Origin of the sequence: Carboxylicivirga litoralis (genome assembly GCF_025499605.1) — a bacterium.
In the GTDB taxonomy this organism is placed as follows: domain Bacteria; phylum Bacteroidota; class Bacteroidia; order Bacteroidales; family Marinilabiliaceae; genus Carboxylicivirga; species Carboxylicivirga litoralis.
The window spans coordinates 1-57671 of the sequence record NZ_JAFMVC010000014.1; the positions used below are offsets into that span (position 1 = coordinate 1).

A 57671-nucleotide genomic window follows, 5' to 3' on the forward strand; every position below is an offset into this window, starting at 1 on the left:
GTCGTTTTGTTTAAGGGCTTTTAATATCTTTATTGCTGTAACCTAAATTATATTCTATGAATAAAATAATGTATTTGTTGGTTGTAGTTTTTGCTATAGCTTGTAACCCATCGAATAAGAAAGTTTCAATGATTCCTAATGATTTGCCACCGGCTCCCATTGCCGAGAAAAAAGATTCGGTCTTAAGCATTCATAGCCATACGCGTGTTGATCCTTATTTCTGGATGCGCTTGAGCGATGAACAGAAAAACGCAGCGACACCCGATGTGCAAACGCAAAAGGTGTTGGATTATCTTAATGCTGAAAACAGCTACACAAAGGCCGTTTTAAAAAATACAGAACAGCTGCAAGAGAAGCTATTCAACGAAATTGTTGGCCGCATTAAGAAAGATGATGAATCGGTACCATATTTTTCCAATGGCTATTGGTACTATTCGAGGTATGAGAAAGGGAAGGAGTACCCGATTCATTGCCGTAAAAAAGAAACCTTAGATGCCACAGAAGAAATCTTTTTTGATGAGAATGAGCGGGCAGAAGGACAAGCCTATTATGCACTAGGAAGTATGAGCATCAGTATGGACAATAAGCTGCTGGCTTTTGCTGAAGATCCAGTAAGTCGTCGTATTTATACCATTCGCTTTAAAAACTTAGAAACAGGAGAGATTTATTCTGATGAGTTGGTTAATGCGCAAGCAGGAGGAGCCTGGGCTAACGATAACCAAACGTATTTTTACACCACAAAAAATGAAGTGTCGCTATTGAGTGAGAAGATCTGGCGACATCAATTAGGTACATCAACAGAGAAAGATGTGATGGTGTATCATGAAACGGATCCCTCTTTTTATATTGGTGTAAGTAAAACCAAATCGGATAAGTACATCGTTATTGAGGAAGATGCTACACTGGTGAGTGACTATTGGGTGTTAGATGCTGATAATCCAACTGGTGAGTTTAAGCAATTTACGCCACGCGGTGATGAACACCAGTATTACATTAATCATTTTGAGGATAAGTGGTTTATCACAACCAATCATGAAGCAACCAACTTTCGCTTAATGGAGACGCCTGTTGGAGCAACAGACATGAGCAACTGGAAAGAGGTTATTCCACATCGCGAAGACGTATTGTTGAATGGAATAGAAGTTTTCAAGGAGCATATAGTGGTGAGTGAGCGTAAGGACGCTTTAATTCACTTGCGCGTCATCAATCAAAAGACCCAAAAAGAACATTATCTGGATTTTGGTGAAGAGGTTTACGTAGCATACATTTCTACCAATCCAGAATTTGATACAGATGTGTTGCGTTTTGGTTATAGTTCAATGACCACACCGGAATCAACCATTGACTATAATATGAACACCAAAGCCAAAGAGGTGAAGAAAGTTCAGGAGGTTGTGGGTGGCCATAATCCTGACGAATATGTCACTGAACGTTTATGGGCTAAAGCACGTGATGGAAAGAAAGTACCCATGTCGGTTGTTTATAAGAAAGGTGTTGAAAAAGATGGTAATGCGCCGTTATTGCTCTATGCTTATGGTTCGTATGGCAGTACGATGGAGCCCTGGTTTAGCTCAACGCGTTTGAGTTTACTCGACAGGGGTTTTATTTATGTAGTGGCGCACATCAGAGGTAGCCAGGCTATGGGGCGCCAGTGGTACGATGATGGCAAAATGTTGAATAAGATGAATACCTTCAACGATTATATCGATTGTAGTAAATACTTAATTGATAATCAATACACTTCAGCAGAGCATCTATATGCCATGGGCGGAAGTGCAGGCGGTTTGCTTATGGGAGCTGTTGCTAATATGGCACCTGAGTTGTACAATGGCATGGTGGCTGCTGTTCCTTTTGTCGATGTTGTTTCAACCATGCTGGATGAGACCATTCCGTTAACAACCAATGAGTTTGATGAGTGGGGGAATCCTAAAAACAAAGAATACTACGACTATATGTTGAGTTATTCGCCATACGATAATGTAGAAGTAAAAGCTTATCCAAATTCATTGATTACTACCGGGTTATTCGATTCACAGGTGCAATATTGGGAACCGGCCAAATGGTTGGCTAAGCTACGCGATAAGAAAACCGATGATAACATCTTGATTATGCATACCAATATGGAAGCCGGTCATGGTGGAGCATCCGGGCGTTTCAAACGCTATCGTGAAACGGCCATGGAATATGCCTTTATGATGATGCTGGAAGGTATTGACGAGTAAAGAACTTTACCATCATAAAATAACAAAGACCTTAAGGTTTCTAATGCCTTAAGGTCTTTTATGTTGTTGACAATCCTTGAATTACAATGAATTCAAGTACTCCGTTACATTCTTTTCTACGCGTCCAACTACTTCCGAAACATCTGCTTTTACGAATTTATCACCAGTGATGCTTTCGTAAAGTTCAATGTAACGATCCGATACTTCCGTTACGAATTCGTCCGTCATTTCAGGAACTACTTCTCCTTCACGACCCTGGAAGTTATTTTCCATTAACCATTCGCGAACGAATTCTTTAGATAACTGTTTTTGGTTTTCACCTTTGTCAAAACGCTCCTGATAGCCATCAGCATAGAAGTAACGTGATGAATCAGGTGTGTGAATTTCGTCAATAAGGTAAATCTCACCATCTTTTTTACCGAACTCATATTTTGTATCAACCAGAATTAAACCCATTTCTTTGGCAATCTCACTTCCGCGCTTAAATAGCTCTAATGAAATGCGTTCTAGCTCCAGGTATTCCTCTTCAGAAACTAAACCTTGTTTGATGATTTCTTCACGTGTGATATTTTCATCGTGTGCGCCTTGTTCTGCCTTTGTAGTAGGTGTTAGAATTGGCTCTGGAAACGCCTGGTGTTCTTTCATGCCATCAGGGATAGGTACGCCACAAATATCGCGGCCACCGTCTTTGTATAAGCGCCAAGAGCTACCTGTTAAGTATCCACGAACGATCATTTCAACAGGGTAGCTGTCACAGAAGTGACCAACTGTTACTGTTGGGTCTGGCGTAGCTATTTTCCAATTAGGAACAATATCAGACGTTGCATCCAGAAACTTTTCAGCAATCTGGTTTAGTACTTGTCCTTTGTAAGGGATGCCTTTGGGAAGCACCACATCAAATGCTGAGATGCGGTCAGAAACAACCATTACCAAATAATCATCGTTAATGTTGTAAACGTCGCGTACTTTTCCTTTGTATACGCTCTTTTGTCCCGGAAAATTGTAATCCGTTTTAACAATTGCTTGACTCATAATTATTAGTTTATATCAATATTTATTTTTCTTTACTCCTGATATGTGTCTATAGTTGTTCCTGTAAATTATACCTTTGTTTACTCTTTATCATATGCTTCAACAATGTCCTGAACCAGCTTATGACGAACAATGTCTTTAACGGTAAAGTTCACGCGTTCTATTCTTTTTATACCTTTTAATATACGCATCGCCTGTACTAATCCAGATTGCTGTTTGTTGGGCAGGTCAATCTGTGTAACGTCACCTGTAATAATAAACTTTGCATATTCCCCCATCCGGGTTAAAAACATTTTCATTTGATTATTGGTGGTGTTCTGTGCTTCATCCAGTATTACGCAAGCATTATTAAGTGTTCGACCGCGCATAAATGCCAAAGGAGCAATCTGTATTGTGCCATTTTCCATCAATTCCTTTAGCTTGGCTCCTGGAATCATGTCTTGCAGGGCATCATATAAGGGCTGTAGATATGGGTCGATTTTCTCCTTCATATCGCCGGGTAAGAATCCTAGTTTTTCGCCGGCCTCAACTGCAGGACGACTAAGAATGATGCGACGTACCTGACGGTTTTTTAAAGCTGCTACGGCCAAAGCTATGGCTACATAGGTTTTACCTGAACCGGCGGGGCCAACAGCAAATAATAAATCATTCTTCTTAAATCCTTTAACCAGTTTTTCCTGATTTTTTGTACGTGCTTTTATGGGTTTGCCACTGGTGCTAAAAAGGATAACATCGCTATCGCTACTGGCATCGGTTATTTTAGTACCACCCAGAATTTCATTAAGCGATTTCTCGCTTAGTACGTTGTAGTTGTTATAATGATTGAGTAGTAAATTTACCTTTTCTTCAAAATCAGCCACTTCCTCGGCATCGCCCATTGCTTTTAACCAGTTGCCTCTTGCAATGATATTTAACTTCGGGAAACGATTCTTAATGACTTCCAGTTTGGCATTTTTAATGCCTAAAAACTCTACTAAATCAACCGATTCCAGGTAGATTAACTTTTCTATCATAAAGTGGTTTAAATCCTTAATTTTGTATACTGCAAAGTAACAATATTTTTTGCACTTGTAAGCTGACAAAAGTGGTATTCGTTATACCTCAGTTTTAAAAAAAAATCATAAATTATTACCAAAGGGACATAAATTTAAAAGGAACTGTACATTATGAATCAAAACCAACACGAATCGACCCTGATCGTTTTTAAAGAATTATTGGAAATAATGGATGAATTAAGGGCAAAATGTCCTTGGGATAAAAAGCAAACCAATGAATCATTAAGAACATTAACCATTGAAGAAACCTACGAGTTGGCCGATGCGATTATCAAAAATGACGCTACACTTATTAAAAAAGAGCTGGGCGATTTATTACTTCACATTGTGTTTTATGCCAAAATTGGTTCAGAGCAATCTGACTTCACAATGACCGATGTGATACAATCACTTAATGAAAAGTTAATTTATCGTCATCCGCATATTTTCTCTGATGTAGAGGCGAATGATGCCAAAACCGTGGAGGAAAATTGGGAGAAACTGAAGCTGAAAGAAAAGGACGGTAATAAATCAGTTCTGGAAGGTGTTCCATTGTCCTTACCTGCAATGGTTAAAGCCAATCGTATTCAGGATAAAGCGCGTGGCGTTGGTTTTGACTGGGAGCACAAAGAGCAAGTTTGGGATAAGGTGAAAGAGGAGTTAGAGGAATTAAAAGAAGAGATTACTGCTCATGATGAAGATAAAATAGAAGCAGAGTTTGGTGATTTATTATTTTCAGTCATTAATGCGGCTCGTTTGTATGGTGTTAATCCTGAAAACGCTCTTGAGCGAACCAATCGTAAGTTTATCAAACGTTTCAATTATTTAGAAGAAAAAACACTAAAAGTTGGCCGAGATTTAAAAGAAATGAGTTTAGCAGAGATGGATGAGATATGGGAAGAGGCCAAAAAACTATAGTTTTTGACGAATGGCCTTATGTGGAGTTATTTACTAAACAGAATATTAGGGAGTTTTCTTTTGTGAGGTTAAGTTCATTTCTGATTTTGAAATGTAAGAGGTAGATTGCCAATATTATAGCTTACGACCAATTGGTCTGTGTATATATAATAATGTGGTTTGCTAATAGAAATTATATCAATTAAAAACTTGAAGAGGGAGTGTTAATCAAAGTTAATTGTTCATTCGTCATTAAAAAATAGCCATTCGTCAATGTAAAATAACATTTAACGGATACGCTGAGTAAACACAATTGAATTCACAATTCATTAAACACTCAAGAAACCGAAACGGACGGTTTCGAAAACACCCAACACTATTCAACATCCTTAACCTCTGCAGCACCAATTCTAACCCAAGAGAAGCTGCAGAGGTTTTTTTAGGTATTTACTTTTTGGGTCAATTACGTTTATCACAAAAATCAGGTCGTTCGTCAAAATAAAACAACACTTGACCGTTTCTTTAGTATATGTGTATGATTTCAAAAATTAAACACACGTAACCGAAACGGACGGTTACAACCCCAACACTATTCAACATCCTTTTACCTCTGTAGCCAATCTAACCCAAGAGAATCTGCGGAGGTTTTTTATGTTCTGTCCTGAAATTTATTGATGAAGAATTTCGACCAATACCGGTTTAAGGCCACTAAAAAAGAACTCAACAGCGATCACCATCACTATCAATCCCATTAAGCGCATTAATACATTGTTGCCGGTCTCGCCCAGTGCTTTTATAATTTTGCTTGAACTTAATAGGATGAAGTAGGTTAATAGAACAACCAATGAAAGAGCCGAAACTAAAATGATGGCTCCGGGCAATCCACCCGCATCTTCCATCAAAACAATGGCATTGGTTATAGCTCCTGGCCCGGCAATCATAGGAATTGCCATTGGTGTGATTGATATATCGTTAACGTATTTTTTTACTTCAGAATCTTTCAGTTTTACTTTTGTGAGTCGTGCTTGCAGCATGTCCATGCCCATGATAAAGAAAATAACACCACCAACGATTCGAAAACTATTAACTGAGATGCCAAAAAACTTAAATAGCAATTGGCCAGACAATGCGAACGAAACAATTATTAAAAAACCTACCAGACAAGCCTTTTTAGCTGTTTTTGCCCTATTTTTAGCTGTTAAATCAGCGCTCATCGTCATGAAAATTGGCATCACGCCCAATGGATTAATGAGCGTAAAAAAAGATGTGAATGCTAAAATGCCAAAGGTTAAAAGTTCGTTCATTGTTTTTGTTGTAAAAGTAGGCTAGAATTTTTCAAAATCATGGTCTTTGACAGCTGATTTTTGTCAATGAAGAAACCTTGCTGATGTTCGAATATGGATTGGTCATGTTCTTTTATGAATAACGACTTGAACTTTTGCTTAGCCAATAGTTATATTAGGCTTTCAATACATTATAAACTATTAAGTCATGTTTAGAGTATCCCTTGTTTTTTTAATTTTATTGATATTTTCGGGAAGCTGTTCATTCAACCCAGAAAAGAAAGAAGAGCGACCTAATATCGTATTTATTATGAGCGATGATCATGCCTACCAGGCTATAAGTGCTTATGGTTATGAATTAAACAATACGCCTAATATTGATCGCATCGCTGAAGAAGGAGCTATTTTTAACAGAGCTTACGTTACCAACTCCATTTGTGCGCCTAGCAGGGCCGTAATGCTAACTGGTAAGCATAGTTTTATCAATGGAAAGGTGGACAATATGCAACCGTTTAACTGGGAGCAGGATAATTTTGCAAAGCAGTTGCAGAAAGCAGGTTATCAGACAGCAATGGTTGGTAAAATTCATTTGAATGGTTTGCCACAAGGGTTCGATTACTCCAATGTATTGCCAGGGCAAGGGCATTACTATAATCCCGATTTTATTGAGAATGGAGAGAAGAAGCGCTACCAGGGCTATTGCACGACTATCACTACCGAAATCGCTATGGATTGGCTGAAAAATAAACGGGAAGAGGATAAGCCATTTTTACTGTTATATCATCAAAAAGCACCACATCGCTCATGGATGCCTGAAAAGAAATATTTTGAACTATTCGACGATAAGACGTTTGCGCCACCAGCTAACTTTTTTGATGATTATAAAGGTCGTAAAGCCGCAGCGGAACACGAAATGGGTATTTATGAACACATGGATCTGGCTTATGATTTAAAAATGACATATACGGAAGGTGATTTGGGAGGTGGGCTCCGCAATGCTGCCGATTGGGTGCTAAGTCGGATGGATTCGGCACAACGCGCAGAATGGGATGCTTATTACATGCCTATTGCCGAGGATTTTAAAAATCGTGAAATGACAGAAGAAGAATTGGCTGTTTGGAAATTTAATCGTTACATCAAAGATTATTTACGATGCATCCAGTCAGTTGATGATGGTGTTGGTGAGGTGTTGGATTATCTGGAAGAAGCCGGATTAGATGAAAATACGATTGTGGTTTATACCTCCGATCAAGGTTTTTATCTTGGTGAGCATGGCTGGTTCGATAAGCGTTTTATGTACGAAGAATCGTTTCGAACACCTTTGCTCATTAAATATCCGAGGGCGATTGAAGCCGGAAGTGTGATTAATGAATTGGTGCAGAATATTGATTTTGCCCCTACATTTCTTGATATGGCAGGAGTTGCAATTCCGGATGATATTCAAGGTGTTTCAATGCAGCCATTATTTAAGGGGGAATCACAAAATTGGCGTGATGCTATTTATTACACCTATTATGAATATCCATCGGAGCATGCCGTTAAACGTCATTATGGAGTGTGCACTGAGCGCTATAAATTGATACATTTCTATTATGATATTGATGAGTGGGAATTGTATGATCTGCAAAATGATCCATCGGAAATGCACAATGTTTATGGTGATGAAGATTATGCAAAAGTACAGGCAATGATGCATCAAAAACTGGAGGAGTTAAGAACTTCTTATGGAGATAGTGATGCATTGAATGAGCAGCATTTAAACCGATATCTGCAAAAAAAAATAAAGTAGTAAAAACTAATTTTATAAGTTGCCTTTGTTGTTTTATAAAAGAAATTCGTATGTTGGTACGATTGTTTTTTTAATTGAGCAAACATGCCACTAAATAGTATACTAAAACATATTCAAGCCGATGAGCAATTGTGGAACCAGGCTATAGAGCAGTGTTCTTATTATAAAAGCGGGGAGGTTGTATATGAGCAGGATACCAATATGAAACATGCCTATTTTGTAAAAAATGGCTTATTAAAAATCTATCGTATTGGTTCTAAAGGAGAGCAACAAATTGTAAGGCTGGTGAAAGAAGGTGATTTATTTGGTTTTCACTCCTTATTGGGCGATGAGCCGGAGGTGACTGCTTGCGAGAGTTTAACCAATAGTGAGGTGTGCCGAATACCCGGTGAAGCCTTTAAAAAAACAATAAGTTCTAATAAAGAGCTGGCCGATTTATTAATTAAGAAGACCTGCGATGAGTTGAAAAATTCATATAACTCACTGGTTGAGTTATCGCAACGAACTGTTCGTGGCCGTTTGGCTAATTTATTGCTTAAGCTGCAGGATTTATTTAAAACAGCATCGGATGAAGCGATACCTTTAGTTATTTCTCGTTTGGATATGGCGCGTTGGATTGGTACTTCTAAAGAATCAGTCAGCCGTTTGATTACTGAGTTTAAAAATGACGGTATTATTCGTTTTGATAGGCGCGAATTAATCATTACCAATAAAGAAAAACTCGAACGAATTATCATGCTATCTTAAATTGATAGAATAATAATAATTTATCAAGGATGGCAATTGTATGATTGCCATCCTTTCTTTTTGCTATTTCTTGTTCAAAGGCAACTCAACGCCAAAGTTTTTCTTCTTATCCTCGTATTTCAGCAGCAAGGCAAATATCAGCCCAAGTAAACTCACTGCAGCAAACATTAAAATAGTAGCCGTGTAATCAGAAACTTCAGGATTGCCAGGGTTGGTAGTGTCTAATATAGCACCGGCAATAATGGGGAAGCCCCAAAGTCCAAGGTTCTGAATGGAGTACATTAAGCCATAAGCGGTTCCTATCTGGCTTTCGTCAACTAATTTCACCATGCTTGGCCACATAGCTGCCGGAACTAATGAGAAAGCGATACCTAAGAAGATGATGGGTGCTTGCGGAGGAAAATAAGTCAGCGCGAAGATTAGGTGTACTGCAAGCAGGGTTGTAGCACCAAATATCATGGCAGTTGCACTTCTTCCTTTACGATCAATTAACCAGCCAAAGAATGGAGTGAAAAATAATGTTCCAAGGGGAAGGAGTGATGTTAATTTGCCACTCTCAACAGATGTCAATCCAAATTTATCGGCAAAAAAGTCAGGTGCAAAGGCCAGAAATGGAAATACGGCTGAATAGAAGGTTACACATAGCAAGGCAATGTATAAATAAGCTCTGTTGCCTAGTAGGCCTGTGATATCTTTAATTGAAAAAGGCTTGCTTGCTGTTTTAGATGCCGATGAAGTATTTAACTGCTTATCTAGTTTTGCATCTAAAAGCATGTACACCATAAATGCCAATAATCCTGTGCAAACGAGTATGGCTGCCAGCCAAATTGCTCCTGTAAGATTGGCTCCATTCTTAGCCACAGCAGGAGAAAGATTTAATGCGGCAAAGGTACCTAATCGGCCAAAGCCTACTTTTAAGCCAAACGCTAAGGCTAAATCCTTTCCTTTAAACCATTTTACTAATATTTTACTGACAACCACAATGCTTGTTTCTGCGCCTAAGCCAAAAAAGAAACGGCCAATCAGCATCATTTTCAATTCGGGTGAATAATTAGGCAAGAATGAAGACATTAACTCGTAGCCAAAGCCGCCAGCTCCATAATAATCTGATGCTCCATAGGCAGTTAAGACGGCTCCTAATGCCATGAAAAACACAAATGTAAAGCCTGTCTTTCGAATGCCTAGCTTGTCAAGGATGACGCCTCCAATAACGGCCATCAATAAAAAAGTGTTTGGCACTGAGTAGAATGATACAAATAGGCCGTAGTCGCTGTTGGTAAAATTAAATTCTGCTCTCAGTAAGTCTTTCAAAGTTGAAAAGGCATCGTAGAAATAGTAGTTAACCGACAGGACGAAACCTACTAAGAGTAATATTCCCCAACGCATGGCGGGCGATTCGTTTAGTGCTTTTTTAATGGTATTCATATCGTGCTTTGATATAGTTTTAGTTGACCAAAATAATTAATTGATGTGGCAAATAAGCTGATTTTTGTGAGCTTTCCAGCTTAATTTAACAGATGGCCAAATTGTTTAAATTCGTGCTCGAAGTTGGGGGTGAAAATGCCCTTGTTAATGTTATCTCTAATTTCTTTGATACTCCAAAATCGAACGTCGTCCACCTCAGTTTTGTCAAAATTGAATGGGCCTTTATGGTGTGTGGTAAAGCAAAACACCATTTCTTTTTCCACATTGCTTGTCCAAATGTACTGACCAATAGACTGGGCTTTGAAATTAGTGAGTCCGATTTCCTCTGATGTTTCGCGTTGCAACGATAACTCAATGCTTTCACCAGCTGCCACATGTCCACCAACAGCAGTATCCCATTTGCCTGGCTGTATCAATTTATGCTGGGGCCTTTTTTGTAGTAAAATATTTCCGCTATTCATGACGTGCAGGTGCACAACCGGATGTAACAAGAACGATTGTTGATGCACAACCGAGCGGGGTGCTGAGCCAAGTATTTGCCCTTTTTCATCTACTAAGGGTAGCCATTCTTCGTTTTTGTATTGCTTATTTTGTTTTTTCTTTAGTAGCCATTCGTAGGCTAAAAACAAGGCCATCACCACAAATAATCCGGCACTGCCCATAAAGCTCCAAATTGCTTTGTTGTCGATGAATGATGACGCAAGAGTGAGTATGGAATAAATAAGTAAGAGCCAAAAGATACGTTTCATACTTTCTTGCATCATCCATAATTGATATGGGTTCATCTGCATGTTTTTCATATAACGCTGAGTCATCTGCAGCATTAGGTTGTGTTTTGAAAAGGCTGAAAAGCCAATCAATCCGGTCATCATTAAACTGATGATACCAGGCTTAAGCTTAAAAAATAAATCATTATGCAATATGATGGATACGGCACCTAAAGCGATAATCAGGCCGACATCAAACAAAATAAAGCGTTCGATTTTACGTTCCTTAATATAACCGATAGCCAACTCGATGATGCCTATTATTATAGCTGTAATAAGTCCATAGATGGTGCCCCAGATTTCGTCAACGATGATAAAAACCAGAATAGGCAGAAAGCCTGGTAATAAGTTTTTTAGAAGTTGAATTTTATTCATTTCATAAACATTAAGCTGCGAAGATAGCAAATGAAATGAACATGAATTTTTATCATTCTTAAATGCATACAATCAGAATGGTTAAAATTCATCGAGAGTTCCATCTGGTATTTGAAAATGAATTATTTACAGATGAAAATCGTTCTCGTATGATTAACAGAATGATTCGAATATTGGGTGATTTGCCGATTGCTGTCATCCTTTTTATTACTTTTGTCTACTGATATTGCTGAAACATTACATATGAACGGTTACATAATACAGTTATTGGTTCCTTTTGCATCCTTTCTTTCTTTTATGATGGTGTTTTTATCGATACCAACCATTTTAAGGGTTGCACATTCTAAAAACCTCTTTGATGAACCGAACAAGCGTAGTGTCCATCGCATGCGTATTCCAACATTGGGTGGTTTAGCCATCTTTATTGGCTTTTTATTTACCTACTCGTTATTTGTCGATTGGTTTAAATTTATTGAGATACCATTTCTAATTCCAGCCTTATTAATCATCTTTGGCATTGGAATAAAGGATGATATTTTAGTTACGGCGCCAATGGTAAAATTGGCCGGACAGTTAATAGCGGTCATTATTGTAGTTGGTCTGGGAGGTCTTCAAATAACCGATTTTCATGGCTTTTTTGGTTTGCAACCCGATCCGTTTTGGGGAACAGTGTTAACCATTGTAGGCATGGTGTTTATTATTAATGGTTTTAACCTGATTGATGGTATTGATGGATTGGCTGCGATAACTGGTATTATCTCCATGTTATCATTTTCAATTTGGTATTTTATTAATGAAGATTATCATATTCCAACTCTTGCAGCTGCATTAGTTGGAGGACTATTGGCCTTTGCCTATTACAATATATTTTCAAAGCGTCAGAAGATTTTTATGGGTGATACTGGTTCTTTGGTGCTTGGTTTTTTGGCAGCTGTGGTGGCTGTTCGCTTCAGTGAGTTTAACAAAGTCGATAATCACCATGCGTTAATACACACAATGAATAGTGCTCCTGCTGTAGCCATGGCTATTCTAATTGTACCCATTGTGGATACCCTGCGTGTGTTTATGTTACGTGTTTCTCAAGGTAATTCACCTTTTATGGCGGATAAAAATCATATTCACCATCGCATGCTGGCTTTGGGTTTCTCACATTTACAAATTAGTTTAATCATTGGTGCGATTAATATTTGTTTTGTGATTCTGGCCTTTGCTCTTCGAAACTGGGGAATGTTACGTTTAAGTATCTTAGTTTTATCTCTGGGTTTTGCAGTGGCATATATCCCTTCAATAGCTTTGTACTATAAACGTCGTCATTTTATAAAGCGTCTTCGAAAGATAAGGAGAAACAAATAACATTTTAAAGTTATTTTGCTCAGCAAATGGTATATACCCACATGGTTATACTTGCTGGTATCCTCTGTTATTGTTGAGTTGTGACATTCGTTTAAACATCTGCCAGCAACAGGTGTTATATAATCTAATGATTTTGGATAAAATAAAGATTTGAGAACATGCAAAAACGTTCAGATATAGGATTGATAGGTTTAGCTGTTATGGGCGAAAACCTTGTTTTAAACATGGAGAGTAAAGGTTATCAAGTTTCGGTGTTTAACCGCTCAAGCGAAAAAGTAGATAGTTTTATTAAGGGAAGAGGTAAGGATAAAAACATTTTAGGTACTTACTCTTTAAGTGAGCTGGTTGATTCTTTGGAGCGTCCTCGTAAGGTGATGATGATGATAAAGGCCGGGGCAGCGGTTGATGCAACCATTGATGCTCTATTGCCATTGTTGGAGCCGGGAGATGTTATTATTGATGGAGGAAATACGCACTATCCTGATACTGATAGACGCGTAAAACGTGTAGAAGCAAAAGGGGTTCATTATATAGGCGCTGGTGTTTCGGGTGGTGAAGAAGGAGCTTTATTAGGGCCCTCAATTATGCCGGGAGGTTCTAAAGTTGCATGGCCCTTGGTGAAGCCTATTTTTCAGTCAATAGCAGCTAAGGTTGAAGACGGTTCGCCTTGTTGTGATTGGGTGGGCGAAGATGGTGCAGGCCACTTTGTGAAGATGGTGCACAATGGCATTGAGTATGGTGATATGCAGTTAATAACCGAGGCTTATCACATTATGAAAGACTTGCTTGGTTTATCAGCTGATGAGATGCATGAGGTGTTTAAAGAATGGAATGAGCAGGAATTAGACTCATACCTGATTGAAATTACTCGCGATATCATGGCTTTCAAAGATGAAGATGGTGAGCCCCTGGTTGAGAAAATATTGGATAAAGCAGGACAGAAAGGTACAGGTAAATGGACAGGAATAACAGCTCTTGACCTGGGTGTGCCGCTAACATTGATAGGTGAAGCCGTTTTCTCACGTTGCTTATCGTCTATTAAGGACGAAAGAGTAGAGGCATCAAAAGTTTTATCGGGCCCCGCTCCTGCGTTCGAAGGTGACAAAAAAGAATTTATCAAGGCCATAAAAGATGCTTTATATGCATCAAAAATTGTGTCGTACGCACAAGGATATGCTCTGATGCGAGCTGCTGCCGAAGAAAATAATTGGAACTTAAATTATGGCGGTATCGCATTGATGTGGCGAGGTGGTTGTATTATTCGTTCAGGCTTTTTAGGGAAGATAAAAGAGGCTTATGATAGTCAACCTGGATTAACCAATCTTTTACTCGATCCTTATTTTAAAGAGGCAATTGAGAAAGCGCAAGCTGGATGGCGAAAAGTGGTGGCGACAGCCGTTATGAATGGTATTCCTACACCGGCGTTTGCAACTGCATTAAGTTATTTCGATGGCTATCGTTCAGAACATTTGCCTGCTAACCTGTTGCAGGCTCAACGTGATTACTTTGGCGCCCATACTTATGAGCGTGTTGATAAACCGCGTGGTGAATTCTTCCATACCAACTGGACAGGTAGGGGTGGAGATACAGCCAGTACGACTTATAATGTATAATTTATTTTAATTGATTATATTGAATCCAACTTTTCAAAACGAAGTTGGATTTTTTTGTTTCCTTAAAAATGCCTAACTCATGAGTGTTATCATTCTTACGTAGCCTTATTTTTTCTTATCATTGTATTCAGTTTATGTTCATGAGTGCTAGCTATGCAAATATCTGTTGATAAAAACATCTTAAAGCTCTTACAGCAAGGAGATGAAGGTATATATCGAAATATCTTTCATCAGCTCCAGCCTGCTTTGGTTGTGTATGCGAAAGAATATGTGCTCGATACAGATATGGCTTCTAATATTGTTCAGGAAGCTTTTTTAAAATTGTGGGAGAAACGCAACGCTATTAAGATTGGAACAATATTGAATGCTTATTTGTATAAGTCCGTTCGTAATTTGTGTTTGAACTACCTTCGTCATCTTAAGGTGGAGGATAAGTATGCCGATAAAGTTCAACAACTGCAGCTAAACTTTGAGGCATTAAAAGATAAGAGTGCTGAACGCTTATTGGAAGCGGAAATTATGGAACGCATTCAGGTGGCGGTTGATAAAATGACACCGCAATGTAAGCGGGTGTTTGAATTAAGCCGTTTTGAAGGTAAAAGCTACAAAGAAATTGCATTGGAGCTGGGAATAGCCGAAAAAACAGTCGAAAATCAAATGGGAAAAGCCCTTAAAGTAGCGCGTGCTGAACTGAAAGAGTTTTTACCCATTACTATTCTTTTGTATAATATGTGGCCTTAGTTTTGGTCTGGCCAAATCGGCATTTCTGATTCATCGTCCCAAAATGGTCCCCACTGAATTTCAGTAAGTATGTCATGGTCGAAGAATAAGTTCAGACTAAAATCAGGATTGGCGGCCAGTGTCTGGTTAGGAATGATGTCAGTTGATAAATCTTCTAATTCAAATTCACCCAGATTGAACACTTCCATTTGTTCCATTACTTCGCCCTGGCTTAGGCCAATCAGGTCAATGCCTTCAAATAAAACCTCAGAAGAAGCTGTAGTGATAGATGTTAATTTCCAGTTGCAATCCTCCTCAAATGATAAGGATAGGTGCAATTCGTCGTAATGCCAGGCTTCCATGGCACCCGATTCTTTATCGCCATCCATCGCTTCTACTTCACTAGGTTCACCCAACAGTTGAGTGATTTCCTGTCTGTTTAATCCAAAGATGATTTTTTCGAGACCTTGGCCTAAGGTGATGTCTTTCATTGTGTTCTCTTAAATTTGTTTGTGCCTGCAAAAGTAATGAATAGTTAATGACACTCCTAACAGCTTGCCTGTCTATTCATCTGTTTATACCTAAAATTCTCTAAGCCTTCTGTTTGCCTTTTTCTGCGAATGTTGTTTTTTGGAAGTGAGGCGTTTTTCAACAGAAGCTCTGGTACGTTTGGTTTTAAATCTTTTTTTCACTGGGGTTAAGGCTTTCTCAAATAGTTTATAAAACTCCTCTATGACCATTTTTTTATTTTGTAGTTGCGACCGGCTTGCTTCACTACTCAAAATGATTTCATCGCTGTTGGTCAGTTTTCCTTTTAGTTTTGCCAGCAATAGTTGTTTTTCTCCTTCCGATAATATGTTTGATTCACTGATGTTAAAGCGTAGAACGACTTTGCTATTTACTTTGTTGACGTTTTGTCCGCCAGGACCACTACTTCGCGTTGTTGTAAATGTTATTTCGTTGATCAGGTTGCGATATCTAATAGTATGTAACATGGTTTTATATCAGTTCAATAGGTTGATAAAGTTATGAAAAAGGTGCTCATAAAAGCATTTTTGGTATATTTTAGCACTGATTTTAAAAGCATGAGGCGATTACTGATTCTTATATCTACTTTCTATTTGTGTTCAATTGTACAGGCGCAGGAATACCTGGGTGTGCATTCGAGCCCTTATCTGCCTTTTATAGGTATCGTTAACCAGCCTGCAGAATTGGTTCGAAGCGATGCACGCTGGGCTATTAATGTTTTAAGTTCAGAAGTTGCTTTGTTAAATAATCAAACTTTTGCATCGTCGGATTTCTGGGATGTGATGAGTAAAGTTGGATTCCATGATTTAAAATATTTTTTAGGTTCAGAAGAATCGTTGTTATACGTCAATGGTCGCTTGATGTTGCCATCTGTCAGTTATAAAATAAACGAGAACCATGCAGTGGGCTTAACGATTAGTGTGCGTGCAGATGGTGTATACAATGCCTCTAACGACGACTTCATCAACTTATTTAAAGGAATACATGACCCCGAAAGTTTGAAAGAGATAAAGGACGAACACTTTAAATCTCTGGTAAATAGTTGGGTTGAATATGGTTTAACATGGTCGGGTACCATTTTAAAATCAGATAACAAATGGTTGACGGGCGGGGTGGTATTGAAAATTCTTAGTGGTTCAGGTTCAGGCTATTTAGAAATGGATGGCATAGATGTGATGTTTGATAAAGAGCGGATTGAACGCTTCGATATGAAAATGTCTTATGCGTTTAATGAGAGTTTAAATAAAACAATTGATGGTGGTGATATTGTTGAACGTGCCGGCGACTTGGGCCTTGGGGTAGATTTAGGTTTGAGCTATTCGTATTTACCTGAGCATTTACGAGGCGTTAAAGATGTACCATACAAATATAAAATAGGGTTTGTAATGGCGGATTTTGGTAGTATTTGGCATAGTAAAACAAAAAATAAAGCATCGTATCAGGTTAATATGAACGACGTGCCCTATAGTCGTTTTGCAGGTATTGAAACCCTTGAAGCCCTTAAAGATTCGATTGAGAAATCAGTTGATATAAAAGAGTTTTCAGGAGGTAGTTTTAGTACTAAACTGCCGTTTAAAATAGCTTTAAATGCCGATTATTGCCTTAAACCCAAGTGGTTTGCCAATGCATCATTGGTTGTTAATCCTGGCTACTACAACTCAACCGTTGATATAACCAGGAAGGTCTTGTGGAAAGCTAGTTTTACCGGACGCTATGAAACTAAAAAGTGGGGGGCGTACTTGCCTGTCAATTATTCGTCTGCCATAGGTTGGAAGATTGGTTTAGCAACCCGATATCGTCAGTTTTTTATCGGTTCCTCAACGGTTATTGGTAATTTACTGGGGGTAGGTGGAGGCAAACAATCTGTTTATTTCGGTTTTTCAGTTCCAATATATTCAAGCGATAACTAAATTTTGGATAACTAGTGCAAGTTCATTGCTCGAAGTATAGCAAATGCCTTTGTGATTCATAAAAGTGGAATCTTTTCGGTTCAGGTCCAGGTTATCACCATTAAAACTTTTGGCATAAGCTTCTATTTCATTGAAAATACAAGATGAGGCTGCATAATCCCACAAACTTCCTCCTCCATTTTTAGTCTTAGGCTGTTTAAAATAAAAAGCTGGGCCGTTTTCAAGTATCCACATGGCATTCATGGCTGCACCACCATGACTAATAATTTTATAATCGCCAATACGCAGTCTTAGCTGATTAGTGATTGTTGTGTAGTTCTTGCTTTTTAAAAAGCTTCGATCGCAGATTAGTGTGTAATCTTTATCAGGTGCTCCTAATGACCATTTTTGGTGGTTCTTAAATGCACCAAAGCCTTTTATTGCATGGTAAATTGTTCCGTCAACCGGATTGAAAATAGCGCCAATATGCGCCATGCCATTTTTATCAACCAAGGCGATGGAAACGGAGTATCCATCTGTTTGCTCAATAAACGGTAGGGTGCCATCCAGTGGGTCGATGCACCAGAAATAATCCTTTTCAAAGCGGCTTTTGTCATCTGTTGTTTCTTCACTGAGAAGTGCCAGATCATATTTGTTAATAGTAGGTTGCAGTATCTCAAGAATCAACTTTTCGCTGGCCAAATCAACTTCTGTAAACACTTGCGAGGCCAGGCTTTCGCCACCATTTTTTTTATTGACAGATAAATGTACCTTGCTTTTTTGAGCAATTAATTGCCCTGCTTTGGAGGCTGCCTCAATGGCATAGTTGCAAAGCTCCTGAAGCTGATTAGAGGATAATTTCATGCCTTTTACTTTAAGTGTATGCTTTGAACAACTTCTCTGGCCAGCCGTTCGCTATAGCTGTTTATTTTCCAATGGTCGGGGCTCCATCCTTTCAGGAAACGGTGAAAATCGGTCCAGGCAACCGGATAAAGCTCACGCCATTCTTTTTCCAGTTTTTCAAAATTAATTGATGGATGTTTGTGATGGATGGCTAGTTTTAATTCTTGGAAATAATAATCCAGAATTTGCTTTTCCATGACTTCACAATCCTCTTCGTAGAGGCAGCTGCCAACAAAATAAGCAACATCTTTCATGCCGCATCCACCACCAATATATTGAAAGTCGACAGCCGCCACCTGACGACCATCCTCACTAAAACAAAAGTTAGCCAACTTAGCATCGCCATGCACCAGTGTTTGAAATTCACCTTGGCGCAAAAGTTTATCGATGGCTGGAGCTGCTTGTTTTAGCTGTTCGTTATCCATTATTTTAAGCTCATCCGGACGGGTATCCAAATGCCAATAGGTGCCAACTTCCCAAAGTTTAACCGGAGCTTGATTCATAAACGTGGCGTGAAAGTTGGCCAGCCACTTCAGGCAGGCTTGCATGTGCTTCCAGCTGACACTTGAAAGGCGACCAGAGAAGCCTGAAGCGTCTAAATCCTCCATTACCATCAGTACTTCATCATTCAAATGCTCAAGTGCCAGAACATGTGGTGTACGACAATCGTCATCGCATTGCTGATTCCAAAACTCATACCAGGCGGTTTCAACCTGGTATGATTTCACTTTACGCTCGTGCGATAAATTCGTGTTCCAGCCACGTGGATGCTTGCTGTTATCGGGCAACTTGACGTGTTTGATAACGACGCTTTCGTATTGACTGCCCTCAAGACCGATGCGGATAATTTTTCCGTAACCACTCCACAGGTTTTGAATGGTTTCTATCTCATAAAGCTCGCTGGCTCCTGTGGCCTTTAGTATGATATCTTTGAAATGCTGGTTCATTGTTGCTTCTAAAAAATGTGGCGCAAAGATAAGTATTTGACGTCTTATTCTTCAAGCATTGCTTTTAGCACTTTGTAATCGGTTTTGCCGGTTCCTAATACCGGAATCTCATCAACTTTGATGATTTCACGAAGCTTTGATATGGGTGCTACTCCATTCTTCAACAGATAGTCGTTGGCCTCATTCATGTTAATATCTGTTGTGGTAAACAGAGCGATGCGTTGAGGTGTTGATTTATCAGAGCCTTCTACGGCCAATACCAGTTCTTCGTCACGGCCATATTTTTCAAGTAATATCTTCTCAATAAATGGAAGACTGATCATTTCGCCGGCAATTTTAATAAAGCGTTTCAATCGACCGGTGATAAACAAATAACCTTCTTCATCCACATAACCTAAGTCGCCTGTTTTGTAATAGGTTTTGCCCTCAATGGTTTTGAAAGGCTTGATGTCGGCTTGATTAATGTAGCCATCAAAAATATTAGGGCCGCTCACGTATATCATGCCCGGTTTTCCGGTCGCACAAGGTTCATTCGTATCTAAATCAATGATGCGTCCATCAATGCCCGGTAAGAACTGGCCGACACTGTTGAGCTTTTGTTTTTTCTGTGGATTAAGCGTTAACACGGGTGAACATTCTGTGATGCCATAGCCTTCGAGGATAAGACCGCCATTAGTTACGCCTTCAAACTGTTCTTTCAAAGATGGCGGCATGGCTTCGGCACCCGAAATGGCAAACTGCACCGATTTAAAAGCATACGCCGCTGTTGAACTTTCGGCCAAAAGCAGTTTTAAAAAGCCAGGAGTTCCCAGTAGTACATTCGCTTTGATGTGTTTCATTATTCTCAACACCTCGCGCGAATCGGTTGGATTTGGCGTGTAACCCACTTTAACAGCTGTTAGCAATGGCATAATATTAAGCACCGTAAAGCCAAAACTGTGAAATGGCGGTAAGAATGATAAGAATATTTTGTTGTTGTCAACATTGACTAATTTGAAGGCGCCAGCCAGGTTGTTAATAATGTTGCTATGCGTCAGTGGCACTGCCTTAGGCAAGGACTCGCTACCAGATGTGAACAGGATAACGGCAGTTTTGGGTTTGTTTTTGGTTGAAATAAGTAGTTTCGGCAATTTGGATTTAATAGCTCCTTTTAATTTGGTGACTAACGATAATTCCGGTATTTTCTTTTCAAGTAGTAGTAGCTTTTCTTTTATTTCAGGAGGAAGTTGTTCATTAATTTTTTCAATAAAAGCACCTGCCGACAAGATGGTATTCACATCCACGGATTCGATGCAGTGCAAAAGAACTTTTTGGCCAACCGTCCAGTTGAGCATTACTGGTACTTTGCCAGCCAGGTAACAGGCCGCAATAAGCAATGTTGTGCTTTGAAGGGCTGGTAGCATGATGCCCACATTCTCTTCTTTAACTTCTTTCTTTAGCAATTCGGAAACGACGCAGGCCTTTAAAAAGAATTCTTTTCGTGAAGTAGAGCCCAGCATGGCATCGTAACAAAACGGGTTGTTACCGTCAACCGTAAAAGCTGAGATGAATTGTGACAATACTGTCCCATTCTCATCAACAGAAAGGCGTTTAATATGAGTCAGGTCGTTGTGCAAGGTAGAGGGCTTTAAATCGCTTCCGCTTTTAAACTGCCCCATGGCCACCAGGCATAAATCCTGTACGGTTCTAATATCATTAATTTCAGGTGCTGAAAAGGTTGGGAATTGATTTTCTACTTCCGAAATGATTTCAACAATGTTCAGTGAGTCGGCTCCTAAATCAAGTTGCAGATAACTCTTTAACTCAACGGACTCTTTTTCACTCTCTAATATTGAGGCAATGCATGTCTGTATTTTGTCAAATACTTCATCAGGAATAGGCTGAATGGTGTTATTGTTATTGCCTTTCATTGATTTGTCTGAACCTGCTATGCTATCAGGTAATTGTCGATTTGATGCTCCGGCCAGAAAGTGGTATTTTATAAATGTAGCCTGCTCTTCCCCGCTAACATTATACACCTGTTCGAGGTATTGGTTGAATTCTGTTTTTCCCATTTGGCTTTGGGTTTTCGCCTGCTTCGTTATGTTTTCAACCTCAATGTGCACGCAACGACGAGGCATAAAAAACAACAGGTTGCTAAGAATTAAACCAAGCGTTTTTAGCAGGGTAGAGAAGAAAGAAGGAGTTTGTCCCACCCAGCCTTTAGACCAGCGACTGCCCCATAGTCCAGAAAAACGAACTGCAATGACTTCAGCTTCTTCTGGCATGTTTTTTACGGTTAGTTGAGCGCTTTGCTTGTTTAAGATGCGTTCATAGCCTTGTGCAGCAATCTGTCCACTTGGATACAATACAATGTTTTTATCCATGGCCAGGCCTTTATCAACCGAAGCGACAATTTGCTCTAATACATTAGTGTTTCGGCTACCTTTCTCCAGGTCGCTCACACGAATGGCACCCCAGGCTTTAAAAATAGATTTGGCAACCGGGATATCGTAATAGCTTGATAGTACAATCGGTACTGCTGACGTGTATTTGTAGAGATGGGAAAAAAGCAATATCGGGTCTATTATGGCCTGATGATTGGGCAGAATAAGCTTGGCTCCATTTTCTTTAAGCAACTCACCGCCTTTAATAGAAACGCGATAGCGGGCACTCAAAATAAAGCGCAATGCCGCAAAAAAGCACTTAGCAAAAGCAATGATTATAGGATGATGTTGTTTCATGTTGATAGTCTCTTATAGTGTTTTGCAGAAAAACATTACTTCCGTTAAGGTACTAAGAACCTAAAGTGTTTTTTGTGTTCTTAGAGCTTAGATTTAGAGCTTTCTTAAGTTATTTAATTCTTCCTGCACCCGGAATTCGCATCCATGCAACAATCGTAATAATGAGGGTTATAATGCTGACGGCTCCAAATACCATTAAGGAGTTGGCAATGGTTTCGACAATGCCAAAAATACCAGCAGACAACAGGATGAAAGAAAATAGCATCAGGTTATTGTAGGCCAATATAAGACCTAGTTTGCGTCCTTCTACACGAGCCTGTATGAAAGCATTTAAAGGTATTTTAAATACACCTGCAAAAAAGGCTGTAAGCACAATTAATACAGTAAAAAGAACAGTCTCCGGGTTGAAAATGAAAATGGAAGATACGCAAATCAGCATGCCCAAACCGCCAATTGGGACTAAATACATTTTCACTTGTTTGTTAGAGATGACGCCGGTAACATAGCAGCCTGCTCCAATGCCAATGGCAACCAACGCCATAATAGTGCTGGTGGCGGTGTCGGATAGTTCGAGTACATTGCGGCAATGAACCGTGATGTTCATCTGTAGCAGCGAACCAATCGCCCAGAAAGTTGCTAAGCCTATGATGACAATGTTCAATCCGCGAATTTGGCGGCTCCATTTATAAGAGCGTATTAAGAATATAATTGGATTTAAAGTTGTCTCATCTTCGTCATCTGGAACACTTTCTTTAGGGGCAATTTTCAAACTGAATAACCAGCCAATAATTGCAAACAGAATTAAAGCGCAACAAACGATGATGGAACGATAAGGAGCTAAAGAGTCTATCAGGCTGATGTCGGAAGTAACACCGGCAATATACGTGCCTATTAGTACGCCCATAAACGTTAGCATTTCCATGGCTCCGGTTCCGAAAGGGATGCCTTCTTTTCCGCCTATGTCACGAATAATGCCATACTTAGCTGGTGAGAATAAACAACTTTGTAATCCCATCAGGAAGATGGCAAACATGGTGATGCTGACACTGTGCAGAATGAAACCAATGGAAGCAATTATCATGATAGGGATTTCGTATAGCTTAGCCCGTTGGATAATCTTCGCTTTTGAATGGTCGCGAGCCAGCTTACCAGCGATTGGTGAAAAGGCAATGTAAGGTATAACAAAAAGCGCCGAAGCCAGCATTATAACTATAGATTCCTGATTTTTCATCATCCAGGTTGTGGAAATGAAAAAGACAAGGTACTTCAGGTAGTTGTCGTTTAATACACCCAAAAAATTGGTGATAAACAGTGGTAGCCAGTTGGCTTTTTTTGAATTGTTCATAGTAATCAGATTATAAAAAGGGTGAGAGTGTCCGAAAATTAGAAAGGGACTCGATCACAGAGCGGAGTCGAAGTGATTATGCATTGATAATCAACTTTATTTAAATCTCATCTCGACTCCGCTCGATGAACGGACTTCGTTTTTGGACAACCTCATCCTATACAAATATAAGTGATGCGTATGATTTGCCGTTAAAAATGGGTTAATTAAGCTCTATTGTTGAGAGCTAAGTTCATTATCCATTGATAACGAGCTTTTTTCTTCTGTTTCTTTTTCGAGCCAATGTTTGTTGATACGTGCAATTAGCAAGGTAAACAGTCCAATGATTAATAGAAATACCATTTTACTGATGGTAGCATCGCCCGGAATATCCCAGAAGAATACTTTTAGTGAGGTCATGACGAGGACAATAGAGCCCATCACGCGAAAGGCAATTGCTTTGGTGTGTGCTCCCCATAAAAATATTAGTAAGGCATAAATAATATATGAGATAGAGATGGCCAGCGTTCGGCTCATAAATTCGATGTCATAAGCTATCCATAAATTCTTAATCTGAATCGTAAATAAACCTGCTACAATAATATTTGAGGCAATAGCCATTAGTGTACTTAAGCCACTGTTGTTGCTGTTTTCTTTTTTAGCTGCATAAAAGCCAAAAGCTGCAAGTGCCCCCCAGGTGAGTGCACCGGCGTTTAGGAATGGTAAGTATTTGATGCCAAATAATTCAATCCATTTGACATCCCAGGCAACTGTGAACCAATATATAATCAGCATTAACCAGGCCGCGTAGCTCACGTAGATTAATTCATAAGCTTTGGCAAATCGACCAATGGTATAGGTGCTGATGACTACTAAAAGCCATAGCATGGTTGTTACTACATATTCGAATCCATAGATGCTCATTGGTTGGATGTTGGCGGCTGAAATAGCAAATAACAACAGTCCGAGGCAAGTATAAATAATGGATGGAAATACCTTTTTACCCGATAAAGAATAGATAAACACAGAGGCGGCTATAAAAGTGGTTCCAACAATTAATAGTGGTACAGTAAAAGTAATGTTAAAGCTGCCCAGTATGTAGATTGACCAGAAAATAAATAGCATGGCATTAATCAAGCTTAAATACAGGTTCCAGCCGGTGAATTTATCGTTTTCAGAATAAGCGGCATAAATAATTCCACCCATATAAGTAACAAATAGTGCGGCTGCATAAAAGAACGGGCGTCCCCATGTAGCGGGCTCAAAATAGACAAAGTAAGTGGCATATATCAGCACGGTAATTATAAATGTCATGGCGCGTAATTCCGTCCATCGCTTAGAGATGCTGACATAAAGCGAACCAATATTCAGTATCAAAACATAGGCAAACAACAACAAGTCGTGATGGGCATGTGCTTTCATAAATAGAGGAGAGAGCAAACCGCCCATTATGCTGATGAATATTAAAGCGCGCAGGTTGTAGCGATAACTTAAAAAGGTGGTTAAAGCCGTTATGCTCAGCACCGAAATAAACGTGATGTTGTAGGGCCAGTTGAGCATATCGCCAAAGGCCACATAGGAGAAAGTAGCATAAATAATACTCATACCTGTTCCGGCCAGCATTTGGCAGGTGGTGATGCTGTTCTTGCGGTAGTAGCTATATCCGGCAAAAAGCAAGGTAACACCTAGTGCAAAGCCCGATAATACTCTTAGTTCTGTTGGAAACCAATCGTTTTCGAAGACAATCTTTAGGAAATAGGTGAATGCCGAAAACAAAAACAAGATACCTAATGTGGTTATCCAGTGTTTCTTAATTAATTCAATCATGATCATCAAATTTGGGTTAAACTTTTATTATTTGACGGTGTAAACATACAACCCTCAAAGAAGCAATAGCAAACCAAAAAGTTCAAAAAACAGACTTTTAAAAGATGGGTATTTCAAATTGGTGTAATATGGGTAGAGGCTATTTTTATAGTGTAAATATTCGAATTATTAGTTTTTAAGCCTATTTTTGTTCTAATGTCCTATTCTTCAAATAATCTATTGAGTATAGTAAAACGGACTTTTAAAGATGGATGCATTAGTTGAAATTATACAAACATTCGCACCTGGTGAGGCCACTGAATTTGCTTCTTTTATTAATCGATTGAAGCGAAAACAAAAGCGCAAGGATTTGGATTTGTTTTGGCTCTTTTATAAGGACGGGGAGATGGATAAGGCTGCCATTCTAAAGCGTTTATATCCTGATGGTAATAAAGTGGCTTATCATGCTTTGCGTAAGAAATTATTACGACATGTCACCGATTTTATCTTCTCCAAACAGTTGCGTGAGGATTATACCTCTGAAACACAGGTGTCGGCTTATATTGGTTTGGCACGATATCTTAGCGAATACAATCTTGATGCATTGGCCTGGAAATATTTGCGCAAAGCAGAACAAATGGCTGTAAAGACAGAGCAATATGCAATGGCAAATCAAATTGCAAGGCAGCAACTGGATATGCCTTTGCATCAACTTAAGCAATCCATTGAACCCATTTTAGAGCGAAAGAAAACCTATTTGCAGCTGGCCATAGAAGACGACAGGGCTGATACAGCATATAAAATCATCCAGTACCATTTGCAGCAGGCCAAATCAGATGTTGGTGACACTGATATGCAGTCCTTGATTGAGCAGGTGTTGAGCGAGTATGATTTGATTGGAACTGTTTCGCGCCGGCCTTCCATGGTGTACCGCCTCATGTCCATTGCCCGCAGTGCTGCTAAAACGGCCAAGAATTATTATGCTTTTGAGCCATTATTGCTTCGCTTTTATAGTGATATTACCCTAGGTGATCAACCGTCAGAAAATGATAAATTTTATGTGGCGCGACTTCAGTATATGATTGCGCACACTTTATTCAGAAATAAGAAATTTAAACAGGCGCACGAATACATTTATTTACTGCGGGAGCAGTTGCGCATTATTTCTAAAACGGAATATACGCGTCTGTTACCTCGTTTTACACAGTTGTATTGTGCTTTGCGTTTTTTCTCAGGATATATAGTCGAAGCTATTCGTATGGTAGATGCTGCTTTTATGCAGCAATTGCGCTTAAAGCCCGATGAGATTCTGAATTTGAAACTCAATAAGGCGATTTATCATTTTTATAACGAAGATTATAAGGTGGCTTTGCAGGAATTGTTGTCTATTGAGCACAGCAATACCTGGTGTATCAAGGTGGCGGGTGTTGAGTGGGTGGTTAAAAAGGATTTGTTGGATGTTTTTATTCAGTATGAGCTGGGTAACCTTGATATTGCGGCCAATAAAATACGCGCCATGCAACGTCATAAATACAGTTCAGGTAAATTGCCACAGATGGAACGCGTTTTGGTTTTTCTTAACCTGGTGAATCAAATAGTGGATGACCCCGACATTGTTCAAACAAAAACGTTTTACAACAGTGTGGAAGAAAGTTTTGACTGGATTCCGATTGAGCAGGAGGATTTGCATGCGTCTGTCTATTATGCATGGATGAAATCTAAAATTGTTGGGCGGCAACCCTATAAAGTATTGCTCGATTTAGTGTCGATTGAGTAAAAAGTTTCCATTAATATATACAGGTTAACACCGGTTTTTATTCAGTTTATATCTGCTTAATCAGCCAGAAATAATAACAAAATTACACCGTACCATACAATTATGCTAATTTTGCATTCATGGCAAATAATATCAGAACAGTCAGCTTGTCTGCCAGGTATCGGAATGAGGAAGTCGCTATCCCAATGGGTGTTAAAATAATTATGCTCGAAGTATCCCGCTCTAAATGCAAAGATGTATTATTGGAAGTAGTGGATGAAAAGGGGCAGGCCAAAGGTAAGCCATTGGAAAAGTGGTTGCTTCAAATCAAACTTAAAGAGGTTAGAGCCTTGCGTTTTATGATGAATGATTTTAGTATTCAACCTATAGAGATTCAAATAACATGGAGGTGAAGCACCTTTTTAAGGTGGCTGTTATTGTACTTTTAACTTTTTCAATGGGATGTACAGAAGATAAAACAACGAATCCATTCAAATCAGGTGATATTCTTTTTCGCGGACGTATGGACGGTTCGCTTTCAGAGGCTATTGATGCGGTGACACAAACCGGTAAAGCGCATCATTATACACATATGGGTGTTGTAGAGTTGTGCAATGATACTGTTTGGGTGTATCATGCAGCCCCGGTCAAGGGGGTGACGAAGGAGTTGCTGGCTGATTTCTGCCTGAGTACTGAAGATTCGCTCGTTGTGGGACATTTCAGGATTAAAGATAGTTATCAGGCAATGATTGACAGGGCGCTCGAAACAGCCAGGCAACATGTTGGCCAGCCTTATAATTATTCCTACATATTAGAAGATGAGGGGTTTTATTGCTCTGAATATGTTTATGAACTTTTTGTGCAAGATTCAATATTCAAGCTTAATCCAATGACGTTTATCGATCCCCAAAGTGGAGAATTTCACGAGGGATGGATAAAGCACTATAAAGAGTTGGGAATCGATATTCCCGAAGGTGAGCCGGGCTGTAATCCTAATGGTATGGCAGCTAACGAGCGATTGAAGTTTTTAGGACAAGTGAAGTGAGTGTGGAGTCTAAAAGTGAACAGAGTGTGTTTTCAGTTCGACCATTCACCAATTCGACGGTTCAACAATTTGCCAGTTTTTCAATTCATCAATTTATCAAATCAACACATCAACAAATAAACTATGGGTATCCTACGAAACATTAAAAGCGACTATGAAATCTACGAAAACGAAAACCTGCAGTGTTTGGTTGCTATTGAGCGCAACGATTGTAAGCAAATAAAAGCCTATCGAAAAAAATACAAGGGCAAAGAGCCGCTGCCAAGTCAGACCGTTGAAGGTTATAAATTTGTTATGGACGAGGAGTTTAAATCGCTGAAGATTGATTTTTCAGAGAAGCTGCAGTTTGAAATTAAAGATTTGGTAAATGTAAAGGGGTAAACCTTTTGTTATAGAACTTGTTTTTCTCAAGATGCCGTGCTGAATGTTGTTGCGGTCTTAATGATTATGTCTTAAATCTTGCGTCTTTTTTATGAAACAGGTTGTGTTAATTATTGCCACTATATACGGTGGTTTATCAGTTGTTTTTGGAGCTTTAGGTGCGCATGCATTGAAAAAAGTTTTAACCGCTGAGCAGTTGCAGAGTTTTGAGGTTGGGGTAAAGTACCAGATGTATCATGCCATTGTATTATTAGTGCTGGGCTTGCAACTGTCCTTCGATAGACGGTTACAAACCATGATGGGATGGAGCTTTATACTTGGTACTTTCTTATTCTCCTTTAGTATTTACTTATTGAATATGTCAAGTGCATTTGGAGGAAACCTAAAAATTCTTGGACCAGTAACGCCTTTTGGTGGTTTGTTGCTAATTGTGGGTTGGTGTTTGTTGTTGATTCATGTTCTGAAGGGATTCCGATAAAAGAAATGTTTATTTTCAATTTTGATTACAGGCAATTCAGGCTAAAAATAACTAATTTAAGCTGGCGTTAATTAATGGCAGTTTAATGCGTTTACGAATCAAATCATTGTTAATCCTTTCACTAATAAGCCTGGCGGTACTTGCCAGTACATTTTTATTGCCCTATGGTTTTTCGGCTATTAACGATGGTTGGGCGTCCACCTTTTGGTTATTTATCTCGCATTCGGGTGGTACTGTTGGTGTGCCTTTGATAACAATTGCATTTTGTGTATTAATTAGTCTGAATTACAAGGGCTGGAAGCGTAAGGTCTTGACCATCGTACTTTCGTTGGTTGCTTTCTCGCTGGTGCTAGGCGGGATGGCGAAGGTGAACGAAAACCTTATTAAAGAACATCTCAAAGTTGAAAGGCCCAATATTATTTATCTGCATCAGCAGAAGGGGTTTGATAAAGATGCTTTTTATGCCTTTGAAAGTAAGGAAGAGCGCCAGCGTTATCTGCAATATTTCTTGAGAACACAAACCGATACGATCACTTTTGATAATAAACCGTTGCATCCTAAAGTGCTTCAGCATTGGTTGCACGAAACTGGTTATTCGTTTCCATCGGGGCACTCGTTTAATGCTTTTTTAATGGCTACACTAATGGCTTATATTATTCTTTTTGTGTATGCCGATTTCAAACGACGACGGTTTATATCCTGCCCTTTGTATGGGCCACGTTGGTGGCACTTTCTCGTGTTATTTTGGGTGTGCATTCACCGCTTGATATTACTTGTGGTGCAAGTATGGGCGTGATGCTGGGGTTGGTTATTGTATGGGTTGGGTTGATTGATGGCTTAGTTAAGCAGAAATAATTTCATTCAAAATAAATGATTTTGATTATCCGAATTAAGGGTGAACATTTTTAAATCAACTTGCCTTGTATTATTACCTGGGCTATCAAAAATACTAGGTCAACACTTGACTAGAACTGAATGGGAGTATTATATTAATATCTGATCGTGAGTTAATTGCTAGTGTGCTTAAAGCGTAGTGATTGTATGAGGTGCTTTTGTTTGTTTTATAAGGCTTTACGTCAGGTAAGTTAGGGTGTTTAAGATGTATGTTGTTGAAAATGTATAATTTAAAGGTGATACAAGTTGTTTACTTTTAATTTAAAAGCATATAAAACCTTCAAAACTCTTTTTGTTATTTATTCGGTATTGTCAAGTTGTAAATCCTTAATTAAAGAAATAATTCGTGAATTTTCATTTTTTTAACATTTATAAGGCCAACTTATCACTTGTAGTATATATTTTTGGCGGCATAAAAGACAATTAAAGAATTTTTGGTGTAATTGTAAAGTATCTGTATTTATGAAAGTATCTGAGAAGATTGAGCTACTTAAAAAGAAACGTGAGGAAGTCCGGAAAATGGGCGGCGATGCACGTGTGGCTAAACATCACGAAAAGGGCAAACTTTCAGCTCGCGAGCGTTTAGATCATCTTTTTGACGAAGGTAGTTTTAGGGAAATAGACGCGTTTGTTGAGCACCGCTCAGTAAACTTCGGTCTTGAAAAAATTGAAATCCCTTCTGACGGTGTGATTATCGGTCACGGTTTAGTGCACGGTCGTCCTGTTTTTGCTTACTCGCAGGATTTTACTTCACGCGGTGGTTCACTTGGTGAAATGCATGCAGCTAAGATTTGTAAAATTATGGACTTGGCAGTTAAAGCTGGTGCGCCTGTTGTAGGATTAAACGATTCGGGTGGTGCTCGTGTTGAAGAAGGTGTTGATGCCTTAAAAGGTTACGGTGAGATTTTTATGCGTAACTCACGTGCATCTGGTGTTATTCCTCAAATTTCGGCCATCATGGGCCCTTGTGCCGGTGGTGCTGTATACTCTCCTGCAATGACTGACTTTATCTTTATGGTAAAGAAAAAGAGTCACATGTTTATTACTGGTCCTAACGTTATTAAGACTGTAACAGGTGAGGAAACCACCTTAGAAGATCTAGGTGGAGCCATGGTGCATAACACTAAAAGTGGTAATGCTCACTTTGCCTGCGATAGCGACGAAGATACAATTGATGCCATCAAAGAGTTGTTAGAATTCTTACCAAACAACAACTTGGAAGAGGCGCCACAGATTCCTATGGGCGATGACCCAACTCGTCAGTGTGAAGAGTTAGATACAATTATACCAGATGATGCAAAAACACCATATAACATGGTGGATGTTATTGAATCGGTACTTGACAACGGTGAATTTATGCAGGTGCACGAGCACTATGCTGAAAACGCTATTGTTGGTTTCGGTCACCTAAACAACCGTTCTGTTGGTATCATTGCTAACCAGCCAATGATTCAGGCAGGATGTTTAGATATCGATGCTTCTGATAAGATTTCACGCTTTGTACGTACTTGTGATGCTTTCAATATACCAATGATTACTTTCGTTGATGTACCAGGATACTTACCAGGTGTTCAGCAGGAGTGGGACGGTATTATTCGTCACGGTGCTAAGTTATTATGGTCATATGCCGAAGCTACTGTGCCTAAGTTCACTGTTGTAACGCGTAAAGACTACGGTGGTGCCTACTTAGCCATGTGTTCTAAGCCATTGGGTGCAGATATGGTATTTGCATGGCCATCAGCCGAGATTGCAGTTATGGGTGCTAAAGGTGCAGTTGAGATTATCTCTACTTACCGTAAGCAGATTGCTGAAGCTGAAGACAAGCAAGCCATGACAGATGCTAAAATCAACGAGTACGAAGAGGCATTTAGCGTACCTTACTTAGCCGCTAAGCGTGGTTATATTGATGATGTTATCCTGCCAAGCGAAACAAGGCAGCGCCTAATCGACGCCATGGAAGTGATGTCGACTAAGACTGAGATATTGCCTCCTAAGAAGCACGGAAACATTCCATTGTAAAAACGATTGTACTATGACAGCAAGAGAAAAAAAGAGAAAAGCGGCAATGATTGCAGTAGCTTATTACCTGGAGCAGGAAGCAGCTAAAAACAACGAAGTAAAGGCTGTTAATTCATGGAAAGCTATAGGTAAAGAGGTAATCATGAGTAACCGGGCTATGGTACAACGTCGCGGTCGTTTATTACGTTCTCGCGCTTAATTAATGATTAGAGATTAATGGTAGATGATTATTACGTATTTATCATTAGTCATTAACAATTAAACATTGAATCAGATGAATTTCGATAAGCACGGAGCATTAGAAATGGCTCCACTAGAGTTTGGCGCTGACCGTCCAAAAGCAGCCAATCCAATTAAAATTAACGACGTAAGTTTACGTGATGGACACCAGTCTTTATTTGCAACTCGTGGTCGTACCGAAGATATGTTGCCTGTTGCTGAAATGATTGACAACGCTGGATACAACGCTGTTGAAACATGGGGTGGTGCAACATTTGATACCATGCACCGATTCTTAGCTGAGGATCCATGGGAGCGTTTACGCGTGTTGAAAAAGCACATGCCGAAAACACCATTTTCAATGTTGCTTCGCGGACAGAACGTGGTAGGTTACCGTAACTATGCAGATGATGTGGTGCAGGCGTTTGTTCAGCGCGCCATCGATAACGGTATGGATATTTTCCGTTGTTTCGATGCCTTGAATGACTTCCGTAACTTCGAGACTGCAGCTAAAGTTATTAAAGACAATAAGAAGCACTTCCAGGGTGTAGTATGTTACACATTGAACCAGCCTCGTTTAGGTGGTGATATCTATAACATGGACTACTACATCAATAAAGTAAAAGAATTATTAGAGTTTGGTGTTGATTCTATCTGTATCAAAGATATGGCCGGTTTAATTGCACCTTACGATATCTATAACTTGGTTCGCGAAATCAAGAAATTCACTGATACACCTATCAACCTACACACGCACTTTACCTCTGGTATGGGTGACTTAGCTATCTTCAAAGCAATTGAAGCTGGTGTTGATATTGTTGATACTTGTATCGGGCCTTACGCTTACCGTACGTCTCACGCAGCTGTTGAGCCAATCATCATGTCGTTGTTAGGTACTAACCGCGACTCAGGTATGGACATCAACAAAATTACTGCTATCTCTGACGAGATGGAGAAATACATACCTAAGTACAAGCACTTAGATAACAATCCTAAGTACGCAACTACTGATATTAACGTATTGCTTCACCAAACACCAGGTGGTATGTTATCTAACTTGGTGAACCAGTTGAAAGCAATGGACGCTTTAGATAAATTACCTGAAGTATTCCGTTTATTACCAAAAGTACGTAAAGATCTAGGTAACATTCCATTGGTAACGCCTACTTCTCAGATTGTTGGTGTTCAAACAGTCAACAACGTATTGTTTGACTCTTACGAAGGTGAGTATGCACAAATTACTAAAGAGGTGAAAGACCTTTGCTTCGGATTGTATGGTAAAACAACTGACCCAATCAATCCTGAGGTTCAGAAGAAAGCTCTGAAAGATTACCCACGTGGTGAAGAGCCTATCACTGTTCGTCCAGGTTCTATCCTTGAGCCGGAATTGGATCAGGTGAAAGATGAATTCTCTGGTTTAGCCCAGGATATTGATGATGAAGTATTATGTGCTCTTTATCCTGTTACAGGTAAGCGCTTCCTGAAATGGAAATATGGTAAGGAAGAAGTGCCTGCTGAATTCAAAGCGAAGACCATGGAGCAGGTTGAAAAAGAAGAAGAATTGGTGCGTAAAGCCCTTTCAGGTGAGTTAACATCAAAAGGTGGTTCAGGTGCAACTCGTGAGTTGGAAGTGAAGGTTGACGGTGAGGTATTTACTGTAGAAATTAACGATCCTAACGCAGCTGCAGCGCCTCGTGCTCGTCGTGGTAAAACAGGCGGTGCCAAAGAGGTAGAGTCAACAGGTAGCTTAGTAGCTCCAATCCCAGGTATGATTGTAGAGTTCAAAGCAAAAGTTGGCGACGAAGTGAAAGCAGGTGACACTTTAGCTGTGCTTGAAGCGATGAAGATGATGAACAACCTTGATGCTGCCGTTGACGGTGTGGTTAAGGAAATCAAATTCGATTCAGGTGATTCAGTTGCTAAAGGCGATGTGTTGATGGTGATTGAGCCAGCAGAAGCATAGTAGCTAAATCCAATACAATATACTCCAAGAATTGAGGCAGGCCATTAGGTCTGCCTTTTTTTATTCCAGCGGTTATACCAATTGTATTTTAAAATGAGCTTTATGCGAAATTTAAAAACTACAATAGCTTATCCCGAATAATTCGGGAGTTAATGCCACAAGACGATTAAAGTGCCTTAATGAGTCAAGTGAAAATAAGGCGCATTTTAATTGTTAATCGGTATTAATGACAAATCTTGTAAAAATATACGCATATAAATATATGGATATATAATAATATAGATATATTTGTGCGCCATAATAATTCATTCAATTATTAATACTCATGCACCACACTACAATTATTCATACCAATAAATTCAACCTGTCGAAGAGGCGTTTCATTCATTTCTTTTTATACTTCAAACCATTGTTTTAACAAGCGTTTTGTTTTGTCTTTAAATTTGAAATGAATCTAAAACCAGTATCCGCACCGGATTGATGGTTTTCATGTAAGTACTGAAATAATGAACCCAAATTTCTCAGTAAAAGCTGTTGTGAGTACAATTGTTTTGTCGCTGTTGTTTCTGGCCTGCGATGAGGTGATTGAATACAGCCCTTATCAAAATATTGTCAAGTCGAAGTGGAAGAAGCAAAACATTAGTAACTATAATAAACTACTTCCAAAGGCCAATGAACCATTTACACCTTTTCGAATTGGTTTAATTGCTGATTCTCACACTTACTACGATGAATTTGAAAAGCAGGTGGAATACATCAATACCCGCGATGATTTAGATTTTATTATTCATTTGGGTGATATAACCTTAAGTGCTAATTCTCGTGAATTTAACTGGTACAGCGATGTCATGAATAAGATTAAAATACCGGTTATCACGCTTATTGGTAATCACGATTGCCTGGGTAATGGCTATGATATTTATAGCGAGATGTTTGGTGAAAGTAACTTTTTCTTTGAATATAAGGATGTTAAGTTTGTGATGTTTGATGATATCATTTGGGAGAAGAAGGTGTCTGATCCGGATTTTGAGTGGTTTGATAAAGCCCTTGTTAATGATTCGGATTATAAATACGTTCTTCCTTTTGCACATATACCACCTTGGGATCAACAATTTACGGTGGGTAACGAGTTTCTGTATAATCAGATTCTATTACGCCATAACCTTGATCTATCAATTCATGGGCATGGGCACAGTTACAGCTATTCTCAACCCTATGATGATGTTCATTATTTATCAGTGCCATCTCCTGAACGCAATCAATTAATTATTCTTGATGTTCAGCCAGACACCATTAAGCACGAGGTAATTAAATACTAAAATTAGCATGACAGAAAAGAAAAAAAATCGTATTTGGGATGTCTTGCTAATTGGCTTTATGATGTTTGGAGCTGTGGAATTAAAAGCCCAAGCTGATGCTGATGATTCGACATGGGTAGAAATGCCCAGAATGCTTCAAAAGGCCTATAAAGAAAGAATAGTGGTGATAAAGAACGATACAATTACTTATCGTCACCGTTGGTTTATTCCTGGCCAGTATAAATTGCAATATGCCGGAAGTATTGGTTTGATGTCCATTGGCTTTGGTTATGCCATAACACCGACTTATCAGCCAGCTTTGTTTTTTGGTTATTTGAGTGAAAACTTTGGCGGGAGTAAAAATAGTGTTATCAGTATTTCGCTTAAAAATAGTTTTTACTTTACTAAGCAACCGCTTTTTAAATACTTTAAACCCTATGGAGGTTTGTCCATCAATTGGGGTAATACAAATAATACGTTTCGGCGATTGCCGGATTACTATCCAAAGGAATATTATTTCCAGAATAAGGTACATTTCTACCCGTTTTTGGGAGGCGAATTAAAGTTTGCCATTCACAACCGTTACTTTGATGGAGTTGGGGTTTATACTGAGTTTTCGGCCATGGATGCCTATTTGTTAGAAGCCATTCGTACCGAATATGTAAAACCACATATGGCGTTATCCATGGCCATAGGAGTGACGTTTTACTTGCGTTAGACATTTCTTTTCATAGGTGAGCAAAAATCATCTATAGCTCATAATTAGTAAGTAGAAAGGGCTACATTCAACGGAATGCAGCTCTTTTTTATAGTTTTATTTGTATAAATAAATACAGTGTCAAAAAAAGAAATGAAACGTTTTTAATAATAAAATTGGATGGAATCGTTAAAAAGGCGTTAAAAATTGAACTTTAAAACAATTAGTTTAAAATGAATCGCTAAATCCAAAGGCTTTTTTTTACTTTTAGTGTCAGTCTAATGCTTAACATGTACCCCATGAAGAAAACACGCATTTTAATAACAGTTGTATTAATCGTTGCAGGTCTGCTAATTGGAAATTGGATATATGGCAATATCCTTTCAAAAAAAATTGAAAATCAGCTAGAGAGACAAATCGAGTTAGTGTTTGAAGGAGCGGAGGTGACATTTGATAAAGTTAATGTTAATCCACTGTTCTCAAAATTAGAGTTTTATGGATTGCAAATTGTAAGTGATGATGGAGTGGAGTTATTCAGTAGTACTGAAGCTAAACTGGGTATGCCATATTCAGAGGCTATGCGCTTATTGAAATCTAAGAATTTTGAAGAGGTTAAAACCTTTAGCATTCACCTGTTCGATAGTGCAGTATTTATTGAAGGAGTTGATGATAAGTTATTGGTTGATGATTTATATTTTTCTTTTAAAGGACACTTAACAAAGCAAGATCTGGAACAGTTGAATGATAAATTTCCAGATCAAAAGCAAGCGGTTAAGGTTGATGCCAAAGGCCTAAGTTTTGCCGATACACCATGGATGGATGCTTTGGGTTTTACATCTGAGCAAATCAATCGCTTTAATAAAATCGATAAGTTAACCGCTGATTTAAGATTTAATCCGGATAAGCAAATTATACAGCTTAACGATGTATTGCTACATTCACCTTTAGCCACCTATACTTCTGTTGGTGAACTGAGTTATGAAGGTGAAGGGTTGGAAAAAATGAAAGTAACACATTCGTCTTCATCTATAGAATTAAAACTGAATGATAAAGGTATAGAGTGGGGAGACCCTGAGACCAATGGTAAATACTCGCTTGATAATTTATATGTCAAAATGGATGGCGATGTAAGTTATGAGGATAGTTTACCTCAAATTCATTCACAATCAACTCAGCTTTTACTCGAAAATTTATCAGTGGAGTATGCCGGGGCAAAGAAAGCTGAGCTAGAGGCGCAAACAGCATTGCTTGGTCTGAAAATGGATAAACTGACGGTTAAAAAACTGGCTATCAGTTCTAAGATTGAAAACGATTTATTAGTTATCAGCCAAGGCGAATTATTATCATCGTTAATGAATGCTGAATTGGAGGCTAAAATCAAGATTGATGAACGTCATCATAAAGCATCGCAAATTGAAAAAGCAACATTAATAGTCAGTGAGCTGGCTCCCGGTATTGAAAATGCATTGACAACATTTGAGTTAATGACGATGCAGTCGTTACCGCGAAAAGGCAAAAGCATTGTGTTAGAGATGAGTGGCGATGTAACGCGTCCAACTATTAAAGGATTAAGATATTAAAGAATTGGAATACAAGGTGAATGAAACCGGTTTAGTGCTCGAAGGTGGAGGCTTTAGAGGCATTTTCTCGGCTGGTGTAATGGATTATTTTCTTAAGCGAAAACTACATTTTTCCTATGCTATTGGTGTGTCAGCTGGTGCGGCCTATGGTATTTCGTATGCATCGCAACAGTTTGGACGCAATCGGGTTATAAATGAGAAATATACAGCTGATCCGCGATATATGAGTTGGGGCAACTGGATAAAAACGGGCAACCTGTTCAATCCGGATTTTATATATGATGAAATAACTAATCGCCTGGTGCCATTTGATTACGAGGCAGCTTTTAATTCGTTTTGCGATTTCAATATAGTTATTACCAATGTTGTTACAGGAAAAGCCGAGTACTATTCGAGCAAGCAACTGAACCAAAATCAACTGCTAAAAGCTATTCAGGCCTCAGGTAGTTTGCCAATGGTTTCGAAGATGGTGGAGTTTAATAATGGTTTATACCTCGATGGCGGTGTTGCCGATTCAATACCTATTCATCAGGCTTTTAAAAGTGGCTGTAGGCGGGCTGTTGTTATTTTAACCAGGAATCGTGAGTATCGTAAAGAGCCAGCTAAATTTCAATGGTTGATTAAGTCGAAATATGCTAAATATCCCAAGCTGGTCGATCAAATCTTGTCAAGAGCTGAGCACTACAACACAACACTCGACGAACTTGAACACTTAGAGAAAGAAGGCAAGGTATACATTATTCGTCCGAAAGCACAAATGATGGTTTCACGAATTGAGAATAATCCACAGAAGCTCGATTTGCTTTATCAGCAAGGTTTTAATGAAATGAATGAAGAGTTTGATGAGCTAATGAGTTGGTTGAAGGGTTGAGAACTATTTTGTATTTTCCGTTTCCCATTTGGGGGGTATTGAACTGGTAAATTGTTGAACTGTTAAAGTAGTTTTTCAGTTTACCAATTACTCAATATCTACATTGGGTCATTACCAATGGGGCCACGCGTCAGTTCAATAATAGTAATTTCAGGTGGCATGCCAACACGTGCCGGCATTCCAAGGTAACCTAGTCCGCGATTGACATACAGAAACTTGTTTCCTTCGTTGTATAAACCAGCCCATCGGCGGAATTTATATTTAGCCGGACTCCACTGAAAGTTTTTGAACTCGATACCAAATTGCATGCCGTGTGTATGTCCTGCAAGCGTTAGGTCATAATCATATTCCGTTTTAACTTCTGCATCCCAATGATCCGGATCGTGCGATAGAAGCAACTTAAATGGAATTGCTTCAGTTCCTTCTGAGGCTTTCTTTAAATTACCATATTGAGGAAAAGGTGGATGACCCCAATTTTCAACGCCGGTCACTACTATTTTGTCACCATTCTGCTCAATGGTTCTCGATTGGTTATTCAGCAGGTTAAAACCTAAGCGACCATGTGCCGCTTTTATTTGATTTAGATTATGCTCTTTATCGCTTGCAGATGGCCATTTTGAATAATCACCATAATCGTGATTGCCCAGTATGGAGTATTTACCAATACGAGCATTTAACTTGCAGAAGACCTTCTCCCAACCTATGGTTTCTTCGTAGAAGTTATTGACTAAATCTCCGGTAAAGCATATTATATCAGGGTGTTCATCGTTGATAAGGCGAACAGCCTCTTCCATTTCTTCGTAATTCGAATTTAAACTGCCCAGGTGTAAATCTGAAATCTGTACGATTTTTAATCCATCAAAGGATTCGGGTAGGTTAGGAAACGATAATTTGCTGTAGCGCTTACTAAAGGCAAAACGTCCTTTTATAACGCCAAATAGTAAAGATACAAATGGTGCAGAAGCTACAACAATACCCACCTGGCTCAGGAATTTCTTACGAGAGATGCTTGGATAGCGTCCATCATTCATCTTCTTTATTTTGCCATTGCTCGAAAACTTACTTTTAATTTTAATGGCTCGGTGTGTGAGTTTGTATCCGATGTAATAAAAAAGTTTCGGCAGGTAAATCAGTAGGTAACCGACTAGTAGCCACTGAAAAACAACGTAGGTATAAGCTGTACTTGTTGTTTTTATTATGGCAAAAATGGTAGAGAAGGATAATATAAAAAAAGTTGGTATACTATAAAACCAGAACGTTCCCAACGGAAAGGCAAAATGATTGATTTTCTTGTTATCATCTGTATGAATCAAACGATGCAGTAAGAAATCAATTAAAATTGTAAAAATCACAAACCCCACAAATGCTCCCAAACTGTATTTCATTCGTCATTCTTTCGTTACTACTAAACAACTCCTGATCCCGGTGTTTTGTTACGCAAGAATACTGCAAAGGTTTTATATACCAACGGTATATATACATTTTTTAAGTTTTTTTATTATAAAATCGGCTTGTTAATCAGATAAATAGGAATGTGCCAGAAGTCATAAAAGCTATCGACCTAAGCATCTAATCACCTAATGATCTAACCACCTAATTGCCTATCTACCCACCACAACACCTGCAAAACCCATTGAGAATAATATTTCGTGGTAATGCGCTTTTGTGTCGTGTAAATATGCATAGCGGTAACCCATTTTCATTGGGAAGACAAAACGAAACGGGTGAAATTCACCTCTAACTTCGGCGCCAACCGAGCAGAAATCACGCTGACTCTTTATCCAGTTATTAGTTGCTGTTTCTTGAAGCCTGATTATGGCATGCGAATAATCGTAGAATAAATTAGCCGTAATACGTTTTAAATATATTAGGCCGGGAATATTAAAATCAGGATTAGCAACCGGCAACATATAGTCGGCCTTAAATGAGTATAAATCATCATTGCTCACACTATTCACTCCTCGCGGAAAACGAGCGAAGTCACTGAAGCCTTTGTATATGTTATAAGTGTCGTTGGAGTAGTAAAAATCCCCTCTTTTTTTCTGATGCCAGTCATTATCTATGCGAATAGCATGATGGCGGCCAAAGCCTGGGAAGTACAAACGTGTATGAATTCCGAATATACTTCCGTAATCAGAACCATCAAAAGGTGTATTGCGATATTTTAATTCCACAATTTGCCCCCACCTTGTTGCGACATCGCGCTGAGTGGTTCGCAATAAGTTATAGGCAAAAAGGGAGTAATCCGTTGATTTGATATTGAAACCTTGATAGACTTGCGTTTCAACATAATCAGGCACATACTTACCGTCTTCCTGTATGGGCATGCCATCTTCCCCCAACTTTAAATAATAGCGGTCGTAATTAAAGTTGTCCGATGTTTGGTAGGTTAACCCAACTGATGGTTGAATGCTTCTAACATATTTTCCTCGCGTTAGATTTAATGGTAATTGCATTTCAAAATCAATCAGATAATGATTAGGTTTTGCATCATAAATGTTAATATACCAGTCTGTTTCATTCAGATAACCACCTTCTATTGATTCATTTCCGGCTTTCATCTCCAAATTAAATACCGGCCACCAGGCTTGGTACGACAGGTTAAGGTTGAATTTCTCGCGCGAGTATTGTTTATCGGCATTGTAACCTGCTGTAATGAAAGTTGTATTTAGTAAGTTTTGCGACATAATGCTGGCTCCTGTTGTCACTTCAGTATCATCAATATTAATGAAGGCTGGTGCCCAGGTGTGGAAATTAAACACGTTCCATTTGGAGTATTTTTTTGATGTGTAAGAGCTTGTTTCAAGTTGTTTTAGTTGTGGAAGTCCTTTTTCATCTTTCTGTAATCGTGTTATTATTTGCTCATTGGGCAAGGGTTGAATGGTGTATTTTTGTGCGTTTATTTCATTCAGTTTAGTCATAGCAACAAGGTAGCCATCAGATGTGTAGCTCTGATAAAAAAGTTGATTGTTTTGAATGGAAGGAAAGGCCGCTCCGAATTTTGATTCTGTCAGTTTTTCCAGTTTTCCTCCATTGACTGATACCCTGTATAGATTCTCAATGCCGTTATACGAGCCTGTATAATATACTTGTTGTTGCTGAAGTTTAGGGAAACGTATTTCAGAGAATGATGGTTGGGTAATGCTGTTCCATTGTTCAGTATTTGGTTGTAAGGTTACTATTCGTTTACCTTCCTTCGAAAGCAATATCATCACCAATAGTTTTCCTTCTTCATCCCACGATGGCGTCATGGGATAGGCATTGTCAGGTATGGATATAGTTTTAATTAAGCTGCCATCTGATGTGTTTAATAAGTGAATGCTGAACTCATTGCTTAATGAAGTGTGTATGACGGCAATGATTTGTCCATCAGGAGAAAGAGCTGGAGCTTTGTAGCGGCTCGCTTTAGTTATTTTCTGTTGTTTGTCAGTGTTCAGGTTAAATGTTCTGATAACAGAAAAATACTGGTTGTCCCAGCGAGGATGTTGTTCCAGTTCAGACCATACAATAGTATTATTGGCATAGGAAAAGGGTTCGCTACTTCTACTGCCTGTAATCAAAAGTTTCTCTTCTTCGCCTGTGCCAATGTCAATCTTTGCAAAATGGTTTAATTCACCTGGTCCGTTTACTTCTGCAATAACATGTCGCTCGTCAATAGGAGTGGGGTAATTATAGTTTTTATATCGCTTATCTCTGTTGGTTATTATTTTATGTTTGTCAGTCGTTATGGAGTCATTAAACTGTTGCCATCGGTCTTTCCAGTTGGCATAAACCTCATTGTATAAGGGGACTTTGTTTTTGCCCGTTGTCTTTTTGAGGCCCCTATTAAAAGGTGTTATTGACCACGGTTTCTTACCGGCTTCATCTAAGGCTTTTTCCCAAACATCTGCACCATACTTATGGCGGGCGCCGGCTACATACAAATACCCCATGTGGTAATGATTGGGTACATAATCTTTATAAGAGCCAAAGTAAGCTTTGTCGTAGTGATAGATTTGCTTTTCAAGCACCTGCGCTTTTATTTCTTGTTCAAAAGCGGGACGACGACCACGACCAGCCTGACTTAAAGTCGTTTCGGTAACAACAGCATCTCCCTCTAAAAACCATAATGGTGCGTATAGGCCTAAAACAGCGCCAATGGCTTGTTGTCCAAATGGGATAGTCAAAAATTTGGTGAAGCCCTTATTTAACTTGTCAATTTGAACCACATGGCGGAACTCATGTATCGCTAATTGTTCTAACCAATCCTGCGCCATCATATCCTGATGAGGCGTTGGGTAAATTTCCATTCGTTTGGGAGCCCACGAAACAAAACCATTGGAGTAGGCTGATTTAGAGTGGATCAATACCGGTATGGGTTTAGGTGTATGTTTTAAGGTGTATGAGCCGTATTCATAAAGAGAATCCAACATAGCAATAAAGCGTTTGGCTTCACTTTCGAATTCCTCAGGGTAAACGACTTTGAATGTTTTAGAATTAACCTGTCGCCATTGAGTATTGGCAGGATCGGATCCCGAACTGTAATACTGTGCATTGATACTAATTGATAGGAATAAAAATATGGTGATTAACAGACTTAGCTTCATGGTTTATTGCTTCTTTGCTCATAAAAGTAAAAAGAAATTTGTTACAAGCTGTTTGGTTTAAGATGAACAACTTAATTAAAGAATTAAATAGCTATTTAGAATGAGGATAAATAGATGATAATCTGAATGATAAACTTTACTTCGTTGTATCGATATTGTAATTTGTGATAAACCTAAATCTAAAAGGAGGATTGCCATGTCACAAGTCAGTTTCACGTTTACCGTAATGTTGGACGAAAATGAATTTATCCGTGTGGATGATCATTTGTACACAACACGATGTTCTTTGCAACGCGAAGAGCCAAAAATTCATATGATTGATAAATGTTGTTTGGATGTTTTAAAAGAGTTTGAGGGCAATATAACACAGCCCATGGTTGAGGAGTGGTTATTGTTATCAAAGGCTTTGGATCAATCATGTAATTTTGAACGTAAGTGGGATGATAAAAAGATATTGAAAGAGCTCATTGCCGGAGCACAACATCCGGTATCGTGGTATGCTGCCCACTGCAGGGTTAGCTAAGATTAACTTTTCATGGACGGTAACAGCTGCAATAATTAGGTTATTGCAGCTGTTCTTTTTTTGAAAAATGTTATTTTCGTGAGCTGTATTATTAGCAAGTACTTAAACACAAGAAAATGATTGATTTTACACAAGCTACCATTCAAAATATCGTTGTTCATCAAATTGGTTGCAGGGCCGAAGCAGAAGATATTCGTTTTTCGAAGGGTGAATTGCAGTTACACGACGATGAGATGGTTATCGAGGTGTTAAAACAATACTTTTTTAAGCCTTTTAAAACAGAAGCTTACTTTAACTTTCACCATGAAGAGAACATTGAGCAAAACCTGATGTTTGGTTTGGTAGATGCTATTTTCAATAACTCAGCACAGTTCTACGATAACTCCATTGCCATAGCTAATCATTTGTACGAGCAATCGAACCACCCTAAAATTAAAGGCGGTGAGTTTTATATGGTGCTATTTAATAACTGTGTGATTGATGGTGAGATAGTTGATGCTCTAGGTATTTTCAAGTCAGAGAATAAAGATACTTTCCTAAAAGTGATGTTGCGCGATAATAACTTCGAACTGGGGGCTCAGGAAGGCATCAATATTAAAAAGCTCGATAAAGGTTGTTTAGTTTTTAATACAGAAAAAGACCTTGGTTATAAAATTTGCTCAGTTGACAATATCAATAAAGGCAATGAAGCGCATTTCTGGAAAGATGATTTCCTGGGATTAAAACCACGTGAGGACAATTACTACTTTACTAACAATTACCTGCAAATGTGTAAAGGTTTTGTAGGAGAGGTGTTTAATGAAGAAAATGATGTGGAGCGCCCGGATCAGGTAGATATGCTGAACCGTTCCATGGAGTATTTTAATAAACATGCAGCTTTTGACGAGAAAGAGTTTGAGAAAGAAGTGATTCGTCAGCCGGAAGTGGTGGATGCTTTCCAGGATTATAAAAACTTTTTTGAGTCGGAGAAAAATATGCCTTTACAAGATAGTTTTGATATTTCAAAAGATGCTGTTAAGTCTGAGAAAAAGCACTTTAAGTCGGTATTGAAACTTGACAAAAACTTTCATGTGTATGTGCATGGCAAGCGTCAATATATGGAGAAAGGTTTTGATAGTGCCCGAGGTCTGAAATTCTACAAGCTATATTTCGAATACGAAGAGTAAAAGGATGTTCAACGTATGATTGAAGAATGAAGATGTTGGGCGGTTGAATTGGTGAATGGATTTTTTATTTGGTAAATTGATTAATCGATGAACTGAAAAACTGGATAGTTGGTTATTTTCAACTAATTACGCATCGTGCTTTCTGCAAGTTGACGGAATCGGTAACTCAAAACCCGTAAACTCAAAACTTGGAACTGAAAACCAGAAACCAAGAACTTTAAACCCGAAACCTGTCGCAACATCCTATTTGTATCCATAAAAGTCATCCAAAGGCGTTTGGGCCAATTCGTATATAAACTGGCTGATAACCTGGCAGAGATCATTGAAGAAGCGTTCGCCTTTTTCTGAGCTTGATTTACTTGGATTACCAACACCGGTGTCGTTACTTATTTTTGTCCATTCACGTTCGCCCCAGGCCCAGCTTTGATTGAGGGCATTGACCTTAAACGCTTTATTTTGCCCATTACCGGCTTCTGTGAGCGGTCTGACCAGCTCGGGGTACAGGTACATCATCAGGCTGCTTTCCATTTCGTCAGCATGGTCGCCTGGCATCGTAAAATATTTGCTTCTGTCCAATGCCTGAAACCAGTTACAGGTAAGAAGCTTCTTACCAGGAAAGTTCATGCCTACTTCACGTATTATCGTCTTGAAATCATTGCCTCCATGCCCATTGAAAATCAGTAGTTTATCACATTGTTTAAAGACAGATGTGGCCACATCATTAATAATGGCCTGTTGAGTTGAAGGCAGCATATTAATAACGTAAGGAATATCTGTTTGGCCTGTATTAACACCAAATGGTATTTCTGGTAAGACTAATGCTTTGGCCCCTTTATCGTTAGCCAATTGTGTCGCCTGCTTGATGATAACACCATTCTGATAATTGTCAGTGCCATAAGGTAAATGAAAGTTGTGAGCCTCAGTAGCTCCCCATGGTAATATGGCTAAATCAAATTGCTGTTTGTTAATAGCCTGAAGGTTGAGTTGCACTAGTTGCATAGCTTTGTTATTAAATGGACTGATAAAGCTGATAACTGTTCATCGAGCGGAATCGAGGTATTCTTCACCACCTCGATTCCGCCCAGTGAACAGATTTGGTTGAATTATTTTTTGTTCTTCACGTATTTTTCTAGCCACTGGTCTTGTTCCCACAACATGTGCAGAACGGATTCGCGTGCGCGGTAACCATGGCTTTCAGATGGTAGCAAAACCAAACGAACGGTAGCACCTAAGCCTTTTAAGGCATTGAAATAGCGTTCGCTCTGCATGGTATAAGTTCCTGAGTTGTTATCTTCAACACCATGGATTAATAATAATGGATGCTTCATTTTAGAGGCATTCATAAAGGGTGACATGGTATTGTAAATATCCGGAGCTTCCCAATAGTTGCGCTCTTCGGCCTGAAAGCCAAATGGCGTCAGCGTACGGTTGTATGCACCACTGCGAGCAATACCGGCGGCAAATAAATCGGAGTGCGTTAAAAGGTTAGCTGTCATAAAAGCACCGTAGGAGTGACCTCCAACAGCCACACGTTCTCTGTCAATATAACCTTGTTCGTCTAGATAATCAATCGCTGCTTTGGCATTAGCTACTAACTGAGGTACAAAACTATCATTAGGTTCCTCTTCGCCTTCACCAACAATAGGGAAGGAGGCATCATCCAACACGGCATAGCCTTTCATGACCCAATAAATTGGCGACCCATAATAAGGATAAATAAATTCATTGGCCGATGTAGTTACCTGGCCAGCACTTTGCTTGTCTTTATATTCAGTAGGGTAAGCCCACATTATTAAAGGTAAGCGTTCTTTGTTGTTCATGTCATAACCAGCAGGCAGGTAAAGTGTTCCTGATAGAGGTAAGCCGTCTTCACGTTCGTATTTAACCAGCTCTTTGTGCACACCAGCGATACTCTTAAATGGATTTTCGAACTGGGTAATAGGCTGTGGTGCTCGACGCGACTTAATATTACGCATGTAGTAATTCGGATAGTCAGTTGGCGATTGAATACGCGTTATTACTTGCCCTTTTCTGATGTTAATGATTTTAGAAATAGTTTCCAGCTTGTCTTTGTTTGATGCCTGGTATAAGCGTACAGTCTTTTTCGACGCTAAGTTCATTTTGTCTATAAACGGCTTTTGACCTTCTTTTGAAAAGCCATCACCTTCGAGGTAAACATAGCCTTTGTCAACAACCAAAATATTGCGGTTATATTGGTTGCGCTCGGTAATAAAACTACCCGGGTCATTGTATTTATCTTGGTAGTTTCTGTCGTTTAGTATTTCTGGTTTCTTAGTTGCATCTGAAGGATTGAACAGGTAGGTTTTTTGATTTCTTGTATTCCACCAATAATCATATGCAATGGCAACGTTGTCATTACCCCAGGTAATACCTGCAAAGCGGTTGATTGATTTAAAAATAGACTTTGGATCGGCCGTAAATGGAGCAGGCAATTCAAATACTTCATCGCGGAAATCGGCTTTTACCTCAGGGTCTCCTTTATCAAGTACTTCAGCCCAATAAAGTGTGGCGGGCTTGTCGGCACGCCAAGAGATATTACGTTTGCCAGTGCGTTCAGCCATAAAGCCTTTAGGTAGTTCCTCAATTAACGGTACTTTTTCGATCGACTTAATACTTTTACCGGCCTTATCCATCAATACATATTCGGTTGGGAATCGACGGTAGGGTACGATGTATGAAAAGGGTTTGCTCACGATGGATACAATGGCATAATTGCCATCAGGGGAGAAGCTAATGTTGCGATAGATAGCTTTAGGTGCCCAGTCTTTTACACTTCCATCAAGTGAGATGACTTTTAGTTCTGATTCAGCCAGCTTCATAAAGTTATCTTCATCCATCTTATCTTTCAATAAATCCTGGTAGGTTCGATTTTGGGCTTTCTGACCTTCGTTTACCGACACAATAGGACCTGTTGGGATAGAAGTGCTTTTATCGGTTATAGCTGCGCGGTTAGCAGGCAGTACTTTAGCAATAATGGCATTGTTGTCTTTCATCCAGGTAAAAGGACTACCCAGATTACCATTAAGAGTGGCTTTGGTTAGTTTATGAGCTGCTGCATTCTCAATATCGATGTACCACAACTCAGTACCATCAGAAACGGTATTGGTAAAAGCCATCTTGCTTTGGTCGGGCGACCAGGCAAAGTTGGCCAGGCGAGCTTTTTCAGGCATGCCTTTAACATCAATAATGCCACCCTTTTTCTTCATTAGTTTAATGTTGTTAGAGAAGCGGGTGCGCGATGAAACATTAGTGATAGGATTGGTGCGGATACCTGCCAGCTTGATTTCTTTCTCCGACAGCTCTTCAATACTTTTATACTGATTCCGGTAGATTAAAACGATGACCGAGCCATCTTCGTTTATAGCTGTTGATGGAGGAAGTGGCACATCGGCTAAATCCATTATTTCTTTGGAAGGTTCCTGATAGGTTAAATCTACCTGTGCCGATGTCGTAAAGCAGGCAAGCATGAGTAATGCAACTAGTAAATTGATTTGTTTCATATTAGTTATGGGTTTAAATAAACATCCAGATAGCAGGACGCGTAGATTAATATGTTGTAATAAAAAGTCAAGGTAGTATTTATACTTCAACTATCCAACATAATGTAGAAACAAGTATGGCAAAAAAATCAGTGTTAATTTGCAGATAGAACTTAGCTTGTAAAGCACGTTTTTTTTAAGGTGTTTTGTTTAGAGGCGAATGCCATGCTTTGGTATCTGCTTAAACTTTCTTCGGGGCTTCTTTGTGCCTTCTTCGTACCTGCTAAGGCTTAATCTCGCTCCCAGCGAGGTTAATCCCGAATGAGACTCATTGATGGTTGGATGCAGGGGCCTAGCAGAAAGGCAGAATGCTTTGTAGATTTTGTGAGAAATAGCAGTTTGATGTGGTGTTATTTATACCAACTTTCGTGTTGTGTGGGGTAATTGTTTCTGTTCAAGAAGATTATGCATTTTAAAAATACTTTCCGTAACTTTTTGATTGCGAAAAACGCGAACTTCTTTTTATTAACAACAAATAATTATTATGATGGAAACTGGTCACGAAGAACAAATGGTAAGCTTACCCCGCATAGGAGATCCCGCTCCTGAATTTAAAGCTGTCACAACACAAGGCGATATTAATTTTCCAACAGATTACAGAGGCAGTTGGGTTATTCTTTTTAGTCACCCTGCCGACTTTACGCCGGTTTGTACGTCTGAGTTTATGACTTTTGCACACATGGAGGATAAATTTCATAAGGCTAACTGTAAACTGGTTGGTTTATCTGTTGATGGATTGTATAGCCATATTGCATGGTTGCGCACCATCAAAGAGAAAATTGAATACAAAGGCATGAAAGACATTGAAGTGACTTTCCCTTTAATTGAAGACATAACCATGAATGTGGCTAAAAAGTATGGTATGATTCAACCTAATGAAGATACCACCAAAGCTGTGCGGGCGGTGTTTTTTATTGATCCGGCAGGCATCATTCGCGCTATGGTTTACTATCCATTAAGCCTGGGCCGTAATTTTGATGAGCTGTATCGTGCTCTTATCGCTATGCAAACAGCCGATGAGTTTGGTGTGGCTACCCCTGCCGACTGGCGTCCGGGTGATGATGTAATTATTGGCCCTGCTGGCTCTTGTGGTACGGCTAAAGAACGCATGGAGGATTCAGATATCGATTGTAAAGATTGGTTCTTCTGTACTAAAAAGCTCGATAAGGATTTGGTATTGAGTAAAGTACTAAAAAAATAACTTGTGGTATTGGCATGATACAGTGAGGCCAACTCATGCATTCATTAGCAACAGCCCCAAACGAGCATGTCAAGCCATGTAGAGGCTAAAAAAAATCCTGTGCTACACATTTGTAACACAGGATTTTCACATGTAATTTAAACCCAATCTATAATTTTTCTATTACTTCTTCCATTTCTTCCAGTGATTTACCTTTTGTTTCCGGTACCATTTTCCAGACGAAGATGGCCGATAAAACACTCATCACACCGTAGAACATATAGGTCATTCCACCACTAAATTCCATCATGGCTGGGTAGGTCGATGAAATAAAATAATTGGCGGCCCATTGAGCTGCTACAGCAATAGCAATTGCGCGTCCGCGAATTTTGTTGGGGAAAATCTCACCAATCAATACCCAGCAGATAGGTCCCCAGCTCATCATAAACGAAGCTGTGTAAACAATGATAAACACTAGCGTGCTGATGCCAATTACTTCGAGGAAGGATAGCGTACCAATGGCAATCATACCCACCGCCATACCAATGGAGCCGGTAATCAGTAGTGGTTTACGCCCCCATTTGTCCACGGTGAGGATAGCAACTACGGTAAATATCACGTTGATTAGTCCCATCACAATGGTTTGCAGCATGGATGCATCTTTGGCCGCTCCCATGCTTTCGAATATGCGTGGAGCGTAGTACAGCGCCACGTTAATACCAACAAACTGCTGGAATACAGAAAGCAAAATACCAATAATAATGACTTTTTTACCGTAAGCCATCACGCTTGATGATGACACGGTTTTTTGTACCGTTTCTGTAATGTCGTTTAAAATGTTTTTAGCGGCGTCCAGTCCGTTGATGCGTCCCAGGATGGTTAAGGCCTTGTCATTATGTCCCTGCATGGCCAGGTAGCGCGGTGTTTCAGGTACAAAAAACAGTAGTATGGCAAACAGTCCGGCCGGAATGGCTTCGGACATAAACATATAGCGCCAGCCTGTTTTGTTAATCCATTCGATGCTTTGACCTTTGGCAATGGACCAGTTGACAAAATAGACTACCAGCATACCAAAGATAATGGCAAATTGGTTGAACGAGATGAGGCGACCACGCATATGTGCCGGTGCAATTTCGCTGATATACATGGGGCTGATAGCTGATGCAAGACCAACACCGATACCACCAATGATACGGTAGAAGTTAAACATGTAAAGTAAGCCCATGGTGGCTTTGCCCGGTTCGAAGAACAGGATTTCCGGCTGGCCCGAACCAAGGGCTGATATAAAGAACAGGATAGCGGCTACCATTAGCGATTTTTTGCGTCCCAGGCGGGAAGCCAGCAAGCCAGAGATGGCTCCACCAATGATACAACCAATCAGCGCACTCGAAACGGTTGCGCCGTGAGCAAACGAGCTGAGGTTAAGCCCGTCAATTAAAAAGGCCTGAATGGATTTCTCAGCCCCTGAAATAACAGCTGTATCATACCCAAAAAGCAACCCGCCCAAGGTTGCCACCAGTGTCAATAGCATGATATAGCCTAAGTTTTGTTGTTTTTCCATAGTCCCGGATTTAATATAGTCAGTAGTTGATAGCCAGTGGTCAGTAGTATCACATTGATTGAATGCCTCTACTGACTACTGACTAAAAACTACTTAACTGTTTTAAATATACATGTTAATTAACTGCTCATAACGCTCTTGCCTACCACTAATTTTGGCTGGCTCGCCAACTTCTTTAGCATAGGTACGCAAGTCTTCAAGGCTTAATTTACCGGCAGCGAACTCAGCACCTTTACCGCTGTCGAATGAAGCATAACGGGCTGATTTCAGTTTCAGGTAGTCGCTGTTTGTTAAAATATCGTCAGCAATCACCAAAGCACGGGCAAATGTATCCATACCTGATACGTGCGCAATAAAGATGTCTTCAAGATCGGTTGAATTACGACGTGTTTTAGCATCGAAGTTAACACCACCACCTTGTAAACCTCCGGCCTGAAGAATGACTAACATCGCCTGCACGGTTTCAGAGATATTGGTTGGGAATTCATCTGTATCCCATCCGTTCTGGTAATCACCTTTGTTGGCATCGATAGAACCTAACATACCGGCATCGGCGGCACACTGCAATTCGTGCTCAAAAGTGTGTTGTGCCAAAGTGGCGTGGTTCACCTCAATGTTTAATTTGAAGTCTTTGTCTAAGCCATAATGACGTAAGAAGCCAATCACAGTCTCAGCATCCACATCATATTGGTGCTTCGAAGGTTCCATTGGCTTAGGCTCAATCAGGAAGTTACCAGTAAAGCCGTTCTTGCGAGCATAGTCGCGTGCCATGGTTAAAAACTGTGCCATGTGCTCTTTTTCGGCTTTCATATTAGTGTTTAATAAGGACATATAACCTTCGCGGCCACCCCAGAAAACGTAGTTCTGACCACCTAAGGCAATGGTGGCGTCAATGGCGTTCTTTACCTGTGTGCCGGCGTGTGCCAGGGCTGTAAAATCAGGATTGGTTGACGCACCGTTCATATAACGAGGGTCGGAGAAAACGTTAGCTGTTCCCCACAATAGGTTCACACCTGTTTCTTTTTGATACTGTTGCGCAACAGGGATCATTTTGCTCAGGCGCTCTTCAACTTCAAAAGCAGTGCCGTTACCAACCATGTCAATATCGTGGAAACAATAGAATGGGGCACCAATTTTTGTGAAAAATTCGAATGCAGCATCCATCTTGTACTTAGCACGATCGATGGCATCAGTGCCTTTGTTCCATGGGAAAACCTGAGTGCCTGAACCAAATGGATCGCCACCTGTGTCACAGAATGTGTGCCAGTAAGCAATAGCGAAACGCATGTGCTCTTTCATTGTTTTTCCGGCAATTACTTGCTCAGGATTGTACCATTTAAATGCCAATGGATTTTTTGAATCTCTGCCTTCATAGGCAATTTTTCCAATACCAGGAAAAAAATCGTTACCTGTTGCCATGATTTGTTGTTTTTATATCAGAGACTGAATCTTTGTTTGTGTTAAGTAAACCTGATAATGTGTTTAAGATTCGAGCCTCCTTTTACTTGATTATTATTTAATTGTCGAATTGATGAATTGTCCTCAATCTTCTGTCTCCCGTCTTCCGTCTTTACTCCAATGCTTTTTTCCAATTCTTATATGCCACTTCCAATGCATCAATATTTTCTGCTATTGGACGAATCACATCCACCTTCTCTAATGATGCGAAGGCTTCTTCCAGTGATTTATATAAGCCAGCGCCGTATGCTGCACCGCGTGCTGCACCTAAAGCACCATCTGTTTCGTATAGCTCAATGGTGGAGCCTGATATATCGGCCAGTGTTTGGCGAAAAATAGGGCTGAGGAACATGTTGGCTTTGCCGGCACGAATAACCTTTGTTTCGATGCCTGTTTGTTCCATCACTTCCATGCCGTACTTAAAACTAAAGGCAATGCCTTCTTGTGCGGCACGTAGCATGTGTCCTCTGCTGTGGATGTTAAAATTCAGATTTTTAACAGTGGCCCCCGGGTTGTCGTTTTTCAAAACGCGCTCGGCACCATTGCCAAAAGGGAGAATCAATAAACCATCACTGCCAGGCTCAATAGCAGACGCTTCATCATTCATCTGCACATAATCCAAATCGGCAGCGACATTTTTCCGCAACCATGAATTGAGAATGCCGGTACCGTTGATGCATAGTAATACGCCCAAACGGTTATCGATATTAGTGTGATTAACGTGTGCAAACGTATTTACACGTGATGCCGGGTCGTACTTCAACTGGTCGCTCACACCATAAACGACACCTGATGTGCCGGCTGTAGCTGCTACTTCTCCTGGATTTAGGACATTTAAACTAAGTGCGTTATTAGGTTGGTCGCCTGCGCGATACGCAACGGCAATACCAGGTTCTAAGTTCAGTTCTTTGGCTGTTTCTGGACTGAGCAGACCTTGTATTTCGAACGTTTCTTTAATGGTAGGAATCACCTCTTCGCTAAAACCATAATTTTCCAGTAGCTCTTTTGAAACGGTTTGTGTTTTGAAATCCCAAAAGATACCTTCAGACAAGCCACTTTTGGTAGTTACCATTTCTCCGGTTAGTTTGTAGGCAATGTAATCGCCAGGCAACATAATTTTATGGATTTTGGCAAAGGTGTCCGGTTCATTTTCTTTGACCCATTTCAGTTTGGAAGCTGTAAAGTTACCCGGTGAATTCAACAGGTGTGACAGGCAATGCTCTTCACCTATTTCTTCAAAAGCCTGGTTGCCATATTGGACGGCACGGCTATCACACCAGATAATGGCGGGGCGCAGCACATCACCATTTTTATCTACAGTTACTAACCCGTGCATCTGGTAAGAGATGCCAATGGACTTGATAGTAGATTTGTCAATATCAGATGCTTCTAACACATCTTTTAAAGCTAGTTTCAGGTTGCTCCACCAGTCCAATGGGTTTTGCTCTGCCCATTCTGCTTGCGGACTGGAGATAGCCATTTCTTCTTTGGGATAAAAGGCTGAATTAACAGCCGTTCCTGTGTTAACATCAAGCAAAGCAACTTTTACTGATGAACTTCCTATATCGAATCCTAATGAATACATACTTTTCTATTTGTGTACTGTTCTGTACTGGTATGGTGCAAATCTATAAAAAAAGAATCACGACTATAGTGATTCTCTGAAAAATATTTTTGTAGGTACGCAATAATCCATTTCTATGTCGCTGGAAGCGAAGGATGCAGCCTTTTGTCCCATTAATTTAAAATCAGTAGAAATAACGGAGATGCCCTTGTAAATGAATTTCTTCATAGGTGTTTCGTTATAGGATAAGATGCCCACATCAACACCTGGTTCCAGCTTGCGCTCTTTGCATTGTTCCAGTATATGCCCCAGCATGCGGTCACTTACGCAGAAGTACATATCGCCAGCTCTGACGCTTAGTTCTTCTTCGTTAGTTAAGCGTAAATGCTCATATTCTTTGTTGTCGCAATAGTCTTTAAAGCGATCTGCTGTGATAACAGGGTGATTGGTGTATGTAGGATACACCATTATTTTACGCTTGTATTTATTAATAAGGTGGTCTGCTTCGTACAGCGCTTCAAATACCGGCTCACTAAAATCCTGGTATAGTTTATTATTAAAGTGTTTAATGTTTGTATTCCAGTCGATTATCAGTGTTTTGTCAGCGGGTAAAGTGCTAACGATTTTGGCTACTTCCGGGTGGTCGAAAGGCATAATAATGTACTTGCTATAACGGCCTCGACTATCATTAATTAGCTTTTTAAACAGCTCAATATTATAGTGATGGAAGTGTACATCAGCAATGGTGTCCTTATTTAAATTGCGGACAAACTCACCATATAAAACTTCTTTATAGGCTTTAAAAGTATCGAGGAAAAGGAAGACTTTACGTCCTTCTTTAGCAACGAAATAGCCTTTGTTGGGTACCGATTCAATAACGCCTTGTTCCTTTAAAATACCATAGGCTTTAAACACGGTGTCGCGCGATAATTTGTAGGTTTGGCATATCACATTAACCGAAGGTAGTTGGTCGCCTTCATGCAGTTTATTTTCGGCCAAAGCATTCACAACAGTATCGACCAACTGCTGAAACTTCGGTATTTCGCTATGAGAATTGATTGTAAATTTGATCATCAAACCAGTCTTTAAGTGTTCTGTTCTGGTAGGTGTAAATATAGGTTTAATTCTGGATTAGTGCTTTCAAAACTTGTTTTTTTCTCATTTAATGGTTTGATTTGTAAGGTTGGCTTTTGAGTATGATGGATGCCTTTAATAATTGGCTAATGTGGCAACAATTGGTGTAATACTCTTCATGTCAACAATTCTTATGCAGGTTTGATCCTGTATTATACGACTATTAAGATAAAATTTAGTTAAATAACCCATCCAGAATGTTATGAAACAGTTACTACACTTATTATTGGTTGCTGTAGTTTGTGTAAAATGCACGTCTCCATCAAACAACTCAGCAATAGAGAAACAAAGCTATCAGCATGAATTTCAAAACACAGCATTGAGCATTGACCAACGTGTCGACTTGCTTATCGATGAACTAACATTGGAAGAAAAGATTGGTTTAATGGAGAACACGGCACAGCCTGTTGAGCGTTTGGGTATTCCGCAATATAACTGGTGGAACGAAGGATTGCACGGTGTGGCACGATCAGCTCCGGCTACTGTTTTTCCACAAGCTATTGGAATGGCAGCAACTTTCAATCCTGATTTAGTGGAGCAGGTGGCGACTGCCATATCCGATGAAGGACGAGCTTTGTACCATGCGGCCATTGAAAAAGACATTCATAAATGGTATTTGGGTTTAACCTATTGGTCGCCCAATGTGAATATTTTCCGTGATCCACGTTGGGGAAGAGGCCACGAAACTTATGGTGAAGATCCTGTTTTATCAGGAACGATAGGCGCTTCATTTGTTCGGGGTTTGCAGGGAAATGATGATAAATACCTTAAAATTGCAGCCTGTGCCAAGCATTTTGCAGTTCATAATGGACCAGAAGCTAAGCGTCATTATTTTGATGCTTCGACCAATCAAAAGGACTTAAACGAGACGTATTTGCCTGCTTTTAAGCACTTGGTTGATGAAGGTGTGGCTGGGGTGATGTGTGCCTATAACCGCACCAATTCTGAGGTGTGTTGTGGTAGCCCTACTTTGTTGCTGGATGTGTTGCGTAATCAATGGAATTTCGATGGTTATGTTGTGTCTGATTGTGGTGCTTTATATGATTTTCATGTGTTCCATAAGATTAGTAAGGATGCGGTGGAATCGGCTGCTATGGCTTTGAAAGCCGATGTTAATGTTAATTGCGGGAGTGTTTACCGACACCTTGATAAAGCCATTGAGCAAGGCCTGGTCAATGAAAAAGAGTTGGATGCAGCCTTGACCAAGCAACTAAAAATACGTTTTCAGTTAGGTATGTTCGATCCCCAAGAGGAGGTACCTTACTCAAAAATTCCATTATCTGTTGTTGGTAGCGACGAGCACAAAGAATTATCGCGCGATGTGGCCAGAAAATCAATGGTCTTGTTAAAAAACAACGGCGTTCTTCCGCTAAAAAAAGACCTGTCGCAATATTATGTAACGGGCAATAATGCAGCTGATGTCAACGCCTTAATGGGTAATTATTATGGCGTGTCCAAAAATTACGTAACCGTGCTCGAAGGAATTGCTAATGCGGTTGCTCCAACCAGTATTGTGCAATACAATCAAACCATTCTGCTGGAGCAGGAAGTGGAACATACCAATACAGGTCAGGTTTGGAATGCCCAGTTTGCCGATGCAGTCATTGCTGTTGTGGGTATCTCACCTTTGTACGAAGGAGAGAATGGTGATACGCCATTTTCAAAGACGGGGGGAGACCGCGATAAAATTGAATTGCCGGCTAACCAAATTAAATTACTTAAAGCATTAAAAGAAAAATGTACTGATAAACCATTGGTGGTGGTCGTCATGTCGGGCAGTGCCATAGCTATGCCTGAGGTACACGAACTGGCTGATGCAATAGTTTGGGCCTGGTATCCTGGTGAACAGGGAGGTCATGCGCTGGCTGATATTTTGTTTGGCGATTATTCACCATCAGGGAAATTACCTTTTACCATGTATGAATCGACTGATCAGCTGGGAGATTTTGAAGATTATAACATCGCCCAAGGTGGTTGGACGTATCGCTATTTTGATGGAGAACCACTTTATCCATTTGGTTACGGTTTAAGTTATAATACCGTTGACTATAAATGGAATGGCGATCAAGAAGTTCAGATGAAAGCAGATGAATCTATTCAGGTGGAGTTAACAATTACAAATACTGGCTCGATGTTACAGAACGAGAGTATTCAGTTGTATGTAAGTAAAACCGATGCTGGTTTTGTTACGCCAATATGTGCGCTTAAAGACTTTAAAAATAGAGCGATTGCACCGGGGGAGACAAGCAATGTTTCGTTTGAAATTAATAAAGAAACTTTGTCACAGATTGATATGGACGGACAAAAGGTGCTACCACTAGGGGAATATAAATTATTTGTTGGCTCTTCAAGTCCTTCGAA

At 39.5% G+C, this 57671-nt stretch carries 44 protein-coding genes and 1 pseudogene (1 of these 45 running past the window's edge); 25 read left to right on the forward strand and 20 right to left on the reverse strand.

What is annotated here, in order from left to right:
• The first annotated feature begins 56 nt into the window (after positions 1–56).
• Positions 57–2222 (forward strand): S9 family peptidase, encoded by a 2166-nt coding sequence (locus J1N10_RS13375; protein ID WP_262327224.1) that lies wholly within the window; start codon positions 57–59, stop codon positions 2220–2222.
• A gap of 81 nt (positions 2223–2303) precedes the next feature.
• Here the strand turns inward: J1N10_RS13375 and J1N10_RS13380 are convergent, their stop codons facing one another.
• A complete protein-coding gene (locus J1N10_RS13380) occupies positions 2304–3254 on the reverse strand; it encodes a phosphoribosylaminoimidazolesuccinocarboxamide synthase (protein WP_262327225.1) in 951 nt (316 codons plus the stop codon).
• 80 nt (positions 3255–3334) lie between these two features.
• Complete coding sequence (locus J1N10_RS13385) at positions 3335–4267, reverse strand: PhoH family protein (RefSeq protein WP_262327226.1); 933 nt, start codon at positions 4265–4267, stop codon at positions 3335–3337.
• 153 nt (positions 4268–4420) lie between these two features.
• Here J1N10_RS13385 and mazG point away from each other — a divergent pair, with 153 nt between their 5' ends.
• Positions 4421–5206 carry a nucleoside triphosphate pyrophosphohydrolase gene (mazG, locus tag J1N10_RS13390; RefSeq protein ID WP_262327227.1) on the forward strand — a complete coding sequence of 262 codons (786 nt, stop codon included), beginning with the start codon at positions 4421–4423 and terminating at the stop codon, positions 5204–5206.
• 647 nt (positions 5207–5853) lie between these two features.
• On the opposite strand, the gene J1N10_RS13395 is transcribed toward mazG, so the two are convergent.
• The gene (locus tag J1N10_RS13395) at positions 5854–6489 is read right to left on the reverse strand and encodes a MarC family protein (protein WP_262327228.1); all 636 of its coding nucleotides are present in this window, start codon (positions 6487–6489) and stop codon (positions 5854–5856) included.
• A 187-nt stretch (positions 6490–6676) separates the two neighbouring features.
• Here J1N10_RS13395 and J1N10_RS13400 point away from each other — a divergent pair, with 187 nt between their 5' ends.
• Both J1N10_RS13400 and J1N10_RS13405 read left to right on the forward strand, forming a co-directional pair.
• Entirely contained in the window at positions 6677–8257 is a 1581-nt protein-coding gene (locus tag J1N10_RS13400; protein WP_262327229.1) for a sulfatase family protein, read from the forward strand.
• 84 nt (positions 8258–8341) lie between these two features.
• Positions 8342–9004, forward strand: a complete 663-nt coding sequence (locus J1N10_RS13405; RefSeq protein ID WP_262327230.1) for a Crp/Fnr family transcriptional regulator — start codon at positions 8342–8344, stop codon at positions 9002–9004.
• Positions 9005–9067: 63 nt separating this feature from the next.
• On the opposite strand, the gene J1N10_RS13410 is transcribed toward J1N10_RS13405, so the two are convergent.
• Entirely contained in the window at positions 9068–10429 is a 1362-nt protein-coding gene (locus J1N10_RS13410; protein ID WP_262327231.1) for an MFS transporter, read from the reverse strand.
• Between the two features lie 80 nt (positions 10430–10509).
• The gene (locus J1N10_RS13415; RefSeq protein ID WP_262327232.1) at positions 10510–11571 is read right to left on the reverse strand and encodes a septation protein IspZ; all 1062 of its coding nucleotides are present in this window, start codon (positions 11569–11571) and stop codon (positions 10510–10512) included.
• 243 nt (positions 11572–11814) lie between these two features.
• On the opposite strand from J1N10_RS13415, the gene J1N10_RS13420 reads away from it, so the two are divergent.
• The 3 genes from J1N10_RS13420 (at position 11815) to J1N10_RS13430 (ending at position 15278) form a co-directional block, all read left to right on the forward strand.
• Positions 11815–12924, forward strand: a complete 1110-nt coding sequence (locus J1N10_RS13420) for a glycosyltransferase family 4 protein (RefSeq protein ID WP_262327233.1) — start codon at positions 11815–11817, stop codon at positions 12922–12924.
• A gap of 158 nt (positions 12925–13082) precedes the next feature.
• Complete coding sequence (gene gnd / locus J1N10_RS13425; protein WP_262327234.1) at positions 13083–14537, forward strand: decarboxylating NADP(+)-dependent phosphogluconate dehydrogenase; 1455 nt, start codon at positions 13083–13085, stop codon at positions 14535–14537.
• 153 nt (positions 14538–14690) lie between these two features.
• Entirely contained in the window at positions 14691–15278 is a 588-nt protein-coding gene (locus J1N10_RS13430) for an RNA polymerase sigma-70 factor (protein WP_262327235.1), read from the forward strand.
• On the opposite strand, the gene J1N10_RS13435 is transcribed toward J1N10_RS13430, so the two are convergent.
• The gene (locus J1N10_RS13435) at positions 15275–15748 is read right to left on the reverse strand and encodes a hypothetical protein (RefSeq protein WP_262327236.1); all 474 of its coding nucleotides are present in this window, start codon (positions 15746–15748) and stop codon (positions 15275–15277) included. The two genes, J1N10_RS13430 and J1N10_RS13435, sit on opposite strands and share 4 nt — an antisense overlap.
• 90 nt (positions 15749–15838) lie before the next feature.
• Entirely contained in the window at positions 15839–16252 is a 414-nt protein-coding gene (gene arfB / locus J1N10_RS13440) for an alternative ribosome rescue aminoacyl-tRNA hydrolase ArfB (RefSeq protein ID WP_262327237.1), read from the reverse strand.
• Positions 16253–16342: 90 nt separating this feature from the next.
• On the opposite strand from arfB, the gene J1N10_RS13445 reads away from it, so the two are divergent.
• Positions 16343–17695, forward strand: coding sequence for a DUF5723 family protein (locus J1N10_RS13445; protein ID WP_262327238.1), 1353 nt, complete (start codon positions 16343–16345; stop codon positions 17693–17695).
• Here the strand turns inward: J1N10_RS13445 and J1N10_RS13450 are convergent.
• From J1N10_RS13450 to J1N10_RS13470, 5 genes are all read right to left on the reverse strand, one after another.
• The gene (locus tag J1N10_RS13450; protein ID WP_262327239.1) at positions 17681–18538 is read right to left on the reverse strand and encodes a 3'(2'),5'-bisphosphate nucleotidase CysQ family protein; all 858 of its coding nucleotides are present in this window, start codon (positions 18536–18538) and stop codon (positions 17681–17683) included. The genes J1N10_RS13445 and J1N10_RS13450 overlap by 15 nt on opposite strands.
• A 5-nt stretch (positions 18539–18543) precedes the next feature.
• Positions 18544–19524, reverse strand: coding sequence for an ecdysteroid 22-kinase family protein (locus J1N10_RS13455; protein ID WP_262327240.1), 981 nt, complete (start codon positions 19522–19524; stop codon positions 18544–18546).
• A gap of 44 nt (positions 19525–19568) precedes the next feature.
• The gene (locus J1N10_RS13460; RefSeq protein ID WP_262327241.1) at positions 19569–22247 is read right to left on the reverse strand and encodes an AMP-binding protein; all 2679 of its coding nucleotides are present in this window, start codon (positions 22245–22247) and stop codon (positions 19569–19571) included.
• A gap of 109 nt (positions 22248–22356) precedes the next feature.
• Positions 22357–23592, reverse strand: a complete 1236-nt coding sequence (locus J1N10_RS13465; protein WP_262327242.1) for an MFS transporter — start codon at positions 23590–23592, stop codon at positions 22357–22359.
• Between the two features lie 213 nt (positions 23593–23805).
• The gene (locus J1N10_RS13470; RefSeq protein WP_262327243.1) at positions 23806–25398 is read right to left on the reverse strand and encodes a DUF2339 domain-containing protein; all 1593 of its coding nucleotides are present in this window, start codon (positions 25396–25398) and stop codon (positions 23806–23808) included.
• A gap of 247 nt (positions 25399–25645) precedes the next feature.
• On the opposite strand from J1N10_RS13470, the gene J1N10_RS13475 reads away from it, so the two are divergent.
• The 13 genes and pseudogenes from J1N10_RS13475 (at position 25646) to J1N10_RS13535 (ending at position 38578) form a co-directional block, all read left to right on the forward strand.
• On the forward strand, positions 25646–27154 hold the full coding sequence (locus J1N10_RS13475) for a hypothetical protein (RefSeq protein ID WP_262327244.1): 1509 nt from the start codon (positions 25646–25648) through the stop codon (positions 27152–27154).
• 119 nt (positions 27155–27273) lie between these two features.
• Positions 27274–27546, forward strand: a complete 273-nt coding sequence (locus J1N10_RS13480) for a hypothetical protein (RefSeq protein WP_262327245.1) — start codon at positions 27274–27276, stop codon at positions 27544–27546.
• Positions 27543–28178, forward strand: a complete 636-nt coding sequence (locus J1N10_RS13485) for a YiiX/YebB-like N1pC/P60 family cysteine hydrolase (protein ID WP_262327246.1) — start codon at positions 27543–27545, stop codon at positions 28176–28178. Before J1N10_RS13480 ends, J1N10_RS13485 begins: the two co-directional genes overlap by 4 nt.
• 123 nt (positions 28179–28301) lie before the next feature.
• On the forward strand, positions 28302–28559 hold the full coding sequence (locus tag J1N10_RS13490) for a hypothetical protein (RefSeq protein ID WP_262327247.1): 258 nt from the start codon (positions 28302–28304) through the stop codon (positions 28557–28559).
• Positions 28560–28650: 91 nt separating this feature from the next.
• Positions 28651–29037: a DUF423 domain-containing protein gene (locus J1N10_RS13495; protein WP_262327248.1), complete on the forward strand. Its 387-nt coding sequence runs from the start codon at positions 28651–28653 to the stop codon at positions 29035–29037.
• 358 nt (positions 29038–29395) lie between these two features.
• A pseudogene (locus J1N10_RS21330) lies at positions 29396–29892 on the forward strand (phosphatase PAP2 family protein).
• A gap of 501 nt (positions 29893–30393) precedes the next feature.
• Positions 30394–31950 carry an acyl-CoA carboxylase subunit beta gene (locus tag J1N10_RS13505; protein WP_262327250.1) on the forward strand — a complete coding sequence of 519 codons (1557 nt, stop codon included), beginning with the start codon at positions 30394–30396 and terminating at the stop codon, positions 31948–31950.
• Positions 31951–31963: 13 nt separating this feature from the next.
• The gene (locus J1N10_RS13510) at positions 31964–32149 is read left to right on the forward strand and encodes a hypothetical protein (RefSeq protein WP_262327251.1); all 186 of its coding nucleotides are present in this window, start codon (positions 31964–31966) and stop codon (positions 32147–32149) included.
• A 75-nt stretch (positions 32150–32224) separates the two neighbouring features.
• Entirely contained in the window at positions 32225–34132 is a 1908-nt protein-coding gene (locus tag J1N10_RS13515) for a pyruvate carboxylase subunit B (RefSeq protein ID WP_262327252.1), read from the forward strand.
• A 506-nt stretch (positions 34133–34638) separates the two neighbouring features.
• Positions 34639–35451, forward strand: coding sequence for a metallophosphoesterase family protein (locus tag J1N10_RS13520; protein WP_262327253.1), 813 nt, complete (start codon positions 34639–34641; stop codon positions 35449–35451).
• A gap of 7 nt (positions 35452–35458) precedes the next feature.
• On the forward strand, positions 35459–36148 hold the full coding sequence (locus J1N10_RS13525) for a hypothetical protein (protein WP_262327254.1): 690 nt from the start codon (positions 35459–35461) through the stop codon (positions 36146–36148).
• A 278-nt stretch (positions 36149–36426) separates the two neighbouring features.
• Complete coding sequence (locus J1N10_RS13530) at positions 36427–37707, forward strand: hypothetical protein (protein WP_262327255.1); 1281 nt, start codon at positions 36427–36429, stop codon at positions 37705–37707.
• A 4-nt stretch (positions 37708–37711) separates the two neighbouring features.
• A complete protein-coding gene (locus tag J1N10_RS13535; protein WP_262327256.1) occupies positions 37712–38578 on the forward strand; it encodes a patatin-like phospholipase family protein in 867 nt (288 codons plus the stop codon).
• A 98-nt stretch (positions 38579–38676) separates the two neighbouring features.
• Here J1N10_RS13535 and J1N10_RS13540 read toward each other — a convergent pair whose 3' ends face one another.
• Both J1N10_RS13540 and J1N10_RS13545 read right to left on the reverse strand, forming a co-directional pair.
• Positions 38677–39963: a metallophosphoesterase gene (locus J1N10_RS13540; protein WP_262327257.1), complete on the reverse strand. Its 1287-nt coding sequence runs from the start codon at positions 39961–39963 to the stop codon at positions 38677–38679.
• Between the two features lie 216 nt (positions 39964–40179).
• The gene (locus J1N10_RS13545; RefSeq protein WP_262327258.1) at positions 40180–43164 is read right to left on the reverse strand and encodes a TolB family protein; all 2985 of its coding nucleotides are present in this window, start codon (positions 43162–43164) and stop codon (positions 40180–40182) included.
• Positions 43165–43360: 196 nt separating this feature from the next.
• Here J1N10_RS13545 and J1N10_RS13550 point away from each other — a divergent pair, with 196 nt between their 5' ends.
• Together J1N10_RS13550 and J1N10_RS13555 are read left to right on the forward strand one after the other, a co-directional pair.
• Complete coding sequence (locus J1N10_RS13550) at positions 43361–43687, forward strand: hypothetical protein (RefSeq protein WP_262327259.1); 327 nt, start codon at positions 43361–43363, stop codon at positions 43685–43687.
• A gap of 116 nt (positions 43688–43803) precedes the next feature.
• Positions 43804–44853, forward strand: a complete 1050-nt coding sequence (locus J1N10_RS13555) for a nucleoid-associated protein (RefSeq protein ID WP_262327260.1) — start codon at positions 43804–43806, stop codon at positions 44851–44853.
• Positions 44854–45096: 243 nt separating this feature from the next.
• Here the strand turns inward: J1N10_RS13555 and J1N10_RS13560 are convergent, their stop codons facing one another.
• A complete protein-coding gene (locus tag J1N10_RS13560; protein ID WP_262327261.1) occupies positions 45097–45852 on the reverse strand; it encodes a creatininase family protein in 756 nt (251 codons plus the stop codon).
• A 104-nt stretch (positions 45853–45956) separates the two neighbouring features.
• A complete protein-coding gene (locus J1N10_RS13565) occupies positions 45957–48374 on the reverse strand; it encodes an alpha/beta hydrolase family protein (RefSeq protein WP_262327262.1) in 2418 nt (805 codons plus the stop codon).
• Positions 48375–48897: 523 nt separating this feature from the next.
• Here J1N10_RS13565 and J1N10_RS13570 point away from each other — a divergent pair.
• Complete coding sequence (locus J1N10_RS13570; RefSeq protein ID WP_262327263.1) at positions 48898–49614, forward strand: peroxiredoxin; 717 nt, start codon at positions 48898–48900, stop codon at positions 49612–49614.
• Between the two features lie 148 nt (positions 49615–49762).
• Here J1N10_RS13570 and xylE read toward each other — a convergent pair whose 3' ends face one another.
• The 4 genes from xylE to J1N10_RS13590 form a co-directional block, all read right to left on the reverse strand.
• Entirely contained in the window at positions 49763–51154 is a 1392-nt protein-coding gene (xylE, locus tag J1N10_RS13575) for a D-xylose transporter XylE (protein WP_262327264.1), read from the reverse strand.
• Positions 51155–51256: 102 nt separating this feature from the next.
• Positions 51257–52573: a xylose isomerase gene (gene xylA, locus J1N10_RS13580; RefSeq protein ID WP_262327265.1), complete on the reverse strand. Its 1317-nt coding sequence runs from the start codon at positions 52571–52573 to the stop codon at positions 51257–51259.
• A gap of 151 nt (positions 52574–52724) precedes the next feature.
• Positions 52725–54197: a xylulokinase gene (locus J1N10_RS13585; RefSeq protein ID WP_262327266.1), complete on the reverse strand. Its 1473-nt coding sequence runs from the start codon at positions 54195–54197 to the stop codon at positions 52725–52727.
• A 63-nt stretch (positions 54198–54260) separates the two neighbouring features.
• The gene (locus J1N10_RS13590) at positions 54261–55250 is read right to left on the reverse strand and encodes a GntR family transcriptional regulator (RefSeq protein ID WP_262327267.1); all 990 of its coding nucleotides are present in this window, start codon (positions 55248–55250) and stop codon (positions 54261–54263) included.
• A gap of 262 nt (positions 55251–55512) precedes the next feature.
• On the opposite strand from J1N10_RS13590, the gene J1N10_RS13595 reads away from it, so the two are divergent.
• Positions 55513–57671 carry the 5' portion of a glycoside hydrolase family 3 C-terminal domain-containing protein gene (locus tag J1N10_RS13595; RefSeq protein ID WP_262327268.1) on the forward strand. 61 nt of this gene lie beyond the right edge of the window, so the window shows 2159 of its 2220 coding nt (coding positions 1–2159); the start codon lies at positions 55513–55515; the stop codon falls past the right edge of the window.

Coding starts and splice junctions, on each gene's coding strand:
- J1N10_RS13540 (WP_262327257.1), bottom strand. CDS start 39,963: ATGAAATACAGTTTGGGAGCATTTGTGGGGTTTGTGATTTTTACAATT.
- J1N10_RS13380 (WP_262327225.1), bottom strand. CDS start 3,254: ATGAGTCAAGCAATTGTTAAAACGGATTACAATTTTCCGGGACAAAAG.
- mazG (WP_262327227.1), top strand. CDS start 4,421: ATGAATCAAAACCAACACGAATCGACCCTGATCGTTTTTAAAGAATTA.
- J1N10_RS13430 (WP_262327235.1), top strand. CDS start 14,691: ATGCAAATATCTGTTGATAAAAACATCTTAAAGCTCTTACAGCAAGGA.
- J1N10_RS13420 (WP_262327233.1), top strand. CDS start 11,815: ATGAACGGTTACATAATACAGTTATTGGTTCCTTTTGCATCCTTTCTT.
- J1N10_RS13400 (WP_262327229.1), top strand. CDS start 6,677: ATGTTTAGAGTATCCCTTGTTTTTTTAATTTTATTGATATTTTCGGGA.
- J1N10_RS13405 (WP_262327230.1), top strand. CDS start 8,342: ATGCCACTAAATAGTATACTAAAACATATTCAAGCCGATGAGCAATTG.
- J1N10_RS13530 (WP_262327255.1), top strand. CDS start 36,427: ATGAAGAAAACACGCATTTTAATAACAGTTGTATTAATCGTTGCAGGT.
- J1N10_RS13590 (WP_262327267.1), bottom strand. CDS start 55,250: ATGATCAAATTTACAATCAATTCTCATAGCGAAATACCGAAGTTTCAG.
- J1N10_RS13455 (WP_262327240.1), bottom strand. CDS start 19,524: ATGAACCAGCATTTCAAAGATATCATACTAAAGGCCACAGGAGCCAGC.
- J1N10_RS13555 (WP_262327260.1), top strand. CDS start 43,804: ATGATTGATTTTACACAAGCTACCATTCAAAATATCGTTGTTCATCAA.
- J1N10_RS13565 (WP_262327262.1), bottom strand. CDS start 48,374: ATGAAACAAATCAATTTACTAGTTGCATTACTCATGCTTGCCTGCTTT.
- xylE (WP_262327264.1), bottom strand. CDS start 51,154: ATGGAAAAACAACAAAACTTAGGCTATATCATGCTATTGACACTGGTG.
- arfB (WP_262327237.1), bottom strand. CDS start 16,252: ATGTTACATACTATTAGATATCGCAACCTGATCAACGAAATAACATTT.
- J1N10_RS13415 (WP_262327232.1), bottom strand. CDS start 11,571: ATGAATAAAATTCAACTTCTAAAAAACTTATTACCAGGCTTTCTGCCT.
- xylA (WP_262327265.1), bottom strand. CDS start 52,573: ATGGCAACAGGTAACGATTTTTTTCCTGGTATTGGAAAAATTGCCTAT.
- J1N10_RS13490 (WP_262327247.1), top strand. CDS start 28,302: ATGGGTATCCTACGAAACATTAAAAGCGACTATGAAATCTACGAAAAC.
- J1N10_RS13550 (WP_262327259.1), top strand. CDS start 43,361: ATGTCACAAGTCAGTTTCACGTTTACCGTAATGTTGGACGAAAATGAA.
- J1N10_RS13385 (WP_262327226.1), bottom strand. CDS start 4,267: ATGATAGAAAAGTTAATCTACCTGGAATCGGTTGATTTAGTAGAGTTT.
- J1N10_RS13450 (WP_262327239.1), bottom strand. CDS start 18,538: ATGAAATTATCCTCTAATCAGCTTCAGGAGCTTTGCAACTATGCCATT.
- J1N10_RS13460 (WP_262327241.1), bottom strand. CDS start 22,247: ATGAAACAACATCATCCTATAATCATTGCTTTTGCTAAGTGCTTTTTT.
- J1N10_RS13515 (WP_262327252.1), top strand. CDS start 32,225: ATGAATTTCGATAAGCACGGAGCATTAGAAATGGCTCCACTAGAGTTT.
- J1N10_RS13475 (WP_262327244.1), top strand. CDS start 25,646: ATGGATGCATTAGTTGAAATTATACAAACATTCGCACCTGGTGAGGCC.
- J1N10_RS13570 (WP_262327263.1), top strand. CDS start 48,898: ATGATGGAAACTGGTCACGAAGAACAAATGGTAAGCTTACCCCGCATA.
- J1N10_RS13495 (WP_262327248.1), top strand. CDS start 28,651: ATGAAACAGGTTGTGTTAATTATTGCCACTATATACGGTGGTTTATCA.
- J1N10_RS13545 (WP_262327258.1), bottom strand. CDS start 43,164: ATGAAGCTAAGTCTGTTAATCACCATATTTTTATTCCTATCAATTAGT.
- J1N10_RS13465 (WP_262327242.1), bottom strand. CDS start 23,592: ATGAACAATTCAAAAAAAGCCAACTGGCTACCACTGTTTATCACCAAT.
- J1N10_RS13470 (WP_262327243.1), bottom strand. CDS start 25,398: ATGATTGAATTAATTAAGAAACACTGGATAACCACATTAGGTATCTTG.
- J1N10_RS13585 (WP_262327266.1), bottom strand. CDS start 54,197: ATGTATTCATTAGGATTCGATATAGGAAGTTCATCAGTAAAAGTTGCT.
- J1N10_RS13525 (WP_262327254.1), top strand. CDS start 35,459: ATGACAGAAAAGAAAAAAAATCGTATTTGGGATGTCTTGCTAATTGGC.
- J1N10_RS13435 (WP_262327236.1), bottom strand. CDS start 15,748: ATGAAAGACATCACCTTAGGCCAAGGTCTCGAAAAAATCATCTTTGGA.
- J1N10_RS13520 (WP_262327253.1), top strand. CDS start 34,639: ATGAACCCAAATTTCTCAGTAAAAGCTGTTGTGAGTACAATTGTTTTG.
- J1N10_RS13505 (WP_262327250.1), top strand. CDS start 30,394: ATGAAAGTATCTGAGAAGATTGAGCTACTTAAAAAGAAACGTGAGGAA.
- J1N10_RS13560 (WP_262327261.1), bottom strand. CDS start 45,852: ATGCAACTAGTGCAACTCAACCTTCAGGCTATTAACAAACAGCAATTT.
- J1N10_RS13480 (WP_262327245.1), top strand. CDS start 27,274: ATGGCAAATAATATCAGAACAGTCAGCTTGTCTGCCAGGTATCGGAAT.
- gnd (WP_262327234.1), top strand. CDS start 13,083: ATGCAAAAACGTTCAGATATAGGATTGATAGGTTTAGCTGTTATGGGC.
- J1N10_RS13395 (WP_262327228.1), bottom strand. CDS start 6,489: ATGAACGAACTTTTAACCTTTGGCATTTTAGCATTCACATCTTTTTTT.
- J1N10_RS13510 (WP_262327251.1), top strand. CDS start 31,964: ATGACAGCAAGAGAAAAAAAGAGAAAAGCGGCAATGATTGCAGTAGCT.
- J1N10_RS13375 (WP_262327224.1), top strand. CDS start 57: ATGAATAAAATAATGTATTTGTTGGTTGTAGTTTTTGCTATAGCTTGT.
- J1N10_RS13445 (WP_262327238.1), top strand. CDS start 16,343: ATGAGGCGATTACTGATTCTTATATCTACTTTCTATTTGTGTTCAATT.
- J1N10_RS13410 (WP_262327231.1), bottom strand. CDS start 10,429: ATGAATACCATTAAAAAAGCACTAAACGAATCGCCCGCCATGCGTTGG.